Origin of the sequence: Lacticaseibacillus zhaodongensis (assembly GCF_009687905.1) — a bacterium.
GTDB classification, from domain to species: domain Bacteria; phylum Bacillota; class Bacilli; order Lactobacillales; family Lactobacillaceae; genus Lacticaseibacillus; species Lacticaseibacillus zhaodongensis.
The window spans coordinates 172,732-230,402 of sequence record NZ_BLBG01000002.1; the positions used below are offsets into that span (position 1 = coordinate 172,732).

The 57,671-nt window shown below is 52.6% G+C and carries 55 protein-coding genes and 5 tRNA genes (1 of these 60 running past the window's edge); 44 read left to right on the top strand and 16 right to left on the bottom strand.

Going from position 1 to position 57,671, the window contains the following annotated elements; translation table 11 throughout:
• Positions 1–320 precede the first annotated feature (320 nt).
• Positions 321–794 carry a DUF2507 domain-containing protein gene (locus tag GN107_RS03295; RefSeq protein WP_155286426.1) on the bottom strand — a complete coding sequence of 158 codons (474 nt, stop codon included), beginning with the start codon at positions 792–794 and terminating at the stop codon, positions 321–323.
• 200 nt (positions 795–994) lie between these two features.
• On the opposite strand from GN107_RS03295, the gene racE reads away from it, so the two are divergent.
• From racE to GN107_RS03320, 5 genes are all read left to right on the top strand, one after another.
• Positions 995–2,431 carry a glutamate racemase gene (gene racE, locus GN107_RS03300; RefSeq protein WP_155286427.1) on the top strand — a complete coding sequence of 479 codons (1,437 nt, stop codon included), beginning with the start codon at positions 995–997 and terminating at the stop codon, positions 2,429–2,431.
• 2 nt (positions 2,432–2,433) lie between these two features.
• Positions 2,434–2,946, top strand: coding sequence for a YfcE family phosphodiesterase (locus tag GN107_RS03305; RefSeq protein WP_155286428.1), 513 nt, complete (start codon positions 2,434–2,436; stop codon positions 2,944–2,946).
• Between the two features lie 144 nt (positions 2,947–3,090).
• Complete coding sequence (locus tag GN107_RS03310; RefSeq protein ID WP_155286429.1) at positions 3,091–3,972, top strand: hypothetical protein; 882 nt, start codon at positions 3,091–3,093, stop codon at positions 3,970–3,972.
• Positions 3,962–4,831 carry a hypothetical protein gene (locus GN107_RS03315; RefSeq protein ID WP_155286430.1) on the top strand — a complete coding sequence of 290 codons (870 nt, stop codon included), beginning with the start codon at positions 3,962–3,964 and terminating at the stop codon, positions 4,829–4,831. The genes GN107_RS03310 and GN107_RS03315 overlap by 11 nt, the downstream gene beginning before the upstream one ends.
• A 243-nt stretch (positions 4,832–5,074) precedes the next feature.
• Positions 5,075–6,943 carry a putative glycosyltransferase family protein gene (locus tag GN107_RS03320; protein ID WP_155286431.1) on the top strand — a complete coding sequence of 623 codons (1,869 nt, stop codon included), beginning with the start codon at positions 5,075–5,077 and terminating at the stop codon, positions 6,941–6,943.
• 74 nt (positions 6,944–7,017) lie between these two features.
• On the opposite strand, the gene GN107_RS03325 is transcribed toward GN107_RS03320, so the two are convergent.
• Positions 7,018–7,749: an MIP/aquaporin family protein gene (locus GN107_RS03325; protein ID WP_155286432.1), complete on the bottom strand. Its 732-nt coding sequence runs from the start codon at positions 7,747–7,749 to the stop codon at positions 7,018–7,020.
• A 196-nt stretch (positions 7,750–7,945) separates the two neighbouring features.
• Between GN107_RS03325 and cbpB the strand changes: the two genes are divergently transcribed.
• A complete protein-coding gene (gene cbpB / locus GN107_RS03330) occupies positions 7,946–8,425 on the top strand; it encodes a cyclic-di-AMP-binding protein CbpB (RefSeq protein WP_155286433.1) in 480 nt (159 codons plus the stop codon).
• Positions 8,426–8,481: 56 nt separating this feature from the next.
• Here the strand turns inward: cbpB and GN107_RS03335 are convergent, their stop codons facing one another.
• Complete coding sequence (locus GN107_RS03335) at positions 8,482–9,351, bottom strand: mechanosensitive ion channel family protein (protein WP_155286434.1); 870 nt, start codon at positions 9,349–9,351, stop codon at positions 8,482–8,484.
• Between the two features lie 166 nt (positions 9,352–9,517).
• On the opposite strand from GN107_RS03335, the gene GN107_RS03340 reads away from it, so the two are divergent.
• The 3 genes from GN107_RS03340 to GN107_RS03350 all read left to right on the top strand — a co-directional run bounded on the left by GN107_RS03340 (position 9,518) and on the right by GN107_RS03350 (position 11,251).
• Complete coding sequence (locus GN107_RS03340) at positions 9,518–9,946, top strand: DUF948 domain-containing protein (protein WP_155286435.1); 429 nt, start codon at positions 9,518–9,520, stop codon at positions 9,944–9,946.
• An 11-nt stretch (positions 9,947–9,957) separates the two neighbouring features.
• Positions 9,958–10,455: a YtxH domain-containing protein gene (locus GN107_RS03345; protein WP_155286436.1), complete on the top strand. Its 498-nt coding sequence runs from the start codon at positions 9,958–9,960 to the stop codon at positions 10,453–10,455.
• Positions 10,456–10,603: 148 nt separating this feature from the next.
• Positions 10,604–11,251, top strand: coding sequence for an HAD hydrolase-like protein (locus GN107_RS03350; protein ID WP_155286437.1), 648 nt, complete (start codon positions 10,604–10,606; stop codon positions 11,249–11,251).
• A gap of 73 nt (positions 11,252–11,324) precedes the next feature.
• Here the strand turns inward: GN107_RS03350 and GN107_RS03355 are convergent, their stop codons facing one another.
• Positions 11,325–12,428 (bottom strand): M24 family metallopeptidase, encoded by a 1,104-nt coding sequence (locus GN107_RS03355; protein ID WP_155286438.1) that lies wholly within the window; start codon positions 12,426–12,428, stop codon positions 11,325–11,327.
• A gap of 216 nt (positions 12,429–12,644) precedes the next feature.
• Between GN107_RS03355 and ccpA the strand changes: the two genes are divergently transcribed.
• Positions 12,645–13,658, top strand: a complete 1,014-nt coding sequence (gene ccpA, locus GN107_RS03360; RefSeq protein ID WP_155286439.1) for a catabolite control protein A — start codon at positions 12,645–12,647, stop codon at positions 13,656–13,658.
• Positions 13,659–14,008: 350 nt separating this feature from the next.
• Here the strand turns inward: ccpA and GN107_RS03365 are convergent, their stop codons facing one another.
• On the bottom strand, positions 14,009–16,753 hold the full coding sequence (locus tag GN107_RS03365; protein WP_155288045.1) for a transglycosylase domain-containing protein: 2,745 nt from the start codon (positions 16,751–16,753) through the stop codon (positions 14,009–14,011).
• A gap of 98 nt (positions 16,754–16,851) precedes the next feature.
• Complete coding sequence (gene pepV / locus GN107_RS03370; protein WP_155286441.1) at positions 16,852–18,264, bottom strand: dipeptidase PepV; 1,413 nt, start codon at positions 18,262–18,264, stop codon at positions 16,852–16,854.
• A gap of 213 nt (positions 18,265–18,477) precedes the next feature.
• On the opposite strand from pepV, the gene rbsK reads away from it, so the two are divergent.
• From rbsK to GN107_RS03410, 8 genes are all read left to right on the top strand, one after another.
• The gene (gene rbsK, locus GN107_RS03375; protein WP_155286442.1) at positions 18,478–19,398 is read left to right on the top strand and encodes a ribokinase; all 921 of its coding nucleotides are present in this window, start codon (positions 18,478–18,480) and stop codon (positions 19,396–19,398) included.
• Positions 19,399–19,713 (top strand): hypothetical protein, encoded by a 315-nt coding sequence (locus tag GN107_RS03380; RefSeq protein WP_155286443.1) that lies wholly within the window; start codon positions 19,399–19,401, stop codon positions 19,711–19,713.
• 26 nt (positions 19,714–19,739) lie between these two features.
• Complete coding sequence (locus GN107_RS03385) at positions 19,740–20,798, top strand: YibE/F family protein (protein WP_155286574.1); 1,059 nt, start codon at positions 19,740–19,742, stop codon at positions 20,796–20,798.
• Positions 20,795–21,535, top strand: a complete 741-nt coding sequence (locus GN107_RS03390; protein ID WP_155286444.1) for a YibE/F family protein — start codon at positions 20,795–20,797, stop codon at positions 21,533–21,535. The genes GN107_RS03385 and GN107_RS03390 overlap by 4 nt, the downstream gene beginning before the upstream one ends.
• Before the next feature lie 15 nt (positions 21,536–21,550).
• Positions 21,551–22,153: a metallophosphoesterase gene (locus tag GN107_RS03395; protein ID WP_155286445.1), complete on the top strand. Its 603-nt coding sequence runs from the start codon at positions 21,551–21,553 to the stop codon at positions 22,151–22,153.
• Positions 22,154–22,258: 105 nt separating this feature from the next.
• Positions 22,259–22,921 (top strand): YutD family protein, encoded by a 663-nt coding sequence (locus GN107_RS03400; RefSeq protein ID WP_155286446.1) that lies wholly within the window; start codon positions 22,259–22,261, stop codon positions 22,919–22,921.
• A 41-nt stretch (positions 22,922–22,962) separates the two neighbouring features.
• Positions 22,963–23,721 carry a TIGR01457 family HAD-type hydrolase gene (locus tag GN107_RS03405; RefSeq protein ID WP_155286575.1) on the top strand — a complete coding sequence of 253 codons (759 nt, stop codon included), beginning with the start codon at positions 22,963–22,965 and terminating at the stop codon, positions 23,719–23,721.
• A complete protein-coding gene (locus tag GN107_RS03410) occupies positions 23,718–24,353 on the top strand; it encodes a TIGR01906 family membrane protein (RefSeq protein ID WP_155286447.1) in 636 nt (211 codons plus the stop codon). The genes GN107_RS03405 and GN107_RS03410 overlap by 4 nt, the downstream gene beginning before the upstream one ends.
• 730 nt (positions 24,354–25,083) lie before the next feature.
• Here the strand turns inward: GN107_RS03410 and GN107_RS03415 are convergent.
• Complete coding sequence (locus GN107_RS03415; RefSeq protein WP_155286448.1) at positions 25,084–25,749, bottom strand: VTT domain-containing protein; 666 nt, start codon at positions 25,747–25,749, stop codon at positions 25,084–25,086.
• Between the two features lie 90 nt (positions 25,750–25,839).
• On the bottom strand, positions 25,840–26,817 hold the full coding sequence (locus tag GN107_RS03420; RefSeq protein WP_155286449.1) for an NAD(P)/FAD-dependent oxidoreductase: 978 nt from the start codon (positions 26,815–26,817) through the stop codon (positions 25,840–25,842).
• A 150-nt stretch (positions 26,818–26,967) separates the two neighbouring features.
• On the opposite strand from GN107_RS03420, the gene GN107_RS03425 reads away from it, so the two are divergent.
• Together GN107_RS03425 and GN107_RS03430 are read left to right on the top strand one after the other, a co-directional pair.
• On the top strand, positions 26,968–27,552 hold the full coding sequence (locus GN107_RS03425; protein WP_155286450.1) for a peptidylprolyl isomerase: 585 nt from the start codon (positions 26,968–26,970) through the stop codon (positions 27,550–27,552).
• Between the two features lie 64 nt (positions 27,553–27,616).
• A complete protein-coding gene (locus GN107_RS03430; protein WP_155286451.1) occupies positions 27,617–27,985 on the top strand; it encodes a CvfD/Ygs/GSP13 family RNA-binding post-transcriptional regulator in 369 nt (122 codons plus the stop codon).
• Between the two features lie 48 nt (positions 27,986–28,033).
• Here GN107_RS03430 and GN107_RS03435 read toward each other — a convergent pair whose 3' ends face one another.
• The 5 genes from GN107_RS03435 to GN107_RS03455 form a co-directional block, all read right to left on the bottom strand.
• Positions 28,034–28,531 carry a DUF3278 domain-containing protein gene (locus GN107_RS03435; RefSeq protein WP_155286452.1) on the bottom strand — a complete coding sequence of 166 codons (498 nt, stop codon included), beginning with the start codon at positions 28,529–28,531 and terminating at the stop codon, positions 28,034–28,036.
• Positions 28,528–28,725 (bottom strand): helix-turn-helix transcriptional regulator, encoded by a 198-nt coding sequence (locus tag GN107_RS03440; RefSeq protein WP_155286453.1) that lies wholly within the window; start codon positions 28,723–28,725, stop codon positions 28,528–28,530. The genes GN107_RS03435 and GN107_RS03440 overlap by 4 nt, the downstream gene beginning before the upstream one ends.
• A 148-nt stretch (positions 28,726–28,873) precedes the next feature.
• A tRNA-Thr gene (locus GN107_RS03445) sits at positions 28,874–28,946 on the bottom strand.
• 3 nt (positions 28,947–28,949) lie between these two features.
• Positions 28,950–29,021: transfer RNA gene (locus GN107_RS03450), tRNA-Glu, on the bottom strand.
• Between the two features lie 218 nt (positions 29,022–29,239).
• A tRNA-Asn gene (locus tag GN107_RS03455) sits at positions 29,240–29,312 on the bottom strand.
• A gap of 629 nt (positions 29,313–29,941) precedes the next feature.
• Here GN107_RS03455 and GN107_RS03460 point away from each other — a divergent pair.
• The 6 genes from GN107_RS03460 to GN107_RS03485 all read left to right on the top strand — a co-directional run bounded on the left by GN107_RS03460 (position 29,942) and on the right by GN107_RS03485 (position 35,480).
• Positions 29,942–31,408: a peptide MFS transporter gene (locus GN107_RS03460; RefSeq protein WP_155286454.1), complete on the top strand. Its 1,467-nt coding sequence runs from the start codon at positions 29,942–29,944 to the stop codon at positions 31,406–31,408.
• Positions 31,409–31,428: 20 nt separating this feature from the next.
• On the top strand, positions 31,429–32,241 hold the full coding sequence (locus GN107_RS03465) for a metallophosphoesterase (protein WP_155286455.1): 813 nt from the start codon (positions 31,429–31,431) through the stop codon (positions 32,239–32,241).
• 89 nt (positions 32,242–32,330) lie between these two features.
• Positions 32,331–32,411, top strand: a tRNA-Tyr gene (locus tag GN107_RS03470).
• A gap of 274 nt (positions 32,412–32,685) precedes the next feature.
• Positions 32,686–33,480 carry a pyrroline-5-carboxylate reductase gene (gene proC, locus GN107_RS03475; protein ID WP_155286456.1) on the top strand — a complete coding sequence of 265 codons (795 nt, stop codon included), beginning with the start codon at positions 32,686–32,688 and terminating at the stop codon, positions 33,478–33,480.
• Positions 33,481–33,603: 123 nt separating this feature from the next.
• A complete protein-coding gene (nagA, locus tag GN107_RS03480; RefSeq protein ID WP_155286457.1) occupies positions 33,604–34,752 on the top strand; it encodes an N-acetylglucosamine-6-phosphate deacetylase in 1,149 nt (382 codons plus the stop codon).
• Between the two features lie 26 nt (positions 34,753–34,778).
• A complete protein-coding gene (locus GN107_RS03485; protein WP_155286458.1) occupies positions 34,779–35,480 on the top strand; it encodes a GntR family transcriptional regulator in 702 nt (233 codons plus the stop codon).
• Positions 35,481–35,597: 117 nt separating this feature from the next.
• Here GN107_RS03485 and GN107_RS03490 read toward each other — a convergent pair whose 3' ends face one another.
• Positions 35,598–37,085 (bottom strand): SLAP domain-containing protein, encoded by a 1,488-nt coding sequence (locus GN107_RS03490; protein WP_155286459.1) that lies wholly within the window; start codon positions 37,083–37,085, stop codon positions 35,598–35,600.
• A 260-nt stretch (positions 37,086–37,345) separates the two neighbouring features.
• Positions 37,346–37,732: a glycerol-3-phosphate cytidylyltransferase gene (tagD, locus tag GN107_RS03495; protein WP_155286460.1), complete on the bottom strand. Its 387-nt coding sequence runs from the start codon at positions 37,730–37,732 to the stop codon at positions 37,346–37,348.
• Between the two features lie 117 nt (positions 37,733–37,849).
• Between tagD and GN107_RS03500 the strand changes: the two genes are divergently transcribed.
• The 12 genes from GN107_RS03500 to GN107_RS03555 all read left to right on the top strand — a co-directional run bounded on the left by GN107_RS03500 (position 37,850) and on the right by GN107_RS03555 (position 49,325).
• Positions 37,850–38,581 (top strand): WecB/TagA/CpsF family glycosyltransferase, encoded by a 732-nt coding sequence (locus GN107_RS03500; RefSeq protein ID WP_155286461.1) that lies wholly within the window; start codon positions 37,850–37,852, stop codon positions 38,579–38,581.
• Positions 38,582–38,715: 134 nt separating this feature from the next.
• Complete coding sequence (locus GN107_RS03505; RefSeq protein ID WP_155286462.1) at positions 38,716–40,206, top strand: nicotinate phosphoribosyltransferase; 1,491 nt, start codon at positions 38,716–38,718, stop codon at positions 40,204–40,206.
• 9 nt (positions 40,207–40,215) lie between these two features.
• The gene (nadE, locus tag GN107_RS03510; protein WP_155286463.1) at positions 40,216–41,046 is read left to right on the top strand and encodes an NAD(+) synthase; all 831 of its coding nucleotides are present in this window, start codon (positions 40,216–40,218) and stop codon (positions 41,044–41,046) included.
• Positions 41,047–41,305: 259 nt separating this feature from the next.
• Positions 41,306–43,948: a cation-translocating P-type ATPase gene (locus tag GN107_RS03515; protein WP_155286464.1), complete on the top strand. Its 2,643-nt coding sequence runs from the start codon at positions 41,306–41,308 to the stop codon at positions 43,946–43,948.
• A 30-nt stretch (positions 43,949–43,978) separates the two neighbouring features.
• Positions 43,979–44,413 carry a hypothetical protein gene (locus tag GN107_RS03520; RefSeq protein WP_155286465.1) on the top strand — a complete coding sequence of 145 codons (435 nt, stop codon included), beginning with the start codon at positions 43,979–43,981 and terminating at the stop codon, positions 44,411–44,413.
• Positions 44,414–44,757: 344 nt separating this feature from the next.
• A complete protein-coding gene (gene trpX, locus GN107_RS03525; RefSeq protein WP_155286466.1) occupies positions 44,758–45,765 on the top strand; it encodes a tryptophan ABC transporter substrate-binding protein in 1,008 nt (335 codons plus the stop codon).
• Positions 45,765–46,655: an ABC transporter permease gene (locus GN107_RS03530; RefSeq protein ID WP_155286467.1), complete on the top strand. Its 891-nt coding sequence runs from the start codon at positions 45,765–45,767 to the stop codon at positions 46,653–46,655. Before trpX ends, GN107_RS03530 begins: the two co-directional genes overlap by 1 nt.
• Position 46,656: 1 nt before the next feature.
• A complete protein-coding gene (locus tag GN107_RS03535; RefSeq protein ID WP_155286468.1) occupies positions 46,657–47,415 on the top strand; it encodes an ABC transporter ATP-binding protein in 759 nt (252 codons plus the stop codon).
• Between the two features lie 74 nt (positions 47,416–47,489).
• The gene (locus GN107_RS03540) at positions 47,490–48,014 is read left to right on the top strand and encodes a SprT family protein (RefSeq protein ID WP_155286469.1); all 525 of its coding nucleotides are present in this window, start codon (positions 47,490–47,492) and stop codon (positions 48,012–48,014) included.
• A 67-nt stretch (positions 48,015–48,081) separates the two neighbouring features.
• A tRNA-Leu gene (locus GN107_RS03545) sits at positions 48,082–48,167 on the top strand.
• Positions 48,168–48,306: 139 nt separating this feature from the next.
• Positions 48,307–48,909: an ECF transporter S component gene (locus tag GN107_RS03550; protein ID WP_155286470.1), complete on the top strand. Its 603-nt coding sequence runs from the start codon at positions 48,307–48,309 to the stop codon at positions 48,907–48,909.
• Positions 48,910–49,124: 215 nt separating this feature from the next.
• Complete coding sequence (locus tag GN107_RS03555; protein WP_155286471.1) at positions 49,125–49,325, top strand: cold-shock protein; 201 nt, start codon at positions 49,125–49,127, stop codon at positions 49,323–49,325.
• Positions 49,326–49,519: 194 nt separating this feature from the next.
• On the opposite strand, the gene GN107_RS03560 is transcribed toward GN107_RS03555, so the two are convergent.
• Entirely contained in the window at positions 49,520–50,485 is a 966-nt protein-coding gene (locus GN107_RS03560; protein ID WP_155286472.1) for a Gfo/Idh/MocA family protein, read from the bottom strand.
• A 245-nt stretch (positions 50,486–50,730) separates the two neighbouring features.
• On the opposite strand from GN107_RS03560, the gene GN107_RS03565 reads away from it, so the two are divergent.
• The 6 genes from GN107_RS03565 to pcrA form a co-directional block, all read left to right on the top strand.
• The gene (locus GN107_RS03565) at positions 50,731–51,360 is read left to right on the top strand and encodes a glycoside hydrolase family 73 protein (RefSeq protein ID WP_155286473.1); all 630 of its coding nucleotides are present in this window, start codon (positions 50,731–50,733) and stop codon (positions 51,358–51,360) included.
• A 248-nt stretch (positions 51,361–51,608) separates the two neighbouring features.
• On the top strand, positions 51,609–52,193 hold the full coding sequence (locus tag GN107_RS03570) for a xanthine phosphoribosyltransferase (protein WP_155288046.1): 585 nt from the start codon (positions 51,609–51,611) through the stop codon (positions 52,191–52,193).
• Positions 52,194–52,207: 14 nt separating this feature from the next.
• Positions 52,208–53,533, top strand: coding sequence for a nucleobase:cation symporter-2 family protein (locus GN107_RS03575; RefSeq protein ID WP_269057685.1), 1,326 nt, complete (start codon positions 52,208–52,210; stop codon positions 53,531–53,533).
• 27 nt (positions 53,534–53,560) lie between these two features.
• A complete protein-coding gene (locus GN107_RS03580) occupies positions 53,561–54,718 on the top strand; it encodes an ATP-grasp domain-containing protein (protein WP_155286475.1) in 1,158 nt (385 codons plus the stop codon).
• Positions 54,715–56,013, top strand: a complete 1,299-nt coding sequence (purB, locus tag GN107_RS03585; RefSeq protein WP_155286476.1) for an adenylosuccinate lyase — start codon at positions 54,715–54,717, stop codon at positions 56,011–56,013. Before GN107_RS03580 ends, purB begins: the two co-directional genes overlap by 4 nt.
• 961 nt (positions 56,014–56,974) lie before the next feature.
• A protein-coding gene (pcrA, locus tag GN107_RS03590; protein ID WP_155286477.1) for a DNA helicase PcrA crosses the window boundary here: on the top strand, positions 56,975–57,671 show its 5' end (the start). It continues 1,589 nt past the right edge of the window; only the first 697 of its 2,286 coding nucleotides appear in the window; the start codon lies at positions 56,975–56,977; its stop codon lies beyond the right edge, outside the window.

Below are 57,671 nucleotides of genomic sequence, written 5' to 3' on the forward strand. Positions count from 1 at the left end.
ATGCTGAAACGATAATTACTAGTCTAGCCAGTTTGGCTAGGCTAGTAATTATCGGGGTGAGTGGAGAGACCGCAAGAAAGATATGTCCTCAAACTGTTAGTTTACCGTGGCCCGAATGGCGACACGGCGGGCTCGGAGCTCAGCGGAAGACTTGGCGAACTGTGCCAAGTCTGCAACGACCCCAGCATGCCTGCCTGTCTGTCACTGCCGCCAGCGTAGTGGGAGGAAGAGGCACGTCCAGCCCGGCATTTCCATCGCCCCCAGCAGCCACAATAAAAGCGCCCGCCATGGAAATGACGGACGCTCTGCGTGCAGATGGTTTAACCGCGGTCGCGGCGGGTTGCTGAGATAATTGTTTGTTCTTCACTTGGATCAATGCTGACGATGAAATCAACGGTTCCCGCGTGCCGGTCAACCTTGCTGGCCGCCTCGGTGGTCATCCCGAGAACCTGTTGGATCAGTTGGGCGAGCAAGCCTGCCTCGAATTGGAAATCGGCATCCTTGAAGTTCTTGATGCGCGTCGTAACTGGCGTGCCGCTCAGGGTGTAATTACGGAGCTTGGTCTTGATTTTGCCGATTTGCAGGGTGCCCAGGCCTAGAGCGGCGAACAATTCAGGAATCCGCTCATCGCCCACCGGGAGCTTGACGGCGAGGTCGCGGCCCGCAAAGTACATGATGCCAGAGGTGTTCTGCCCCAGTAATTGCGGGATCATCACGTCGCGGAGCATCATCTGCCCAAAGTAAGGTGTACTTTCTTCGGTGTTAATCAAGTTAGTATATTGTGCGTCAGCCATTTTGAGTCCTCCTAGATTTACCCCCTAAGTATACAAAACGCCGAGCGTAAAATCAGCATACCTCTGCACTTGATTTTATTTTGCAAGCGATTAACAATAGAGGTTCAGGAGTTTTTACGGAAAACGTGGGAAATTGTTCCCAAAATGCACTTGCTGTTCCCGGCCTTTATTAGCTGGGTACATAGAAAAGGAGACTGCTCATGAACGCTGCACCAATTGGATTCATTGACTCGGGGGTTGGCGGCTTGACCGTTGTGCGTGAAGCGTTGCGGCAGCTGCCCCACGAGAACATCATTTTTCTTGGCGATCAGGCCCGATTACCTTATGGACCCCGGCCAGCAAGCCAGGTCCGTGAGTTTACGTGGCAGATGACCAACTTTTTGCGCCGGCGGGGAATCAAAATGCTTGTGATTGCCTGTAACACAGCCACCGCGGCGGCTTTACCTGATTTACGGGGAAAGCTCGATATTCCGGTTGTCGGCGTCATCGTTCCTGGTTCGCGGGCCGCGGTCAAGGCGACTCATAGTGAGCGGATCGGCGTGATTGCCACCGAAGGAACCGTGGCTAGTGGCGCATACGAAGATGCAATTCACGCCCGGAACGAAGACATCACGGTCGAAAGCTTAGCGGCACCGAAGTTTGTGCCCGTTGTCGAAAGCAACGAATATCAAGACCCGATTGCGGAACGCATCGTTCGGGAGACGCTACAGCCGATGGTGGCCGCAAACGTGGACACCCTGGTGATGGGCTGCACGCACTACCCGTTGCTGCGGCCGTTCATCCAGAAGACGATGGGGCCAGACGTTAAGCTGATTGATTCCGGGGCGGAAACAGTTAGTGAAGTTTCCGTTCTGCTCGATTACTTTGACCTTGCGAACCCGGGACACAAGCAGGGCAGCCGGGAGTTCTTCACCACTGGTAACCCGAAGATGTTCGTTGACATTGCCGCCCAGTGGTTAGATATGGCAGATCTCACTGCCGAACACGTCGACATCACGAATGAGGCGCGGACATACGTTCCCGATTTTGCGCAAGCAGGTGAGACGGTCGTCGTTGCGTCAACCAACGCGGGCAAAATTGCCGAGATTCGCGAATTCTTCGCTGAGCGCGGGGTGCAAGTCAAGGGCTTGGCAGATTATCCGAACGTCAAACCAGTTGAGGAGACCGGCACTACTTTTGAAGAGAACGCCCGGTTGAAGGCTGACGGCTACAGTAAGCAGCTCGGCATTCCGGTGCTGGCTGATGATTCCGGCCTGATGGTTGATGCACTGGACGGCGCACCAGGAGTCTTCTCGGCACGCTATGCCGGCAGGGGGCATAACGATGCGGCTAATAATGCTAAGTTACTAGCCAATCTAGCTGACGTGCCCAAGGACCGGCGGCAGGCGGAGTTCCACACGACGCTCGTGCTTGCGCAACCAGACCGTCCCGATGCGGATATCGTTGTTAGCGGCGAGGTCAGGGGGGTCATCACCGCCTTGCCCCGGGGCGAGAATGGTTTCGGCTATGATCCATTCTTCTTCTTGCCGGAGCTGGGTAAGACAATGGCTGAACTGACTCAGGAGCAAAAGAATACGATCAGCCACCGGGGTCGCGCCTTGCGCGCACTCGGTGACGTGCTCAATTCACGGAGGTAATTATGCGGATTATTGCGGTTAGTGACACGCACGGCGATGAACTAGTGCTGAAGGAAATCGTGACGGAGTACCCGGATTGTGCGGCTTATTTTTATGCTGGCGACTCCGAATTGGCGGCGAACGATGCGGTGTTCAAGACTTACCAGGCAGTTGTCGGCAACATGGATTTTGACCAAAGCTTTCCCAAAACGCTCACGGCGGATGTGGCTGGCTTCCGGGTCTTCATGACGCACGGTCACTTTTACAACGTCCGGGTGACGCTGGATAAGCTCCTCGCCGCTGGGCAAAGTGCAGGGGCCCAGTTGATTATTTATGGGCATACGCACGTGGCTTTGGCGGAGGAGCACGCCGGGGTGGTCATCGTTAACCCCGGCAGCATCAGCCAACCCCGCGGGCCGCTGGCAAAATTGGGCGGCACCTTTGCCATCATCGACGTTGATGCTGAGCAAATCAAGGTGCAGTATGCAAGCCGAACGGGAATTCGGCCGGAGCTGACGCGGGTGTTTGACCGTTGATTGATTCAGAAAGTAAATTTTGTGGGAACCGGTGATTACCGGTTCTTTTTTTAACAATTTGCGCTAATATGAAACTAAATATTGCTAGTCTGATGATTAAGAAGCCGGTGGGACTTTGGCAGCGGCTTTTGGGGAGGATTGCTGATGATTAGACCAATCAGCCTTGAGGAAGTGCAGAGCCTGTTGCAGCACTACTCTAAACGGGATCGAATGTATTTAGACATCAATCAGTACAGCGCGGATCTGCGCGGTTTGTTTGTGCACGACAAGTTAGTTGCGGCGTGGACCAGCTGGCAGGTGCCCCTGCACCCATACTTACTCGCGTTTGCCGTGGTCAGCGCGAGCTATATCTCTGACTTCACGCTGGTCGGTCCGGAAATTATTGGCGACCTGATGCAGGCGGCGCGTCAGTATCGGGGGTTGGTGTTTGCAGATTACAACCCGCAAACAGAGTTTATGGACTGGCTCGTGAAGCAGGGCTTTAGTAACGCTCGCTGCCGCGTCAGCACCAGTTTGAACCTGAAACAGTTACCGCTCGCCGTACCCGGGGCGTTGACCCGGGGCCAGCTGCTTACTGGGACCGAGTTGCAGGCGGATGCTAAGCTGAGCGTTGATTTTGTCCGACTGACTTGGCAACAGTTCGCATACACCAGGCGGGACAACCCCGTGATTGCTTTTGACCCCGACACGTGGACCGAATTGGCTCTTAGGGGCTGGGAACAGGCAGCCCCAGTGGTGATTGTTGATGACGGTGCCGTGCAGGCATACGTTTTGCTGCGGCGGGACCAGCAAGGTGAACTTACACTGAGCTGGGCGTGGGCGACAGATGTGCACTACATGCGCGAACTGTTGCCGCATGTTCTGCAATATGCACAGGAGCACACACAAGTGCTGCACGCGCAATTTTCATCGACCGATGTTTATGAACGGTTCGTCCACAACTCATACCCGTTTAAGGACGTCCCGGAACTAGCAATTTACGTGCGGATGAATGTTGCGATTGGGGGCGGGCTGAATGCACATTAAAAAAATCGATTACGCCGATATTCAGGGACTACTGGCCTTTGCTCCAGAAACGATTCGCCGGCGCTTCACACCGCAACGGCCGGTGCGGGCACTGACCCATGGCGGGCAATTACTGGCGGTGTGGACGATGTGGCGTGAAGACAACCAACCCGGGATCTTGCAATTTGTGGGTTACCTGCGCCCAGGCAAGGATGTGGCGCTCCGTTATGGCCGCAAAATCATCGATAATTTGTGGGCAAAAGCCAAACCGAACGAATTACTCCTGGTTCGGGGGGCCGGGCAACATTCAGAATTCGTGGAGTGGTTGATTGAAAATGAACACTTCCGGGAAGTCGGCAGTCGGGCCGAGGCGGAGTTGGTCCTAAGTGACTGCACAATTGCTCCGAATCCGCTCAACGCTGGTCGGGTGCTGACCTTTAGTGAGTTGGCTGGGCGGCCGCGGTTGCGTGATGATTTTGCCGCCGCGGTGTTCTGGCGCCAGAATCAGCTCCACCATTTGCACCCGTCAGTGCTCAGTACCAGTGCGATGTGGGCCCAATTGGAGCCGCTGCAGCTGCACGATGCACCAGTAGCAATCGTTAAGCGCAGTACGATCACGGCGGTTGCGGTGCTCGCGCACGCGCCGCAAACTGGGGTCCAACTGCAATTGGTTGGCGGCGAAGAACCCGAGATTACGCAATTGCTGCCATTTGTATTGGCGTACGCCGCTAAGCACTACAGGGCGATTGATGTCACGATTAGTAATGAGGACCGGATCAGCCAGACACTACAACGACGCTTACCATTGGCCCCAACGCCAATCGTGTACGATTACGCGGCGATTCGGCCCGAACGCCTCAGCGCAAGTAAAGGTGAATGAAGAATTGAATGATGACCGTGCAATTGTGAAATTGCGTGGCCATTTTTATGTGGACGGGCCGATGTATGATTATTTCGTAAAAATTAGCAAGCAAGGCTAATAATTCACGCGCTTTTCGGGTAAGCTGAAACTTAGGATTATTCGTAAAAAAGTAGAAATGGTGGCGTAATTGTGCAAGTCAAATCTCCCCGAAGCATACTAAAACGGCTGTGGCCCCTGATTATGATTGGGCTGGTCAGTGTAATGGTCTTATTACCGCAGCTTTTCAACCACAGTATTATTCTGGGGGTTGATTCGCTATTTCATTTTAACCGCTTCTATGAAGCCGCGATGCAAATTAAGACCCACCACTTCAGCTACTTTCAGAGTAACTTCGGTTTTCAGCAGTCCGGGCGGATCGTAAACGCCCTCTACGGACCGTATTTGGCATACATATTTGGTTGGCTATTGCTCCACCTTGGCGGCTGGTTTAAGTTCGAATTGGTGATAGGGGTGCTGCTCGAGTTCATTGCCGGTAGTGGCATGTATCTGCTGGCCCGGCGGACAAAAGCGGCGCGGGGTTGGGCCTGCAGCGTTGCCTTGATTTATATGCTTTCCGGCTGGGTGCCTAGCTGGCTGACTACCCAGGAATTCATGGCCTGGGGGGCGGCAATCATGCCCTGGGTGCTCATCGCTGGCGTGCGCATGGTCACCGACCACGCGCGACCGGTACCGGTAATGCCACTGGCAGTCGGCATGGCTGTTCTGGTGCAGACCCATGTCCTCAGCTCAGTTTTGGTTACCATCGCGCTGGTTCCCTTCGCGATTGCCGGTTTCATCCTTAGTAAAAGGCGCGGCCGGATGGTGCTAGACCTGCTCCTCGCCGTGCTGCTTTGTGCCGCGCTCACCGCCAACGTTTGGGGCGCATTACTGGAGGTTTACACCAGCAATCACGTTCTGGCCCCCTACATGCCGCTGAATTCAGGAACCTACACCACGAAGCTATCCTTGGGTAGTTACGGGCGGGGGACACTAGGTGGTAGCTTAGGAATTGTCTGCAGTTTGCTCTTTACTATGCAGATAATTTATTTTTGCGTGCGTAAACACAAAACGGTGCTGGAAGGCATGCTGACCGGTGTCGGGGGAGCTTTTCTAATCGCAGCAAGTCCCTTAGTTCCGTGGAACCACATCGTTGCCAAGTGGCCTGTGCTGGGGTCTTACCTGCAGTTTCCATCTCGACTGGCCAGCGTGGCGGCGATTTTGCTGCTGGGGGCCGTCAGCATGTCGTTGACCGAACTCAGCCGCCGTGTGCAGCAGGGCCAGTCCGGCACCACTAATGTTGGGTGGCCGGAGCGGCTCCTCCGCGTCTTGATTGGGCTTGGAATCGTCTTTTTGGCCTACCAGACCCTCACCAATGTCGAGAGCAGCGCTGAAAGCTGGAACAAGCCCAAAGTCATGCAATCCCAATCCAGTGTGACGCTGAACGCCGTGACGATGGATGATGTACGGACAGCCTTCATGAGTAAGGATTTGGGTAGCGGCTTGCAGATGGCCGCCAAGGGGACGCCGGACTACTTGCCGGTCCCTACTGCTTCCGTTCGTTGGTTCAAGGATAATAATCAGTATGAGCTCTATCACAAGCAGAGCGTGCTGATCACGACCCCAGAAACGGCTCCGACCGGGCAGATCGGCAACAAAATTGACGCTAAAGCCTACAAGTTACAGGGCCAAGTGATCAATGCGGATAGTCCCTACGCAATTTATTATGAGCAATTAATTGCACCGAATGGTTACTTCGTTAAGACGCCGCTGCAAAATGGGGGCCTGCAGCTGGAGTGGCTGGCTAAGAAGCGGGACATTGTGCAGCTCCCGATTGTTAAGTACAACCACAGCCTGGTTACGATTAATGGGCACCGACTGCGCAAGGCAGATTACGAGCGCAGCGATATCGGGGCCATCACGACCTGGCAGCGCAAAGGCCGGAACATCGTGCAAATTCGTTACCAGCCGGCGCAGCGGACCCAGTTCTTGCTAAAGATGACACCTTACATTTGGGCGGCGACGATCTTACTGGCGGCAGGACTGTTCTGCTGGCGGAAGCGCACGGCCTGGCAATACGCTAAGCAGAACTAAAAACAGCAGCGGCTCCGGATTTTGCCGGAACTGCTGCTGTTTGTTTTTAAGGGCGAATGTTAATTTTACTGATCCTAAAGGAAGAAGAACTTGTAGGTCGCAATGCCACAGATGCCGGCGCAAATTGGGGCGAGAACCGGAACCCAAGAGTAACCCCAGTCGGAGGAACCCTTGTGTTTGAGTGGCAGGAAGGCGTGGACGAGACGGGGACCGAGATCACGCGCAGGGTTCAGAGCGGGGCCAGTGGGGCCACCCAGACTGGCAACCAGCACGGCGACCAGGAAGCCGACCCCGAAGTTGGCGGTTCCGGCGTTGTGTGCGAAGAAGGGTGCATGGGTGATCCCGAATGCCCCGAGGGTCAGAATGTAAGTGCCCAGGAATTCGTTCACGAAACCGTTAAACTTGCTCTTGGTAGCGTTAATGGTGGCAAAAGTACCGAGCACGTGCTGCGTGTTGGTGGTCATGTCGTAGTGAGGCTTGTAGGCCGCAACAACGAGCAGTTGGCCGACAATGGCGCCGGCGAATTGAACCAGAATGTATGGCAGTACTTCACTCCATGGAAACAGGCCGGAAACGGCAAGGCCGATGGTGAAGGCGGGGTTGATGTGGTTCCCGGAAATGGAGCCGAACATGAGGGCGGGGATGAGCACCCCACAACCGTAACCGACTGCAATGAGCATCCAGTCAGAACCGTTACCCTTAGTCCCTTTCAAATCTACGTTGGCTACGGAGCCGTTACCGAGAATGACCATAATCGCCGTTCCGATGAATTCAGCTGCGAGTCTAACTCCCAGTGAGTAGTCCAAAGTTAATATCCTCCTAAGTGAATATATATATGTCAATTAATCAAAACATGGTTAAGCTTATCAAAAAAGAAGTTCCATGTCAGGACAAATTTGAAGAATGCTTGAATGTTAGCGCTGCCTACTGCATTTTGCTGCTAATTCGCGTAAACTAGACGGATAGACATAATGTTTTCCCAGGCAAAGGAAGGTTGATTCAATGATAGACACAGCGATAAGTTCCATGCTTTTGGAAAATAAGGAGCACTTCCTGATTCCTGCTTCAAAGGTTGCCAGTGTTCAGGAGGACAATTCGTTGACGCATGCGTTCCTGGTTCTGACCAAGGTGCGGTACTCAAAAATTCCGGTGTTGGGCGAAGACGATCAGTTTAAAGGCTTGTTGTCGATGCCGATGATCACCGAGACAATGCTCGGCATGGACAAGCTCAACGTTGATAAGCTGGACGACCTTTGTGTTGCCGACGTCATGCAACAAGACGTGGTCACGGTGCAAAATCCGTATGACGTTGAGGAAGTCATGCACCTCCTGGTTGACGATCCATTCCTGCCCGTAGTTGATGATCGGGGTGAATTCACCGGCATCGTCACGCGTAAGGAGTGGATGAAGAGTCTGAACTTCTTGGTCCACAACTTAGATAAAGAATACGAGCTGGTAGCTAAGCACGCGTTGAATCACTAATATCAAAATGGCCTCCGAGCGTAAAAAGCTCGGGGGCCATAATTATTGTCGGATTATTATTGCGGGTTGCGCATGTCCGTCCGCAGATCGATGCCGGCCTTGCTTAGTGCGTCAACGTAGGCGGTCAGATAAAGCCGCTGCATGCCCAGCTGGGCGCCGGGAGCGGTGGTTAACAGCACCTGGTAACTGAGTCCGAGCTTGGCGGTACTGAGGCCGAGCAGTTGCGGCGGAGCGGTCAGGGAGTTTGCTTGATCAGCCAGGTGGGCGTTGACGTCCTTAACGATCGTCTCGACTTGCGGGGTGTCACCAGCGTTTGCCAGTGGAATGTCCACGGTAATTTTCATCGCGTTGCGCGAGAGGTTGCGGACAATCGTGATGTTGCGGTTGGGGATGTAATTCAGCGTGCCATCGCTACTTTCAATCTGGGTGGTGCGCAGACCCACAGCGGTCACGGTGCCGGTTATTTCGCCGATTGTGACGGAATCACCAACATCCAGTTGACCCTCCATGATGATGAAGAAGCCGTTGACGAGGTCACTGACGAAGCCCTGCGCCCCAAAGCCGACTGCTAAACCGACGATTCCGGCCCCGGCAATCAGGGTTCCCACAGGCACACCAACAATCGTGAGGGCGCTGTAAACGTAGAAGAACACGAGCACGTAACTCAGCGTGTTTTGACTGAGTGCGGCCATGGTGTCAACGCGGCCGTTTGCACCAACGCGGACTTTATAGTGGCGGAAGGAGCGGCGCACAAGGTAACGGCCGCCGCGGAGTAAAATGATGAAGACAACAGTAACAATCAGCAGCTGCATTGCGGCACTGAAAATTTTATCCCCAAGCGTCTGCCAATTGATGCGTTGAAAAAAGCGTAACCAGTGTTTAGATGTCGCTACCTGGGCGTAGATGCCACTAAGCGAATTTTGCATATCTGAGTCCTCCCGTAACTGTCCTATATAGTGTAGCAGATGCTACTCTGCGGTAAAACCATCCACCTGTTGCATTTTGCGACAAAAGCGGCGATAAAAATTGAATGCGTCTTCTTTTGATGATATTCTTGTGGTAAGTTCACGAATCTAGAAAGGATGGTGTGGCATGACACTTGGACAGGTCGCAGGAATAATTGCAGCAATCGCATTCCTCATCATTGCCCTAGCAGTAATGGTAGTTTGCTGGCAGATTAGCCGGACAATCAAGGAAGTAAAACCAACAGTGAGTGAGGCCCGCCGGACGCTTGGCGTTGTTAACGACGAACTCGGTACCCTGACGCACGAGGTGGAGTCGCTGCTCGTCAAGACCAACGACTTGCTGGAAGACGTTAATGGGAAAGTCGCAACAATTGACCCCGTATTCAAGGCGATGGGAGATCTGGGCGAGAGCGTCTCTGATCTTAACGTGGCTGCGCGGGACCTTAGCGAACGGGTTGGCAACACTGCCACATCAGCGAAGAGTTCAGTGGCAATTAAGGCCGGTAAAACGGCCTTCTCAATTCTAAGGAATCAGCTTGGGAAGAAAAGCAAATAGGAGGATTCATCATGACAAAGAGTAATCACTTCGTACTGGGATTTGTTCTGGGAACCGCATCCGCATTGGTAACGACCTACCTGCTTGCACCAAAGAGCACAGATGAGCTCAAACGGCGCCTGAAGGACAGTGGCAGCCAGTTGGGTGACCGGGCCACAGACTACTACGAATACGCTAAGGATGCCACCAGCGACCTGCGCAGCAGTGCTGAGGAACTCGTTACGGGTTTGAAGACGAAGCTGCACAAGGACGAGGACATCGATCTTGATACTTATGACGAAGAAACCGCTGAGTTGCGGGGCGCCGTAACTGATTCAAGTGACGATGCCGAGGATGACGACGCTGACTTTGATGACATCGTTGTGGACGGCAAGAGTGCTTTTGCGCAGGCTAAGGACGAGGCGACCCCAACGGCCGAGGATGCGGAGCCAGCACCAGCTGCTGAACCGGCACCAGCTGCCGAGGATGAACCTAGCGCTGACGCTGCGGCTGCAGAAGACGCTAAGTAATCTAGTAATCAAAGTAAATTGAGGGCGGCTGTTTGGCATGTACGTTCATGCCGGACAGCCGTTTTATTTTGCACTAGCTGGCAAAAATGCGGTATCCTTATGGCACGTGTTGCTCAGTACTAATTAATTGATAATGGAGATTCATAAAATGGCAAAAACATTGTTCTTCGATTTTGACGGGACCATCGCTGATTCCGAAGAGGGAATTACTAACGGCATCAAGTACATGATCAAGGAAATGGGGCTACACCCCCTTCAGCCGGCGCAGTATCGCGATTGGGTGGGGCCAAGCCTCTCTTACAGTATGCATAAATACTTCCCCGGGATGGACGTGACGCGCGGAATCAAGTCTTACCAAGACTACTACAATCAGCAGGGTATTTTTGAGCTGAAACTGTACCCTGGAGTGACCCGTGATTTACAACAACTGAAGCGGGATGGCTATAAGCTCGCTGTCGCTTCTTCTAAGCCGGAGCATATGATTCAGCGGATCGTTAAGCACCTTGATCTGACCGACCTGTTCGCCGGTGAGTTCGGGGCGTCACCAGATGAACGGACCCGCGTGACGAAGACGGACGTGCTGGCGTACGCGCTCCAGGAGACTGGTGCAAATAAGGCCGAGAGCGTGATGATCGGTGACCGCTTTACGGACATGGAGGGGGGCCGCAACAACGCAGTCAAAACCCTCGGGGTGACGTACGGTTTTGGCGACCGGGCAGAATTGCAGAAAGCCGGTGCCAGCCTGATTGTCGACACACCAGACGAGGTGCGGAGTGCAGTCGGCGCCTTGATCTAAACCATTGAAACCTGTAACGCAAAAAAGGCTCCGAACGTGATGTTCGGGGCCGTTTGCTTTGTTTAACGTGAGTTTAGTCGCTGAAAGTTTGTAATTCCTTAGTGGTGTGGGTGAAGGGCTCGTTGCCATTAGGGGTAATGTGCACACAGTCCTCGATCCGGACGCCTGCAAAACCGGGCACGTAAATCCCGGGTTCAATGGAGAAGCACATTCCTGGTTCCAGAACCAGGTCATTGCCTTCCATGATGGATGGAAATTCGTGGGTGCTGGTGCCGATCCCATGACCGAGACGGTGGTTGAAGTATTCGCCGTAGCCGGCCTTGGTAATGATATCCCGGGCAATTTTGTCCAATTCCGCCGCGGTGATTCCGGGCCGGGCCGCGTCCATGGCGGTCAGGTTGGCTTCAAGGCAGACCTGGTGGATCTCACGCTGCTTGTCGCTGATGGGACCAAACGCCACGGTCCGGGTTGCGTCACTGATGTAACCCTTGTGGACGGTTCCGAGGTCGAAGAGGACCATCTGGCCGGATTCGATTTTGTTAAGTTCCGGGCCGCCGTGGGGGTTAGCGGCGTTGGCACCGGCCTGAACGATGGTGTCAAAACTCATGTTCATGACGCCGGCCTTCATCATTGTGTAGTTGATTTCGGCAACTACGGCCTGTTCGGTAATGCCAGTGCGCAGTGCGGCAAAACCGGCTGCAAAGGCCTGATCAGCTTCGCGTCCGGCGGCTTCGAGCAGCGCAATTTCATCAGGCGACTTGATCAACTTGGCGCGCTCGATGTAGCGGGATGCATCTGCAGGGAAGGTCGCACTAGGAAATTGCTTCATGATTGCTTCGAAGCGGAAAACGGGCAGATCATCCTTCTCAATGCCCCAACTTGTTGGTTCGGCAACGCGCTCCTTGATGTGTTCAGCAATCAGTGCAAATGGGTCTTCATGGTCGAGGTAGCCATAGACATCATAGGGCCAGCCAGCCTTCTTGACGGCCTCGATAGATAGAGCCGGGGTGAACAGGAATGGATCCTGGTCAGGAAAAACAAAGAGGGCGGTCACGCGTTCTTCGGGTTCCTGATAGAAGCCGCTAAAGTAATTAATGTTAGTGGGATTGCTAATGTAAGCAATATCCAAGTGCTGTTCCTGGACCCAGTTAATTAGACTTTGCAAATGTGAGTTCATTGAAAGTTCCTCCTTGCACCGTGTTGAGCGGTGATGATTGTTAGCCAAGTATAGCACAGCAAGCGTCCCCACGGAGTTTCAGAAACTTGCTTGAAAAAATCCATCTGATTATCAGTAAACGCTTGCATTTGGCGCGGTACTTTGTTAATCTTGAAAACGAACGAGATTGAACGAATTCGAAAATTTTGAGATATGTGAAAGGATTACTGAAGTACTATGGAAAAGCAGACAATTACCATTTATGACGTGGCACGTGAGGCTAGCGTCTCAATGGCCACAGTTTCACGAGTTGTTAACGGGAACCCAAACGTTAAGCCCGCTACCCGCAAGAAGGTTCTGGAGGTCATTGATCGTCTTGATTACCGGCCAAACGCAGTCGCACGGGGATTGGCATCCAAGAAGACAACTACGGTTGGGGTAATCATCCCTGACGTGACGAACATGTTCTTCTCCAGTCTGGCCCGGGGGATCGATGACGTTGCTGCGATGTACAAGTACAACATCATCCTAGCGAACTCAGATGAGAACAGCAAGAAGGAAGTTCAGGTTGTTAACAACCTGCTTGCTAAGCAGGTTGACGGTTTGATTTACATGGGCCACCAAGTCAGTGATGAAGTTCGCACTGAATTCAACCGCAGCAAGACGCCAGTTGTTCTCGCTGGCTCGATCGATGCTAAGAAGGAAATGGGCAGCGTCAACATCGATTACGTGTCTGCAGTTGAGAACGCGGTCGCGCAGCTCCTTGCTAGCGGCAACAAGCGCATCGCGTTTATCTCCGGCCCACTGGACGAACCGATCAACGGTCAGTACCGGCTCAAGGGTTACAAGCAGGCCCTTGAAAAGGCTGGCGCTGAATACGATGAAAGTCTCGTCTTCGAGACCGAATACAGCTACCAGGCTGGCCTGGCCATCTTCAAGCAGTTGCAAAAGGCAAAGGCAACTGCAGCAATCGTCGCTGATGATGAGGTTGCAATCGGGGTGCTTAACGCCGCCCGCGATGCCGGCCTGACGGTTCCTGATGATTTCGAAATCATCGCCAGCAACAACACCAAGCTCACCGAAATGAGCCGGCCGCGGATGACTTCCATCGACCAGCCGCTTTACGATATCGGTGCTGTTGCAATGCGCCTGCTCACCAAGATGATGAACAAGGAAGATATCGAAGAAAAGACCATCATGCTCGGCTATGACATTACCCAGCGTGATTCAACGAAGCCTGCTAAGGACTAGTTGCGGAGAAGATAATAGCGCGGCTACCGATATTGATTCGGTGCCGCGCTATTATTTTGCACAAAACTGATGGCTAGTACTAACGGTGGAGCCAATAATAGCCACCGTTAATGATGATGATTAAGATTGCCATTGCGGCCATGAACCGTAACCAAAGCAATAATAATTGCATCTGCGCCACCTCCGTGAGTGCTTTTATAAGCAACAAACTCAGTATAGGCGGCGAATGTAAACATCGTGTTGTGTGAATGTAACGGTTTCACACACTCTGCATTAAAAATCCATTCCCAAGGTCCACAAATGGGGCCAGGAACATTTTCCTGGCCCCATTTGGCATCTGCACATTTGATTTATGGTTTTTCGGTTGCAGTTCCTTCAGCCGGGCTGGTGCTAGACGCACTTGCTTCCGGAATGCTGCTTGCCGAACTAGCGACGCTGCTACTACTTGCCGCTGGCGCACTGTAACTGGAACTGCTGGAGAAGTTGAAACTAGGCATTGAGAAACTACTGCTGCTGGAACTAGCAGTAGTTGTATTACCATTAGCCCCGTCAGTGTTGTCGTTGGTGGTTTGCGAGCTAGTGGTCGAACTCAGCCCGTCACCGCCAGTTTCGACACCGTAGTTATTACTAATGCCGAGCAGGTGGTCCCAGAACAAGTTGTAGTCACTAGTACTCCCGCCAATCCCGAACTGATTCGTGACGTGGCCAGGGGTCCAGTCGTCGTAGAGGCTTTCAACGGTGTTGCCACTGGTTGTGATCGGCGTGCCGTTATGCGTAACGGTTCCGTTCGGCATCCCCGTCTGTGCGTTGACCAACACGCTCTTGACGGTGCTTGGCCGGTGCAGTTGTTCGTTGAGCTTGAGCCGGTTTGGAATCAGACTGTAAATTTGATTCATCTGGGCGGCCCAGTAGCGCTGATTAATGGCACTACCGCTGGAACTCATATCGAAGGTCTGACCGTAATTGTTGTCGTAACCCATCCAACTGGCGAGGGTGACTCCCGGGGTGCTCCCGATGAACCAGATGTCCCGGTAATCGTTACTGGTCCCGGTCTTACCAATCAACTTGTTGCTGTTGAAGTTTAATGTCCCGGTCAGTGAGGTAGCAGTCCCGTCGCTAACGACCCCCTTGAGCATCTTGTTCATGATGTAGGTCGTGCCCTTGCTGAAGACCTGTTTACCGTGAACCTTGTGCTTGTAGATGATTTTGCCGGTTGGGTCAGTGATGTCGGAAATCATGTAGCTAGTGACGTGCTTGCCCTGGTTGGCAAAAGTGGAGAAGGCACTTGCTTGGGCATCCAGGGTGACCCCATAATCAGTCCCCCCTAAACCCAGACCAAGTTGTGAATAGTCGTTATTAGTCAGGGTGTTGATCCCAAGCTTGCGCATGTGGGCCTTGACGTTGATTTTCTTGCGCACGGCGTTGTAGAGGTTGATTGCGGGGATGTTGTAAGATTCCGCTAGGGCCTTACTTGCAGGGATAAACTTGTTTTGAATTACACCACCGTAGTCGGTCACGGAGTAACTCTTGAAGTTGGTCTTGAAGTCCGCAAGCATTGTGTTTGAACCGATTAACTTGTTCTGCACGGCCGGCCCGTAAACTAGGATCGGCTTGATAGTCGAACCAGGGGACCGAGTAGTGTAAATGTGGTTGACCCCTGGCTTGACGCCACCCACGAAACCAAGAATAGCGCCAGTGTGGTTGTCCAAGAGCACGGTGCCATTTTCGGCGGGCTCGGTAGTGGTTTTCTCTTCTCCAGTGTTTGGATCGGTGTAGGAGTAAGTGTGTGCGGTCCCGAAGGTGCTCTTGTAATTCTCCATAGTCGTCTGCATTTGCTGATAAACGGGCCGGATGAGGGTGCTGTGGATTTGGTAACCCTTAGTCCGCAGCAATGATGATGCCTGAACCAAGTACTGACTATAGAGATTAGCGTCAGCATTCAAATCACTAGTGGACACATCATCCCGTTTAGCCAGCTGCTTAGCAATAATGCTCTCGGCCTGGCTGAGCACAGCGTTGTATGCGTAATCGCTAGAATCCTTGCTGGCTTGGACGTGGTCTTGCGGTAGCAAGTGGGTTTTGATGTCGTAAGCCTTGGCTTGATCATACTGCTGCTGGTTGATGTAGCCGGAACGGTACATGCGGAACAAAACGGTTCGCTGGCGCGCGAGGCCAGGTTTCAGGTCGCCGAGTTTGCCGCTAGTGGTGTAAGGCGTGTAACCAAACGGGCTTTGCGGCAGGCCGGCGATAAAGGCAGCCTGCGCGATGTTGAGCTTAGCGGCGGTCGTTCCAAACAGGCCTTCAGCCGCAGCTTCGACCCCGGCGATATTTTGCCCCTTATTGTTACGACCGAGTGTGGCGACATTCAGGTAGGCGTTGAGAACGGCCTGTTTGCTCATGTAGCGGTCAACGCGCCGGGCGAGCATGATTTCCTGGGCCTTCCGCTTGAAGGTAGTTTCACTGGAAAGCAGCTGCATTTTGACCAGTTGCTGCGTGAGGGTGGACCCACCAGTTTGGCCGCCCATACCGGTGACGGAGGACAGCACCGCGCGGATCAGAGATTTAGGCATGACCCCGCTGTGCTTGAAGAAGTCCTCGTCTTCAGTCGCAACGATAGCCTTTTGCACCCACGGCGACATCTGGTTCAGGGGCACAGTTTTACGAACTAAATCGCTCCGGACGTCACCCAGTTTCACGTTGCCGGCGTAGTACATGGTCGCGGAGTTATCGGCGTTATTGATTGACCGCCGGAGTGCCGTGGGCGTGGGCACTGGCGTTTTGTCGATGATGGACGCAAAATAGCCGAGCCCCAGTCCCAAGCCCAATGAGCCCAAAACAATGAGCCCCACAACCACGGCGACAATGAGGCCGCGCATGGTTTGGAGTCCAGTATCAATATAAAGCCACAAAGTCTCCCGGCTGAACGGGGGCAGTGCATTCTCGTCTGGACTTTGCGGGTTACGTTTTGTGCGGTGCTGCTGACGCTGGGCCATGCGGCTGGTAACGTCACTATGCTCCGCGTCCGCACCGCTTGTGTGCTGCGATCTGGATGACCTATTTAAGGCCTTTTTCAGGCTATTCCATAAATTATTCAAAATTAGTGCACCTCTGTCCGTTCATTATACCAGAGGATGAAAATGCCATACAGTAGTTGCTATGAACTGCGCGGTATTGCCACCCCTTGGCAGCCAGTCTAGTTTGCGAGGCGGCTGATAGCATCAGCGTAAATCGCGGCAGCCCGAACGATGGTTTTGATTTCGATATATTCGTCAGCTTGGTGCATGATGTCTGGCGCACCGGGCATCTGCGCACCGAAAGCGACGCCGCGCTTCAACATGCGGCCGTAAGTCCCACCACCTACGATACCTTCCTTACCAGGCAGACCGGTGTGCTCACTGTAGACATCAAGCAGAGTCTGGACAAGCGGGTCGGAATCCGGAACGTAGTGGGGTGTTTCGTCCTCACCATCAATGCTGACGGCGTAGTTATCCTCACCGACCGCAGTTTCAATTTGGTCGCGGATAAGGTCGGCACTGGTTCCTTGCGGGTAGCGCACGTTGATCAAAACGCTCTGCTTGCCGTCCTGACTGAATTCAAAGATGTCGGCCGCGGCGGTCAGTGGCCCCATTTTGCGGTCGCTGTAGTTGATTCCGAGGCCTTCACCAGCAGTTTTGAGGTGGAGGTAGTGAGCAATCGTGTACAGGTAGAGGCTGCCGGCTGGATCGAGGTCTAGCGCGCAGCCGCTGAGGAAGTCTGCGAGGTAGGTGGCGGCGTTCTTGCCCGCGCCCGGATTCATTGCGTGCGCACCCTTACCGATCATCGTCAGCGTGGTCTTCTGCCCGTTTTGCTGCCATTCCGCTTGCAAATGGTTAACTTTTGCATAAGCTTGCAGTTGCGCTTCCAGATAGTCTGGTAATTCACCCTGTAATTCTGCAGTTGCGCGGCCGGGAACCATGTTCGGGCGGATACCGGCACGGAAATGCAGGAGGGTAATGGCTGCTGGCGCTGCAGCCACGTGTTTCTGAGTGAGCAAGAAACTGACGATGCCCTTTTCACCATTAATGATTGGGAACTCCGCATCGGGTGAGAAGCCAAAATCTGGCACTGGCTGGGTCGCCATGTAGCGGTGCATCCCGTACCATTCGGATTCTTCATCAGTCCCCAGAATCAGGTGGACCTGCTTGCTTAGCGGCACATTCAGGTCGCGTAAGATCCGCAGGGCGTAGTAGGCGGCGATGACGGGGCCCTTGTCGTCGGCGGTGCCGCGGCCATAGATGCGGTCCCCTTCAATCGTTGGGGTGAATGGTGGGCGGACCCAACCGTCACCGGCTGGAACGACGTCGACGTGGCCAAGGACACCCAGAATTTCAGATCCGCTGCCAAGTTCGATCCGGGCGGCAACATTTTCAACGTTCTTGCTAGTGAAGCCATCCCGTTCGGCCATCGCGATAACGCTGTTCAGGGCCATTGCGGGGCCGGGGCCAAGTGGCGCAGTATCAGTGGCGTGGTCGGTGTCCCGTTCAGAATCAATGGTAATCAGGGACGAAAGATCGCTGACCATTGCGTCTTGGTATGCTGCTGCTGCAGATTCAAAATCGTATTTCATTTAATTATCCTCCTGCGTTCCAAGGTGCCGCATTTTCGGTGATTCTAGATAAGAACAGGATACCATATAGCGGCCGGCCGGGTGGTGAAGTAACCGCTGCTTTTTGGTATGATTAGCTTAAAATGTCGCCGGGCTTGCAGCGCTTGCCCCGATTAAGTTCATAATGATAGTCGGCGTCTGCAGCGGGAATATCTACTATAAAGGAGATTCGTCATGTCACTCGTATTAATTGGCAGTATTAACTTGGATCAGCTCTTTAACGTGCAACACGCACCAAAACCAGGTGAGACCCTGATTGCGGACGGCTTGATTGAAGCCGCCGGTGGCAAGGGTGCGAACCAAGCAGTCGCGGCCGCTAAGAACGGCATGGAGGTGCACTTTGTCGGCCGAGTCGGGGACGATGGTGCTGGTCAGAGTCTGCGTGCGGGTCTCGATGAGGCCGGAGTCAACACGGAGCGGCTCTTGACGGACCCAACCGCACCGACCGGCCGCGCCGTGATTTTTGTTGAACCATCCGGTCAGAACCGCATTGTTGTGGCTAGTGGTGCCAACGCCGAGGTCACCGATGCGGATGTTGAACCTTTGATTGCCAAAATGGGCCCCGACGATTACCTGCTCGCAACTTTTGAATCACCATTAGATGTTGTTGAAACCGCATTTGCGGCTGCTAAAAAGCGCGGCGTGACGACAGTGCTCAATCCGGCCCCAGCACGGACAGGTGTGCCTGAATCACTGTTGAAATTGACTAATATCATTATTCCTAATGAGGGTGAGGCCACTGCTCTGACCGGCATCGACACCGTTGATGCGGCTTCAACCGCCGAGAGTGCCAAGGAATTATGCCGGCGCGGCGTGCAGCGCGTCATCATCACGTTGGCTGAGAATGGCTGTTACTATGCCGACCAAGATGGTGATGAGTTTGCCACACCAGCGTTTAACATTAAGGCCGTTGACAGTACCGGTGCCGGCGATACCTTTATCGGCGCCTTTTTAAGCAAGCTTGCTACGTCTAGTGTTGAGGACGCGGTGGTTTACGCGACAGCCGCATCCGGTTTGGCCGTATCCCGGCAGGGCGGACAGCCGTCAATTCCGACCGCCGCCGAGGTGGAGGAGTACCTCAAGGAGGCAATCTAGTTGGCAGATTATCAAACTTTTGATTTAGTCCAGGAAATCACGCGCAATGACGGTAGTAGTTATTACGAATTGGGCAATATTTACATGAACGGAATTGCTGAACGGTGCGCACTCGATGGCCACATCAAGCGCGTGCGGATCGTGCAGCTGAACATCCCGCATGGGACCGCCGTTCGTGCCTACGAAGAATACATTAATTCAACTTACACCTTCCCCGAATTATCCTCTGTGGATAAATGGGAAGAGTGGGCAAAACCCGAAGGTAAAATCAAGGACGCCTACGAGCAGATTCTGGAGAATAATCACATCGTTTAGGGGGCCTTGTCGTGAATTACAAGCGAATGATTCCGTGGCTGCTTGCCGCGTTCGCACTGCTTGCGGTCTGGTTCGGACTACGCAACGACGCGTTTTTGTACCACCAACCGGTTGCGGAGGTGCTCAGTGTTCGGCAGGTTCGCAGTACCGCGGAGGTCGATTCCAATAATAATCACGATCACCAGATTCGTCAGCGCGTGCGGGCGCGGTTTTTGAACACCAACAAGCGTGGTCAGGTCGTGAGCTTTAACAATGACTACAACACCTCTGAGGGCATTGATTTCCCCTTACGCAGTGGGCAACAGGTTTTTCTCAATCATGGTGCTGCGGGTTACCAACTGAATGATGCCAAGCGGGACACCGTCACCGGTGTCCTGCTTGCGTTAGTTGTGCTGTTGCTGATTTTATTCAGTGGCAAGCACGCACTCGTGACGATGGTTTCCATTGCGCTCAATACGGTTGTTTTCTACGCCGGGATTCACCTCGAATTGGGCAGCCACGGTAACGGCCCGTGGTACCTGGTGGTGGGGATGGCCCTGCTGTTTACGGTACTGACCGTGTTGTTCGTGATTGGGCCGCGGTCCGTGGCCGTGTGCATCGCCAGTGCAACCATTCTGGCCACTACTGCGGCGGTGCTGATCGGTTACGCAATCATGGTCAGTACCGGTTACAAGGGCATTCACATCGAGCAGGTGAAGTACGTCACGCAAAATCCGCGGCTGATTTTCTTCGCCCAAATCGTGATTGGCTCCCTCGGGGCGGTGCTCGATGAAACCAGTGACATCTCAGTTGCAATTTTTCAGCTACCAGCTGCCGCGGGGCAACGCTTCAAGGCGGGCATGGCAATCGGCCGCAACGTCATGGGGCCGCTCATCTCGGTCTTGTTCATGATTTTCATGGCCGACACCTTCACCGAGTCCATTTTGTGGCTGCGCAACGGCAACACCATTGCCTACACCGTTTCCTGGGTAATGGGTTTAGGCTTCGTGCAGTCGCTGATTTCGGCATTTGGCATCGTGCTGGCGGTACCAATCACTAGTGGCTTGGCCGCACTGCTCGCTGGAAGGAGGCAGACTGCAAAATGAATTCAATGTTGTTACTGATCATCGTTTTGTTCGCGTTGATGCTCCTCGTCGGCGGTAAACAGGGCGGCAATAGCTTCTTAGCGCTGTGCGTGAATTCCTTGATTATTATGGTCGCGGTCATCCTGATGGCGGGCGGGTTTGCACCGGTCTGGGTGGCGCTGATTGCCAGTATGATCATCCTAGCTACGACCATCTTCTTCAGCTCTACGGACATGGAGGTGGCGGCGCCAGCATTTATTGCCGCCCTGGTCGTGATGGTCGCACTGACCGCGTTGATTCTGTACGTTGACCGCTATAGTGCCGCTGCGGGGTTCGGTTCTGAAGACGGTGAGGACCTTGAGGGGATGAGTGTCGCAATCGGCATTTCGTTCCGGCAAATTGGGGTCGCTGCGGGGCTCATGAGTACGCTCGGGGCGATTGCTGAGGCCGCGATTGCCGTTGCGGCGGGTGTCAATGAGCTCGATGTCGACAAGGACCGGGTTGGAATCAAGCGTATGGGCCGGGAAATTACGGGGACCGCCATTAACACTTTGTTCTTTGGCTTTTTTGGCAGTTTTGTGGGGCTTTTCGTTTGGTTCGGTCAGTTGCACTACACATTGGCGGTGGTGCTGAATAACAAAATTTTCGTCGGCGAACTGCTCGACGTGCTGTTCTCGATCATTGCGGTGATTTTGACCGTTCCGACTACGATTTGGGTCGTCCGGCACCGGCAGCACGCGGCCAAGCGCCAGGCCTAGAAAGGGAGTTTTAGTTTGCAGTATTTCATTGCTGACACGCATTTTTTCCATACTGACTTACTCGGCTGGAATGATTTCGCACCGCGGCTGTTCTCCTCGACCGCGGAGATGGACGCGGCCCTGATCAAGGCTTGGAATGATCGTGTCGAGGACAAGGACATCGTTTACCATCTAGGCGATATTGCGTTCAACCCCGAGAACTTTCCGAAGAACGAAGACGTGTTGCGGGTTCTCTGCCAACTGCACGGGCATATCGTCTTCATCAAGGGCAATCATGATTACCGCGCGCTGTTCAAGTATCTGCACGCACACGACCCGCAGATCGACGGTAAGGATAAGTTCAGTTTTCACGATGTGGGGATGATCATCAAGATGGACCACACGCAACTGATTATGACCCACTACCCACTGATGCTGGGCATCGTGAAGCAGACCCTGAATCTGCATGGGCACATCCATCACAACAGCGTGCCGCACGCCGAGAATATTAACGTCGGTGTTGACGCTCCGGAACGGGACTTGTTGCAGCCGCAATTGCCGTGGGGCAGTCCACTAAAGATGCCAGAAATCGAACAGATTTTTGCGGCCAAGAAGGAAGCACTCGGCAAAATGCGGTGATTTTGCGGGGGCGACTGCCGCACAGATTTCTGAAAGTGGGCAAGTTGGGGTAATTGAGTTAAACTAAACACTAACCTATAAATTTGTTGCTGGAGGGTGACGGTCATGTATAAAGAAAAAGAGGACGCACAGTCGGCCCACGAACGTTTCCCCGCTAAACCGGAAACTCAGGTTAGTGAGCTGACCAGTGAGATGATCACGATTGATGGCCGGCGCTATGAAATCGTGAAGAACTACAAGGATGGCTTACGTAAGGACGTGCTTGCGGAACGTTACGAGCAGGTCTTAGACAAGTACGATTACGTTGTCGGTGATTGGGGATTTGAGAAACTGCGGCTCAAGGGCTTTTACGATGCTAACCGCCGCCAAGCGAGTCCAGACCAGTTGATCACGCATGTTGAAGATTACTTGTATGAATACTGTAATTTTGGCTGTGCGTACTTCATCATTCACCGGCTGGATGCGCCGGCACCAACACCGGAGACCAAGCCCGCGCGGCGTGGTGGCCACGGTCACGGCAGCAATAATCAGCGGAACAGCCACCCGGCCGCAAGCACCACAGACGGCAGCAAGGGTAAGTCCACCCACCGCGGTCATCGTGGCGGCCGGCAGCGGCACCACGAGCAGACGACGACCGCTAAGCCTTATAGTGAGCGGCGTAGTCAGCAGCACCGGCCCGAGCGGGGGCACAATGAGCACGCCAGCACCAGTGGTAAGCGTCAGAACCGCCACTTTAGCATCCGTAAACTAGACGAAGATAAAAAATAGAAACGGTAGGATAATAGATTTTGAGTAAATACAAAGGCTACATGATCGATTTGGATGGAACCATTTACCGTGGCAACGAGCGGATTCCTGAAGCTAAGCGCTTCGTTGAACGTCTGCAAGCGGCAAAGATTCCGTTCTTATTTTTGACCAACAACACGACCCGCACGCCGGAGATGGTGGTTGATTTTCTCGCAAGCAAGCATGATATCTTCGTCACGCCCGACCAGGTCTACACGCCATCACTGGCAACAGCGAGTTATCTGCTGCGCCAAAACGGTGGGAATGTTAGCAGCAAGTCTGTTTACATTATTGGTGAGCTCGGTCTGAAAAAGGCTATTTTAAACACCGGCATCAAACTGGATGAAACCAACCCTGATTATGTGGTCGTGGGCCTCGATTATGATGTGACCTACCACAAGTTTGAACTCGCCACCCTTGCAATTAAGCGCGGCGCGATGTTTATCGGCACCAACGAAGACACCAACCTGCCGAACGAGCGCGGATTAGTGCCTGGCGCTGGCTCTGTGATTGCCCTGGTTGAGCGGTCAACCCAGCAGGAAGCCTTCTACATCGGCAAGCCCCGCCGCCCAATTATGGATGCGGCCCTTGCCAAAATGGGTCTGGATCCAAGTGAAGCGGTCATGGTCGGTGACAATTACAACACTGATATCAAGGCTGGAATCAATTCCGGGATTGACCAGTTGCTCGTATACACGGGGGTTTCAACGCCGGAGCAGGTTGCTCAGCAAAAGATTCAGCCAACGCACGTTGTTAACAGCCTCGCGGAGTGGGAAGTATGAGTCCGCGTCGGTTTGCCGACTGGTTGTGCTTCTGGTTCTTCCTCCTGACGGGGAGCATCTTTCTGGTGACGGTGGTATCCATCCCGCTGTTCGCCGTTTTCGCCAAGGCCGAGAGCCTGCCCCAAATCGCGGGCATTAGTTATGGCGCGTTGATGCACAACTACAACCAGTTGATGGTTTACCTCTACAACCCCTTTGAACACGTGCTGCACATGCAGGACTTCCCGACTAGTGCGAGGGGAGCGGTACATTTTGCCGACGTGAAGAACCTGTTTATCATCAACGTAATCGTGCTGGTAATAACGGCTTGGCCGGCCTGCCGCTGGCTCAAGGAGCTGCGGCAAAAGCGGCAACGCTATATCCTGCAACGGCCAGCAATTATTGGCATCGTGATTCCGCTGGTATTGCTCGCAACGATGGCGCTGAACTTCGACGCGTTCTTTGTCCGCTTCCACGAAGTTTTGTTCCGGAATTCGGACTGGATGTTTGATCCGGCGACGGACCCGATTATTAATGTCTTGCCGGAGGATTTCTTCGCGACTTGTTTCGTGATTGGCTTTGCGGTGTTTATCGGGGTGCTGATTTACTTTGTGGTGATTGGTCGCAGGGACGCACGGCGAGCGGCAAAATAATGTGTTTTTTAAAAGCTTAGGACTACCGTGGTGTTGCATTCCGTTGGTGGTTCCAAGCTTTTTTGCGTTTCCTGACGTAAAATGCCGGGTCAGGGGTGCATCTTCCTCCCACTGCACTGGCAGTAGTGACAGACAGTCATGCTGGGGCCACCTACAGACTTGACCAAGCCCGGGTCAAGTCTTCCGGTTGAGCTCCGAGCCCGCCGTGTTGTCGTAACTTTTTCGGTAAACTTACATTTAGTACCGATATTATCATGAGCGGTCTCTCCACTCTCCCCGAAAAATACAATCGGTACCCCTGCAAATACCGCAGGAATACCAATTGTATTTTTCGTTTCAGCATGGTCACTACCGCCAGTTTCGTTCCCGGAAGAGGCGCCCCCAGCCCTACATTGCCATTCAAAAGCCATGATGATTAAGATTCATGTTCGCCAAGTTTGGACGCCGCAACTAGAGACAATTTTATTCAGCATGCACTATTTTGTACAAATTCCATGCTTCTATTCTTGCTAAACAGCGGACTGGAGCGCTATTTTGCTTGTATGTTTAGTAATATGTGCTGACTATGGAGCTATTAACCTTCAACACGAAATTTTTTCGCTCATGTGTCCGTATGAACTATCAAGACTGTGTATTGCCTAAACATCTAGTGTAGATCTGCCCATTGTCCGGCATGTAACGTACAGCACAAAAAAAGCTGCCCAACTGCGGCAGCTTTGCTTTGATGTAATTAATCTTCTTCCGGAGCACTCTTCTTCTTACCCTTAATCGTGCTGCGGATCCCTGTGAACACAATTGGAATGAGGGAAACGACGATGATGGCGATGATGATTACTGAGAAGTGGGCCTTTACAAATGGGAAGTTCCCGAACCAGTAACCAGCCCCGCAACATAGTGCAACCCATGCCGCGCAGCCGAGGAGGTTGTAGGGGAGAAAACGTTTGTAGGTCATCGTCGAACCACCGGCAACGAAGGGGATGAAGGTGCGGATGATGGGCATGAACCGGGCTAGCGTGATGATGATGTCACCGGTGCGGTCAAACAGTTCTTCCGCCTCGTGCATGCGCTTCTCGTTGATGTATTTGCTGAGGAAGGCGTTCTGACTAGCGGCGTGCCCCAGATGTTTGGAAATGTGGAAGTTTAGCGAATCACCGGCAACGCAGGCAATCAGGAAGCCGACCACAAAGATCCAAATATTCAGGTGGTAGACACTGCTGGCGGCCATTGCTGCAGCTGCGAACAATAGTGAATCGCCTGGCAGGAAGGGCAGGATAATTGCCCCCGTTTCGATAAAAATGATGCCGAACAGAATTACGTACGACCAATTACCGAACGTTTGCACAATCGTCACCAAATGGCTGTCGATGTGCAAGATGAAATCAATTAAGGTGCCCATGTTGTCCTCCCGAATCCATATTTAGGAACAGTGTACTAGATTTTCAGTATCCGTGGTGCGTTATTGACGATATTTTACAAAACTTTGCAATTATAGATTCATTTGGGAGGAGTGCAAAGGCTGGCGGCGCTCCGGATGAATGGCGTTCATGATTGAGTTAACTGCCGATGGGGCTTCACCGAAACCGCTGGCAATCAGCTTTTGCTTATCCGGGTAGGTTATCGCGTCGCCAATTGCGTAAACTAGCTCCTGGTTGGTGCGGTAGGAACGATCTACCACGATTTGGCTGTGATCAAGCTCAAGGTTCCACGCCCGCAGTTGGCGATTGTCGCTGGAAAAGCCATAGCTAACGAGCAACTTGTCCGCGTGCAGTGTCCGTGGTTCCGCGCCGCGAACCGGCTTCAAAATGATGTCGATGCCCTGATCAGCAGCATCTACGTGGTCGATCAGGTATGGCGTGTTGAGCTGCACGCTGCTGCTCTCCAGTCGTTGCACGCTACTTTCGAGGCCGCGGAATTGCTGGCGGCGGTGCACGAGCTGGACGGAACGGGCGATGGGCTCAAGTGCGAGGGCCCAGTCGATGGCGGTGTCGCCGCCACCAGCAATCACGACATCTTGGTCAGTCCAAGCATTCAGGTCGGGTACGGTATAGAAGACCCGCTTGCCGTCAAGTGCGTGGTCATAACTGGCGGCCAGTTGCCGCGGCGCGAAGGCACCGGCGCCGGTAGCGATAATGACGCTGCGGGCCTGAAAGCTCCCGTTGTTAGTATTGAGCGTGATGTTCTCGCCGTCTTTAGCAAAATCACTGACGCGGGTGTTGAGCCGGACGTCAGGCTGGAAACGCGCGAGTTGTTGGGTGAGTGCGGTCGTCAGCTCGCGGCCGTTAAGCGCGTAGAATCCAGCAACATCATAAATTTGCTTTTGCTGGTATAAGGCGGCAGGTTGCCCGCCGAGCTGCGCTGTGCCTTCAAGCAGTAGTACGTCCGCGCTCCGCAGGCCGGCGTAGAAAGCGGCAAACATGCCGACAGGGCCGCCGCCGATAATTGCAATGTCATAAGTGTGATCCATGATTAACTTCCTCTCACATCTAAGCGGCAGGTCTTTGCACTGCCGTATACCCCAACTATTCTACACAAAAATCAGCCTAAAGGCACGGTGGTCAAGTCTGCTAGTTTTAGGTATGATGAACAATGTGTAAATATGGAAGGAGAACAACTAATGTCTCTAGAGCAGTTAGATTTAGCAAATCACCAGGGCCCCAGCGTGACCCTGAATACCAATCACGGTGCGATCACCATTGCACTGTTCCCAGATCAGGCACCAAAAACCGTTGCTAACTTTCTCGGCCTCGCTAAGAAGGGTTACTACGACGGCACAATTTTCCACCGGGTCATCAAGGACTTCATGATCCAGGGCGGCGACCCGACCGGTACCGGCATGGGCGGCGAGAGCATCTATGGCGATAGCTTCGAGGATGAGTTCAGCAACGAGCTCTTCAACATTCGCGGCGCGCTCTCCATGGCTAATGCTGGCCCCAACACCAACGGCAGTCAGTTCTTCATCGTCCAGAACAAGAACATCAACGGTGGCTTCATTGAGCAGATGCAGGCGGCCGGCTACCCAGCAGACATCGTTGAAGCGTACAAACAGGGCGGGACACCATGGCTCGACCACAAGCACACCGTCTTCGGTCAGGTCACTGACGGGATGGATGTCGTCGACGAAATCGCCAAGGTTAAGACTAACCGCGGCGACAAGCCTAAGGATCCAGTTACCATCGACAGCATTACGATTAGCGAGTAGCTATTTTGTTTCGCGTCTAAGACTGCTACAATGGTCTGGAAAACTAATGGAATGAAGTGTCTGTATGGATTACCGAATCGGCGACATCGTCACTGGTCGGGTAACGGGAATTCAGCCCTACGGCGTCTTCGTTGCACTTGACGACGAGGAGCAGGGACTGATTCACATATCCGAATGCCAGCATGGCTTCGTGAAGGGAATCAACGACCTATTCCACCTTGAGCAGAGTGTTCAGGTGATCATCTTAGATATCGACGAATATAGTCACAGAATTAGCTTGTCCGTTCGGGCACTGCAAGCTCCGCCAGCGTTATCACCGAAGCGGCGGCGTAAGCACTACTGGACGACACGCAAACTGCACACGGGCTTTGCTCCGATTGCGGAGCGGCTTGCGGGATGGGTCACCGATTATTCACGCGGCGACGAAAAATAAACGTAAAGGGCCTCCGGATTTTTCCGGAGGCCCTTTACTATGCAGACATCATTCATCTTCAGGGATGATGCGGATGTTCTTTTTATCCTGAAAGTAAGTGCCAATGCCGCAGACAATGCCTAGGAGTACCATTAACAGTACCTTTACGCTCCAAGCATGTTGTAATGAACCTGAACTGAGGCTTGTTAAAACCATTGTTCCGGCAAATGCGATGATAAACACCATGGCGTAACGCACAGAGTCCCACTTAAGGCGGTTCAGGGTCCGGTGATAATTGAAGGCGGTCGTTTCGATCTGCGTCAGCCCCGCATCCTTGATGGCCAGACCAACCCATATTATTGCCACGAACAGGACAATCAGCGCCACTGAATTCAACCAGTGGAGATTTAAGATTGCTTCGGCCATCAGAATGCAGAATTCTACCATGACCACAATCAAGAGGGCGCCGGTGGAGATGCGGCCCACCACCGCGCGGGCGTGTTCGTCATATGGCTGCTTGATGCCATACCAGAAAATTACGAAGCGGTCCAACCAAGATAAATTCATTTTGAGTCCTCCTCCCAAAATAAGGTGTTGAGATCCGTGTGCAGGGCGTGCGCCAACTTGCGGCACAGGTCGAGGGACGGATTGTATTTGTCGTTTTCGATGAGGTTGATGGTCTGGCGCGCCACATCGATTTTTTCCGCCAGGGCCATCTGCGAAAGGCCGTGTTGCTGGCGGTACTGCCGCACTCTGTTCACTGCGCCACCTCCTGTCACATATAATTGACTAATTGTCATCTATAATGTACATTCAGTTTCGATTGGTGTCAACTATATATGACAAGAGGATACAAAAAAATCCCGCACCACCATTTCTGGGGTGCGGGAGTAAGTTGTGTAGTCATTATGCCGTCTGCAGGAGTCGAACCTGTGACCCTCGGTTTACGATACCGATGCTCTACCAACTGAGCTAAGACGGCATATGACCCGTACGGGATTTGAACCCATGTTACCGCCGTGAAAGGGCGGTGTCTTAACCACTTGACCAACGGGCCATTTTCACAACAGAAATGATTATACTTGAGCTGCACGTGATTGTCTAGCCCCGAGACGAAAAAAGTCTGTAGCGAAATTATTGTTGATTATTTAGCTAGTAATACTGGGCGGAGTAAGCCTAGATCGGCGAGCCCAAACAACGCGGGTTGATGCTCCTAAGTAGAACGTAAGACAAAAAAAGGCCCCAGACGCAAACGCGCTGGGACCTTCTTTAGTACTCCGGTTGTCAGACTCGAACTGACGACAACCTGATTAACAGTCAGGTGCTCTACCAACTGAGCTAAACCGGAATGAGCTGTGTTCATCAGAACGAAAGTAATAATATCAATTATCCGGACAATCGTCAAGCCTTATTGGGCTTTAATTCGCAATCACTTCTCCATACAAACCTTTTGCTAATTTTTGTGCGTATTTGCCAGCAAGAGCTGAACAATTGGCTGGAACCGAATTTGTCACAATTAGAGACCAAATAGCATTCTTACAATCGTTTCCGAAAAGGATTACTTTCATGAAAGCAAGTAGATTGGTAATGAAAGTCACGTTTCGTAAACGCTTGTTAAGCAGTGACGGTATCCCGTGCTGCAAAGTTCCTAAAAACGCCTTAATATCGGCACTTGCTTTGCTAGTGATGAGGAGCAGATGCACAAAAATTACAGTTGACTCGTAGCGAAATGTGGATTTTGAAACGAAAATGTGAATAAGGGCTCAACGCTTACTAACTTCGCTTTAACAGTTAAATCATAATACGTCATTAAGTCTCATATTCATTTGTGTCACCAAGTATATGTGTTTAAAATATTACTTTATTAACAATTCAGTGGATCTGCACCTGATGGGGGCACTGAACTGCTAAGTCTGAAAGTAGTGTGGGCTTTGCCAACGCTGCAGCCGGAACTTAGCGTGAAAGGAAGTTAAGATAGTGAAGAAAGATACTGATCACGCGTTCTTCGGACAACCACGAGGGCTAGCAACACTTGCCTTTACCGAATTCTGGGAACGATTTAGTTACTATGGTATGAAAGCAATCTTGCTGTACTACATGTACTTCGCAGTCAGCAAGGGCGGTTTGGGCTTCAGCAGGTCTACTGCGATGTCCGTGGTTGCCATTTATGGTTCTTTGGTCTACATGAGCAGCGTTATTGGCGGCTTTGTGGCTGACCGGGTCCTCGGCGGGCGGCGGACCGTGCTCGCTGGTGGGATTCTGATCATGTTCGGGCATATTTTCCTGGCCTTACCGTTTGGCGCGGTTGCATTGTTTGCTTCAATTGTGCTGATCGTGCTCGGGACGGGTTTGCTCAAACCGAACATCTCCGAAATGGTCGGCGGCCTGTACAGTCAAGATGATGTCCGCCGTGACAGTGGGTTCTCCGTTCTGGTCATGGGGATCAACTTGGGTAGCTTCATCTCCCCAATCGTCGTCGGTTGGCTTGGACAGCAGGTTAACTTCCACCTGGGCTTCTCCCTCGCCGCAATCGGGATGGCGGTTGGCCTGATTTTCTACGTTGTTGATGGTAAAAAGTACCTTAACCCCGATGACAACGTCGCACCGGATCCTTTGCACGAAGATGAAGTTGCACCGCTACTAATCAAAATTGTGATTGGGATTATCGTGGTTGCGGCAATTTTCGGGGTCATGGCACTGACCGGTAACTTCAACCTTACTAACGTGATCAACTTTATCACCGTTGTGGCAATTTTGATTCCAATCGTGTACTTCGTAATGTTCTTGACCAGCAAAAAGGTTAAGAAGGTTGAGCGTAGTCGGGTGTTGGCTTACATCCCACTGTTTCTTGCATCAGTTATCTTCTGGGCAATTGAGGAACAGGGCTCTAGTGTTCTGGCAATGTTTGCGGAGACGCAAACCAACTTGCATTCCTTTGGTTTCACGATTCCGGCCAGTTGGTTCCAGAGTTTGAACCCGCTGTTCATCATCCTCTACACGCCATTCTTTGCCTGGCTTTGGATGCATTTGGGCAAAAAGCAGCCAAGCAGTCCGAAAAAGTTTACACTGGGCTTAGTATTTGCAGGCCTCAGTTTTGTAGTGATGATGCTGCCACTTTCCATGCACGGTGAAAACAGCTTGGTGAACCCGCTGTGGCTCGTGCTCTCATGGGCAATCGTTGAAGTCGGTGAAATGCTGATTTCACCCGTTGGTTTGTCCGTGACCACCAAGCTTGCTCCCCACGCATACAAGTCGCAGATGATGAGTATGTGGTTCCTCTCCGATGCTGCGGCACAAGCACTGAACGCGCAGCTGGTTAAGTTTTACACCCCAGGCAACGAAATGCTCTACTTTGGTTTGCTTGGCGGGGCGACGATCGTGCTGGGTGCACTCCTGATCTTCATCACACCACGAATTGAAAAGCTCATGGCTGGGGTCAACTAAACTGAATTGCGGGTGAAATTATGCGCATTGCATTTAGTTCCGACAACCATTTAGACATCAACAAGGCCGCCGCTGCGGATATCGTCCCGCAGCAGGCGGCTTTGCTGCGCTCTGAACACATTGATTACTATGTCAACGCCGGCGACACCTACAACGATTTCGGCGCAACGCGCACTTATTTCCACCAGTTGCAGGCTGCGACTGGCCCTAATACTCAGATCCGCTTTATTGCCGGTAACCATGACATGCTTAACGGCGTTGATTTTGCAACGCTGGAAAGTCTATCCGACCCACTGTACCTGCACCGCCGCGTTGAGTCACTACCGGGAACTGATGCGGTGCTGATTGGCAATAACGGTTGGTACGATTACTCTTTTGGCCCCAGCACGCTGACGGCTACCGACTTTCTGCACTGGAAGCGGGCGTATTGGGTCGATGGCCAGATTGAGCAGCCGCTGAGTGATGCCGAACGGATGAACTTAACCTTGCAGTGGACGGAACGGGCACTGCAAAATGCTGCAGGTAAACGGGTGCTGTACGTGACGCATTTTGTTCCTGAACGCAGTTTCATTGCTGAGCGGATGCAACAGGACAAGATTGGCGGCAAGGTGGCGGCGATGCTGGGCAGCCAGCGCCTCGGCGAGCTCTTGGCAAAACACCACGTTGACTATGTCGATTTCGGTCATCTACACCGGCGCGATGCGCCCAGCACGATCCATGGCGTGCATTATTTGCACCAGCCGCTGGGCTACGGGACCAAGCGCCGCCACGAGTGGGTCACCACCGATTTCATGACTGAATGGCGCACGACGATTAGTATTATCGATCTTTGAACTATTAACAATTTTCACTTGGTTTGGGACTTGCAAAATGACTTAGCGTCCGGTAATATATTTAACGTTAAGTTGTTAGTTAAGTTCATGGAGGATTAGCGAAGAGGCTAAACGCGACGGACTGTAAATCCGTTCCTTCGGGTTCCTAGGTTCGAATCCTAGATCCTCCATTCTGATTACCGGGCACTCAGCAATACCAGTTAGGCTGGTGTTACTGGGTGTTTTTTTATGCACTAATCTAAAGCAGGCGGTGGGGGTTATGCTGCTTACAAGCATAACTGGACCAATTTACTTTAATCGCCTGTAGTCGTAATCTCTTGTTGCAGTTAAACCTTAATTGACACGCTTCACGTAATTGGATACGCTAACACTAACGGACTAAGCCACTAGCAGGAATTGCAGCTGGCGGCGGCATTGATCAGACAACAAAGAGGAGAGTTAGAAATGCAAATTGGATTCATTGGCGTCGGCAACATGGCCCGCGCAATCATCAAGGGCTTGCTCGCCGGCGATAAGGTTGCCGGTAGTGACTTGCACCTCCACAGTGGCCACATTGAACACTATCAGGCTTACGCACAGGAAATCGGGGCAACAATTGAGCCGGACAACGCGGGGGTCGTGCTCCATTCAGACGTGGTCATTCTTGCTGTTAAGCCGAATGTCTACGGACGCGTTTTGGACGTGATCAAGCCGGCATTCAAAGAGAAACAGGTCGTATTGGCTTCGATCGTGAGCGGCGTCAGTTTGACGGACCTGCAGCAGCATTTGCCAGCAGGGCAAGCAATCGTGCGGCTATTACCGAATCTGAACGTGGCAATTGGTGCGGGTATGACGGCTTACGCCTTGAACGATGCCGCCAGTGACAACGCCGCTGATGTTTTGGATTTGTTTGGCGCGGTTGGCGACTTGATGGAACTTGACGAGAATGATTTTGCCACGTTCGTTGCACTCGCTGGTTCGGCACCGGCCTATGCTTACCTCTTCATTGACGCGATGGCGCGGGCTGGGGTTAAGCACGGTTTGAACAAGCAGGACGCGGTGCGGATTGCTGCCCAGACAGTTAGTGGTTCCGCCCAGATGGTACTGGCTAGCAAGGATTCACCGATGGACCTAGTTGATCAAGTCGCCAGCCCTGGTGGCACAACGATTGCCGGTTACCTGGCGATGGAGAAGTCCGGCTTCAGCAGTGCCGTGGTTGACGGTTTGGATGCGACGATTGCTAAGGAGTTGGGCGAATAATTGGTCTTTACCAATTGTGTTTTGGTCTATACCGGTGTAAAATAGGGCACAGAGGGGCTGGTGCAAGATGACTAGCAACTCGTGGTGGAATATGCCAAGCCAAACTAATAAGGAGTGTCCATTTTGAACGTTACTGTACTAACGCATGCCGTGATTTACACCGGCTACGAACAGATTACTGAAGGTTACATCCGTTTTGACGACAAAATTCTTGCTGTCGGTAGCATGAGTGATTACCGTCCGCAGGCAGGCGAAAAGATCGTCAACCTGCGCGGCCAAATCGTGGTGCCAGGTTTCATTGATGTGCACGCACATGGTGGCTATGGCTTTGACGCCATGGACGGCAAGGCGGACCAAATCGACACGATGGCAACAAAGATGCTGGAACACGAAGGGGTTACGACCTTGTTCGCAACGACCATGACCCAGTCCGTACCCAACATTGATAACGCAATGCGCGGAGTTAAGGAGGCAGCTGACCGCAACCCAATCATTCAGGGTGTTCACCTCGAAGGCCCATTCATTAGTCAGAACTTTAAGGGTGCGCAGCCTGAAGAGTACATTCACGTTCCAGATGCTAAGCTCGTTGAAAAGTGGAACGAACTGTCTGGTGGTCGCGTTAAGCTCATCACCTACGCTCCCGAAAAGCCGGGTGCGCGCGAATTTGAAAATGCGCTGATCAAGATGGGCATCGTGCCTTCAGTTGGGCACAGTAACGCAACCCGGGCGGACATGCTCGAAAGTAAGGCTAGCCACGTGACCCATCTGTACAACGCTCAGCGCGAATTTAAGCACCGTGAGCCTGGTGTTACCGGCCACGCAATGCTTGAAGAAAACATGTACGCCGAACTCATTGCTGATGGTTTCCACATTGTTCCCGACATGTTGAAGCTGGCCTTTGAAGTTAAGGGCGCCGACCGGATCGAACTCGTCACCGACTCTATGCGGAGCAAGGGCATGCCTGAGGGTGAGTCTGAACTTGGCGGCCAGAAGGTTTACGTTAAGGATAAGCAGGCTCGCCTCGCTGATGGTACCCTCGCCGGTTCCGTACTTATGTACAAGGATGCGTTCAAGAATGCTGTCCGCTTCATGGGCGCAACGGTTGCCGATGTCGTTAAGATGAGTTCTGTGAACCAGGCCACTGAATTTGGCTTGGAGCACAAGGGCAGCCTTGAAGTGGGCAAGGACGCGGACATCAACGTTCTTGACCAGGCGCTTGATCTGCAGGCTAGTTACAGCTACGGTCAGCGTCACGATACAGTTCAGGACTAGCTTAATAGTTGAGGAGGCAATCAAGTATGCAGTCCCCTGTTTACATTCAGATTCATAACCAGATCAAGAAAGATATTGAAGGCGGCAAGTGGCAAGTCGGCGAGCGGATCCCGTCCGAGCGGGAGCTCGCGGTAGACTTTTCCGTTTCCCGGATGACCTTACGCCAAGCAATCCAAACGCTGGTGGACGAGGGGATACTTGAGCGCCGTGTGGGTGCCGGGACCTACGTTGCAAGCCAAAAGGTGCAGGAAAAGATGTCCGGGGTCACTAGTTTCACTGATGTGATGCTGGCGCAGGGCAAACACCCGTCCAGCCGGACAATTAGTTATCACGTCGCGAGTCCGTCGATTTCCGAAATGGAAAAGTTGCAGCTGAAAGACGGCGAGCAGGTTCTGCGGATGGAGCGAATCCGTTTTGGTGACAACGTGCCGATTTCTTTTGAAGTCGCAACGGTTCCGTACAAATTCGTGCAGGACTTCAGCAAGTCTGAGGTCACGCGCAGTTTGTACCACACGCTCGAGAAAAAGGGTGGCTACGATTTAGGTGGCGCCCGGCAGATGGTCACGGCCACGTTGGCCAGTGAACGCATTGCGGAGTATCTCGACATCAAGCGGGGAGAGGCAATTTTGCGTTTGCGGCAGATTTCCTTCTTGAAGGATAGCCGGCCGTTTGAGTACGTCCGGACCCAGTACGTAGGTAGTCGTTTCGAATTCTACCTCGATCGTTAAGAATAGTAATTGCTAAGCACGCGCCCAGCGGATTTTGTTGCCACTGGGCGCGTGTTTTTGCGTGCAGGCAAAAAAACAGCCTCTGATCACTGCGATCAGAGGCTGACGATGAGTGGCTTAATTTAGAATGACGTAACTGGAATCAATGTATTGGTCACCGCCCAAGCCGTAGTAGACGTGGCCGTCCTTGACCAAGCGGTTGAATACCTTCCAATGGCTGCCGTGCATGAGTTTCTTTGGCGTTCCGTCTGCTTTGGTAACCATGGAACTATCTGCGTGCCAGACCTGAATGCCAAAGCCGGGGACATAGTTGATGGTTGCGTGCGCGATGAATACGGTGGTGACTGGTGCGACCTTCTTGACAGTGCTGGCCGTGTAGTGGACGTGACTGGCGCCAACGTATTGGCCCCCGCCAAGGTCGTAGAAAATGCCGCCATTAACGTGGCGGACGGCGAAGACCTTCCAGCTGCTACCTTGCTTAACCGTTTTGACGGTGCCGTTTGCGTTGTAAACAACTGACCGGCCGTCACTCTTCAGCAGGGTTGCGGTTGGTGAGGTGATGCTGACGCTGCCGATCACGTTGGCGGTGCTGGTCACGGCCTTGCTGCTTGTGGTGGCCTTGACACTCGGCGATTTTGCGGGTGCTTTGCTGGTTTCAGTGGCGCCTGCTGGCTTAGAAACGGTCTTGGCCGCGACTGCAGTTGAATACTGGGCATGGCTGGCGCCAACATATTGGCCCCCACCGAGGTCGTAGTAGGTCCCAGAACCAATGCGAAGCACATCGAAGACCTTCCACGTTGTACCCAGCGTGACCCGTTTAACGGAGCCGTCAGCGTTGAAGACCACTGATTTACCGTCTTTTTTGAGTAGGGTTGCGGTGGCCGTGGTGATTTTGACCTGGCCAATTGCTGGGGTACCGCTTGCCGGGCTGCTTGGGACGGGCTTACTTGTAGTGGTTGGATTGGTTGCGGCGGCTGGGGTAGACGTGTCCGTGCTTGGCGTAGTCGTCGTGCTTGCACTCGTTGGGGCGAGGACCGCAGCCATGTCGATCGCGACAAACTGGTTACCGCCCACGCTGTAGAACTCCGTGCCGCCGATGGTTGTGGTACCAAAATACTTCCACTTGCTGTCGGCCGGGAGGGTTTTAGCAGTCGTGTTACCGCTGGCGTCGTAGACAGTGGCTGCGGAGTTAGCCGATATCTGAATAGTGCCACTTGCGGCCTTGATTGTCGGCCCGGTAGTAGTATTGCTATTCTTCAACGGCACGGTCTTGCTGCTGGTCTGAGTGGCGGTGAACTGAACTTCTGAAGCCAGTATGTACTGGTCGCTACCAATGCTGTATGCGCTTTGGTCACCGAACTTGATCGTACCGTAAACTGGCAAAATCGTGCCGACCTGTTTGAGGTTGTGGGCGATTCCAGCGCCGGTGCTGTCAAAAACTTGGGCACCATCAGCAGCGATAATTTTGATTGTGCCGGTTTGGGCAGCACTACTACTATTGGTGGCGGCTGCGGTCTGCTGACCGTTGTCTGCTAGAATTGCGGGGGTGACCGCAGCGGCCGCACCCACGGTTGCCGCTAGCGTTAAGGCAGTTTTTTTCTTCATGGAAGCTTCCTCCTCGAAAATTGGGTTCTGGAATGCTGACAACAACTCATCTTAGTTAATATTTAATAACTTCTAAGGCCATTATAACCGGTTGGCGTTGTAAGTGAGCGTTTTTTTAGCTTGAAGGTTGAAAATAAGCGCAAAATTATTTCGTAGTTGCATTAGTGTGCTCCATATCAACACATAGTAGCCAATAAAAAAGTGTTAGCAAGTACCAGAAACGGTTTCCGGCACTTACTAGCACTTTTGCAGTTGACTATTTACTTGTCTAAATCCGCTTTGATCTGGGAAGTGGAGATACCCTCGGTCCGGGGTAGGTAGATAACCTCGCAGTATGGCTTCAGGAAGTCGAACTGGCCTTCCCAGTCGGAGCCCATGACAAAGGTATCCACATGGTACTTCTTGACGTCTGAAATCTTCTGGTCCCAAGAGCTTTCGGGGATGACCATGTCCACGTAGCGAATAGCTTCCAGAATGTACTTTCGGTGCTCGTATGAATGGTAAGCTTCCTTATGCTTCTCCGCGTTGAATTCATCGGTTGAAACACCAACAATCAGTTTGTCGCCAAGCTTAGCAGCGCGTTCGAGCAAGCGCACGTGGCCCCAGTGCAGTAAGTCGAAGGTTCCATAGGTGATAACAGTTTTCAAAATGACACCAATCCCTTTGTATGTTTCCTTAAGTTTAGCCCAGGGGCCGCGACTACGCAACGCCAGCCGCTGGTTCTGGTATAATTGTTTGCAAACGATATTTAAGGAGCAAAAACAGTGAGTAAAGTAGATGTGCTGGGCGTCCAGTTTGATAACTACGACCTAGCTGAATTCACCAAGCAGGTTACGGACCGTTACGATGCGGGTCAGGGTAGCTTTATTGTGACTGCTAATCCGGAAATCGTGATGTACGCGCGGGAACACCCTGATTATGCAAAGTTAATTCACGCCCGGGCGGATCTTGTATCTGCCGATGGAATCGGGGTCGTTAAAGGGGCCGCGATGCTCGGGACGCCACTAAAGGAGCGGGTGACTGGTTATGACCTGATGCTGAACCTGCTCAGTTGGGCGAACGCTAACAAGCGGCGGGTATACTTTATTGGTGCTAAGCAGGCGGTCAACGATGCCGCAGTGGCTAGGGTGCAGCGGGACTACCCGGACCTGGTCGTTGCTGGCACGCACGATGGCTACTTTGACCTTAAAGACCAGTCTGTACTTGACGCGGTCGTGGCCGCGCAGCCGGACATTGTGCTCGCCGCACTCGGCTTCCCCAAGCAGGAAAACTTCATCGCTGCCATTCAGGGTGAACTCCCAAACGCGGTCATGATGGGGGTCGGGGGCAGCTTCGATGTTCTCTCCGGAACTGTGAAGCGGGCACCGGTCTGGATGCAAAATGCGCATCTGGAGTGGTTCTACCGCTTGGTCAAGGAACCCAGTCGTCTGGGCCGGATGATGGTTCTGCCGCGGTTTCTGATGGTAGTTCGGCAAAGCGTTAAGGCGCGCAAGTAGGGCATTTTTTTGCGGTGGCGCGCAAATAGTGATAACTTAACAAGTAAAATCTCGTCATGCACCAGCGTTGCGGATCAATGCGACGCACAATTGGCCGGTGCTTTGCGCCCAGTCATATTAATACGGAGGATATTATGACAACAACATATCCTGATGACAGCCTTGCGCTGCACACGGATCTGTACGAACTGAACATGATGTACACCTACTGGAAGGAGGGTATCGCCGAGAAGAATGCGGTGTTTGAAAGCTACTTTCGGCGGATTCCTTACGGCAACGGCTACGCGGTTTTTGCCGGTCTGGAGCGGGTTGTCAACTATCTAGAATCTTTGCGTTTTTCCCCAACAGACATTGCTTACTTGCGGGAAACAGAAGACTGGGATGAAGGTTTCTTCGATTACCTCAGTGACTTCCGCTTCCGTTGCAGTATTCGGTCCGCGGTCGAGGGTGAGCTGGTTTTCGACAACGAACCGATCATGCAAATTGAGGGCCCACTTGCCCAGTGCCAGCTGGTCGAGACGGCCATTTTGAACATCCTCAACTACCAGATTCTCATTGCCACCAAGGCTTCCCGGATTCGGCTGGCTGCGGGCGATGATCCGCTGATGGAATTCGGCAGTCGCCGGGCGCAGGAAATGGACGCCGCAATTTGGGGCACCCGCGCCGCGTACATTGGCGGTTTTGACGCAACAAGTAACGTGCGGGCGGCCAAAATTTTCGGCATTCCCGCCAGTGGGACCCACGCCCACGCTTTGATTCAGACCTACCGGAGTGACTACGAGGGGATGCTCGCTTACGCCAAGACGCACCGCGATTGTGTGTTCCTCGTTGATACCTATGACACTCTGCGCAGTGGTGTGCCCAGTGCCATTCGGGTCGCTCGGGAGATGGGCAACCGGATCAACTTCCAGGGTGTCCGCATCGATAGTGGTGACATGGCCTACATCAGTAAGCGTGTCCGGCAGCAGCTAGACGAGGCCGGTTTCGACCAGGCCAAAATTTACGCCTCCAACGACCTCGACGAAAAGACGATTCAAAACCTTAAGATGCAGGACGCTAAGATCGATGTCTGGGGGGTCGGTACACGGGTTATTACTGCGTACGACCAGCCTGCTTTAGGCGCGGTCTACAAACTTGTTTCCATTGAGGGTGACCACGGCGAGATGGAGGATACCATCAAGCTCTCCAGCAACGCCGAAAAAGTTTCAACCCCTGGCAAGAAGCAGGTATGGCGGATCACGAATACTCGCGACGGTAAGTCTGAGGGGGACTACATTGCTCTTGATGGCGAGGAACCGGACCAGCAGTCCCAGCTCTACATGTTCCACCCGCAGTACACGTATATTCACAAGACCATCACCAACTTTAAGGCCCGGCCGATTCTCCACCAGATTTTTGATAAGGGGACGATGGTTTACAAGTTACCAAGTCTGCAGGACATTCGCGCCTCTGCCGCCAGCAAGCTGGACTTGCTTTGGGACGAGTACAAACGGGTCCTGAACCCGCAAGATTACCCGGTTGACCTCTCACAGAAGCTTTACGACCACAAAATGAATTATATTCAAAAGATTCATAACGAAGTGGATGCAACCGTGGCCGAGATGCAGAGTATGGATCAGGAATAGGAGAACAAAATGCGCGAATTACAAGCTGAGATTATTAAGGCACTACACACTCAGAAGACAATTGACCCGGAAGGTGAAATTCGTAAGCGGGTTGACTTCCTTAAGGACTACTTAAAGCGGTATTCATTCTTGAAGACTTACGTGCTCGGAATTTCCGGCGGCCAGGATTCTAGCCTCGCTGGGGCTTTGGCCGAAAAGGCAGTCACGGAACTGCGTGTGGAAACTGGTGACGATGGCTATCAGTTCATTGCTGTACGCTTGCCTTATGGTGAACAAGCCGATGAAGATGACGCTATGGCTTCCATCAAGTTTATGGGTGCAGACAAAGTCATGCGGGTCAACATCAAGGCCAGCGTTGACGCGATGGTTGCGGCCGTCGAAGCTAACGAACTAACGGTTTCCGATTTTAACAAGGGCAACATCAAGGCGCGGGCGCGGATGATTGCGCAGTACGCAATTGCTGGCCAGTGTCATGGTGCTGTTGTTGGGACTGACCACGCGGCCGAAGCAATCACGGGCTTTTACACCAAGTTTGGTGATGGTGGGGCGGACCTCACACCGCTGACCGGTTTGGACAAGGGTCAAGGAGCAGCGATGCTGAAGGCACTTGGAGCACCCGCACACCTGTACAAGAAGGCGCCAACAGCTGATCTTGAAGACGACCGCCCAGCCCTCGCCGATGAGGTTGCTCTTGGGGTAACTTACGCTAACATTGATGATTACCTCACTGGTAAGGACGTTGAGCCGGAAGTTGCAGCCAAGATCGAGAACTGGTACCTGAAGACCGAACACAAGCGGCACCTGCCAATTTCAATTTACGACGACTTTTGGCGGAAATAGGTGCCATGCAGTTGCATGTAAACAAATATTTACACGCAACTACTTGCCACCATGCCATTAACTAATATATAATATTAGTTGTATATAAGGGAGTAACCAGCAGCTTATGCTGCGGCGGTGCCATCAACCAGGCTAAATTCTGGTGCCGCCTTAATTAGGTGAGACTTATAACCTCTGTTTTTTGACGGGGTTGTAAGTCTCTTTTTTAAACCAAATTGCTCCCGCAACTAGCCGCAAATTAACTCAAGGAGGAACGAAAATGGCTGCCAAACATTATTACCAAGAAGAGACGGACAAGGTACTGAGCCAGTTAAACAGTACTGATACGGGTCTCAGCGTTAACGAAGCCAAGCAGCGGCTCGAACGCGATGGGGAAAACAAGCTCGCTGCCAAGAAGAAGAAGACCATTTTCGCCCGCTTCTTAGATCAGTTTAAGGACTTTATGATCATCGTCCTGCTCGTGGCTGCCTTGGTAGCCGGGGTGGTCGTCCATGAGTGGGCTGACGCTGCCATCATTTTGGCCGTGGTCATCATCAACGCCATCTTTGGGGTGGCGCAGGAAAGCCGCGCGGAAGCCGCAATCGAGTCGCTGCAGGCAATGACCAGCCCCTCGGCCCACGTGCGCCGCGATGGCCAGGTGTTAGTTATCCCGAGCAGCGAAGTTGTTGCTGGGGATATCGTGTTACTTGAAGCGGGGGATGTTGTTCCCGCCGACTTACGCTTGCTTGAAGCCGCTAACCTCAAAATCGAGGAGTCAGCTCTGACCGGTGAATCCGTGCCGAGTGACAAGAATACCGCCTTTATTGCGGATGAAGCCGGGATCGGGGACCGGACCAATATGGCCTTCATGAGCACCAATGTGGCTTATGGGCGTGGTGTCGGGGTCGTCACTGGTACAGGGATGAACACCGAAGTTGGGCATATCGCCAGCATGCTCGACAACCAGAAGGAGAACCAGACACCATTGCAGGTTAACCTTGCCAAGTTAGGCCGGGCGTTGACTTGGATGATTCTGGTCATCGCGGCCATTGTGTTTGTGATTGGCCTGCTGCGGGGCAGTGAATCTCCAGCCGAAATGTTCCTGACTGCTGTTTCATTGGCAGTTGCGGCCATTCCGGAAGGCTTGCCTGCCATCGTCACGATTATTTTGGCCCTGGGTACGCAAAAAATGGCCAAGCACAATGCATTGGTCCGGCGCCTGCCTGCGGTTGAAACTTTAGGCAGTACCGACATTATTGCTTCAGATAAGACCGGGACCTTGACCCAAAACAAAATGACGGTTGAACAAACTTACTACGATGGCAAATTGCACCCCGCAACTGAGGGGGTAGCCAAGGACAGCCGCCTGTTGCAGATCATGTCTTTTGCGAACGATACGCAGGAACAAGAGGACGGGACGCTTCTTGGGGATCCGACCGAAACCGCACTGGTCGCCTTTGCCAAGCGCAGTGGTTACGATTACGCAGCTGCTCTAAAGCAGACACCGCGCGTTGATGAAGTGCCGTTTGATTCCGAACGGAAACTGATGAGCACCTTGCACCCACTTGCGGACGACCAGATTCTAGTTGCAACCAAGGGGGCCCCCGATGAGCTGCTTCGGCAGGCAACCCAGATTGCCGAAAATGGGCAAGTTCGGCCCTTAACTGAAGAAGACCGCCAGCAAATTCTAGCGGTCAACCATCAATTAGCAACCCAGGCGTTGCGGGTGCTCGGGATGGCATACCGGATTCTGCCTGCCGTGCCGCAAGACGTTAATTCTCAAACTGTTGAACACGACATGATTTTTGCCGGCATGGTGGCAATGATCGATCCAGAACGGCCGGAAGCGAAACAGGCCGTTGCGGAAGCAAAGTCTGCTGGTATTCGGCCGCTGATGATTACTGGTGACCACCGTGACACCGCCCAGGCCATCTCTGAACGGCTCGGTATCATCGAACCAGGTGATTCCGCCGCGGTTATTTCCGGCCGGGATCTGGACAAGATGGACGATGCCACCTTTGAAAAGAACGTTGAGAAGTACTCGGTTTACGCACGTGTCGCTCCCGAACACAAGGTGCGGATCGTGAATGCTTGGCAAAAGAAGGGTAAGGTCGTGGCGATGACCGGGGATGGGGTTAACGACGCCCCGGCGCTCAAGACCGCCGATATTGGGATCGCGATGGGCATTACCGGGACTGAAGTTGCAAAGGGCGCCAGTGCGATGATTCTGGCCGATGACAACTTCAGTTCAATCGTCCGCGCGGTTCGCGCCGGACGCAAGGTGTTTGCGAACATCCAGAAGGCGATTCAATACTTGCTCTCCGCTAATCTGGGTGAAGTGCTCACACTGTTCATTATGACCATGGTTGGCTGGCAGATTCTTGCGCCCGTGCACATCCTGTGGATCAACCTGGTTACTGACACTCTGCCAGCCATCGCTCTTGGACTGGAACACACTGAACCCGGCATCATGAAGCAAAAGCCACGGGGCCGCAATAGTAGTTTCTTGAGTGGTGGTGTGGGTAGCGCCATTGTCTGGCAGGGGATTTTGGAAGGCGCATTAACGCTGGGCGTGTACTGGCTGGCAATCACCTTCCCAGTGCACACGGCTTCCGCAGCGGCACACGCTGATGCTTTGACGATGGCCTACGTAACGCTCGGACTGATTCAGCTGTTCCACGCCTTCAACGTTAAGTCTGTCCACCAGTCACTGTTCACAATCAAGCCGTTTGGCAACAAGGCCTTTAACTGGGCCATCCTGACTGCAGCAGCATTGCTCGCGGTGACGGTACTCGTACCTGGCCTGAACAACCTGTTCCACGTAACTAGTCTCGACATGCTGCAGTGGGCAATGGTTCTCGGCGCGGGGATCCTGATGATTGTGATCGTTGAAATCGTGAAGTTCTTTCAACGGCGCCACTAAACGGGTACAATCATAGCGAGGTGAAAACACATGAATAAATTGCAACAAAAAATGGCGCGTTATGGCAACCTGATCAACGACGTCATGGGCCGCGTCGAAGAATTGCAGGACAAAATGAGTCCGCAGTTCGAAGAATTACGGAAGGCAATTGATGATGACAAGCTCGCTGATATCGACGCTGCGCACTACGAAGAAATTCGCAAGAGCTTCGCTGAGGGCACGGCTGAATATGGCACACTTCTCGGCAAGTTTGAAAATGCGGACGCACCTGCTCGTTACATTGGCAACCACAAGCTGTTGACGAAAGCCTTTGCACGTTTTGTTGACGGCTGCAAGGACATGACCGCAAGCTTGGGTGCGGACAAGAAAATTGACGTAGCAGCATTTAACGCGGCCGAAAAGTTGCAAGACGAAGAAACGGGTCAGCTTACCAAGTACCTAGAGAAAATCCAACTTATCGGCTAGGGCTTGACAGAATGTGAAAGAACTCGTTATACTGTTGTCAACAAATTAGACAGGGAGGAAATCAACATGAGCAAGCAACTGACACAGCTTAAAGGATGGTGGCAAAGCCAACTATAGGTGGGTTGCAGGACGCAATCTGCCAGACGCGCAGATTGTGTCTATGTTGGTTTTCTTAAACAACGCCGCATAGACATTCCATCTTGGATTGGCTATGCGGGGCTACATAATGATTGACCTCGCACAAGTATCTTGCGCGGGGTCTTTTTGTTATCAAAACTGGCTAAGCTTTGTTTTTCGGCAATTATATATTTTGTGCGAATGCAGCAGAGTATGGAGGAATTATCATGAAGAAAATGATTACGTTTGTGGTTGCGATTATTGTGGTAATCGCAATTGGGTTCGGTATTTCAATGGGGCACAGCAACAAGAAGAGCAGTGACCAGAAGGATCAGGTCCGGACAGTCGGGATTTTACAGCTGATGAGTCACCCCGCACTGGATGCCATTCACAAGGGAATTGTGGCCGGCCTCAAGGATGAGGGCTACACCAAGGGCAAGAACCTGAAGATCGACTTCCAGAACGCTCAGGCTGATCAGAGTAATCTTAAGTCAATGTCCGAGCGTTTCGTCAACAACAACGATGATGCCACCGTTGGGATTGCAACGCCATCCGCACAGGCGCTGGCTGACGCAACTAAGAAAATCCCCATCGTCATGGGTGCCATCACCGACCCAGTCGCGGCAAAGCTGGTTCAGAGTGTGAAGAAGCCGGGCGGCAACATCACCGGTGTCTCCGACCAGGCGCCAATTGACGCACAGTTGAAGCTGATTCGTCAGATCATGCCTAAAGCCAAGACCCTCGGGGTGATTTACACCAGCTCCGATGAATCTTCCCAGGCCCAGGTCAAGATGGTTGTTGATAAGGCACCTAAGTACGGTTTCACCGTTAAGAAGTACTCCATTAGCTCAACTAATGATCTGAACCAGGTTGCTGGCCAGATGGTAACGCAGGTGCAGGCGATCTTCGTGCCAACTGATAACACCATTGCTAGCGCGATGCCAACACTCTCCAGCGTTGCTAACGGCAAGAAGATTCCGATTTTCCCAACTGTTGACACCATGGTCAAGCAGGGTGGTCTCGCAACTGTTGGTCTCGACCAGTACCAGCTTGGGGTTGAAACCGGGAAGATGGTTGCCAAAATTCTGAAGGGCGATAAGCCTGCAACCATGCCAGTTAAGTTCATGGACAAGGGGAACCTAGTTATCAACGAAAAGGTTGCGAAGGAACTTGGTATCAAGATTCCTGCTTCCGTCCAGGTCAAAGCTGAAAAGTCCGGGGAGGTATTTAAGTAATGAGTTTATGGGTTTCTGCAATTGGACAAGGATTACTATACGGAATTCTCGGGATCGGTTTGTTTGTTACCTTCCGGATCCTCGATTTTCCCGACATGACGGTTGAAGGAACCTTTCCTTTCGGGGCCGCTGTGGCGGTCGCCGCAATTACGCACGGGGTATCACCGCTGCTCGCATCAGTGCTAGCGATGTTCGCGGGGATGCTGGCCGGGCTTTGTACCGGTTTGCTGGCAACCAAGGGCCACATGCCCCTACTGATTGCCGGAATTCTGACCATGACCGCACTCTACTCGATCAATTTGCGGGTCATGGGGCGGGCAAACCTGTCACTGCTGAACCAGCCGAACTTGTTCGCGGCTAAGTTTCTGGCAGCAATGCCGGACTACCTCAGCAGTGTCGTCGTCGGATTGATTGTCGTGACGGTGGTCATCATCTTGCTGATTTTGTTCCTCAACACTGAGATCGGGCAGGGCTTTATCGCTGCTGGTGATAACCGGACGATGGCCCGGAGCCTCGGAATCAATCCCGACAACATGCAGATCCTGGGTCTGGTGGTCGGGAATGGGCTCATCGGTTTGTCCGGTGGTTTAGTTGCCCAAAATAATGGTTACGCTGACGTCTCAATGGGGACAGGGGTCATTGTTATCGGGCTTGCCGCGATTATCATTGGTGAAGTTATGTTCGGTAACTTAACACTTAGTGAGCGGCTGATTGCCGTTGTGCTGGGCAGTATTGTCTACCGTTTTGTAATTCAAATTGTGCTGATGCTGGGCTTCAATGCCGATGACCTGAAGCTGGTTTCCGCGGTCGTCTTGGCGCTAGCAATCATCGTGCCCCAAATTGACGAACGGCTACATCTGCGGCGGACATTGCGAAACGGGGTGAAATAACATGGGTACGACTCAACTGAAGCTAACGGATGTGAACGTGAAGGTAATGGCTGGGCATGACGTCAAGACCTTGCTCAGCGAAGTGAATCTTGATATTCACGAAGGAGATTTTGCCACCATCATCGGAACGAACGGGGCCGGGAAGTCGACCTTGTTCAACGCAATCGGTGGGGATCTGCCCGTAACCGGCGGCACCATCGAGCTAGCTGGCGAACGGATCGAGAAACAAACGCCTGAAAAGCGGGCCCGACACATTGCGCGGGTGTTCCAGGATCCCAAAATGGGAACGGCACCGCGGATGACCGTAGCGGAGAACCTAGCGCTAGCAATGCACCGGGGTGAGCGTCTTGGCTTGAAATCGCGAGCTCTGCGGCAGAAGATGGATCATTTTTTGGAAGTGACTAAGCAGACGCCAAATGGTTTGGATGAAGCCCTGAACAAGCCCACTAGTGAGCTGTCAGGTGGTCAGCGCCAGGCGCTCAGCCTACTCATGGCAACTATGCGGCAACCAGATCTCCTGATGCTGGATGAGCACACGGCGGCTCTAGATCCACACACCAGTAAAGCCATCATGGACTTGACCAACCAAATTGTTGCTGATAACAAGTTAACTTGTTTGATGATCACCCACCAGATGGACGATGCGCTTAAATTTGGGAATCGGCTGATCGTTGTGGACGCTGGACACGTTGTTGCTGACTACGATGCAGCAGCTAAGCAGCAGCTCAACAATGCGGACTTACTGAACTATTTTGCATAAGATATGAATTTGGCCAGCACAGCTGGGTCGGGAACATTCCTCGGCCCAGCTGTGCTGTTTGTGGGGGCGAACGCATGACTAACGAAGATTTGCTGGCCGCGGTCCGGACAATCAGTGAACGGGACTTCGATTTACCATTCAATGACCAGGCTGTGTTCAATTCACGCTTGCGTACTAGTGGTGGCCGGTTTAATCCGCGAACGCATAACCTTGATTTCAACCCGCACCTGTTTGCAAGCTGCACGGCAGCCCAACGTGTTGGCATTATCCGGCACGAGCTTTGTCACTACCACTTGTACTTGCAAGGGCGCGGTTACCAGCATCGGGATGCCGATTTTAAGCGGTTGCTGCAACAAGTAGGCGGACTCCGATTTGCGCCGCGTATCCGGGACACTGTGGAGCGGGTCCACCTTTATGCTTGCAGTCGCTGTGGTCGGTCACTAATTAGACGCCGTCGGGTGGATACCCGTAAATATGTGTGTGCGCATTGCGGTGGCCGGATCGTCATGCGACAAGAAGCAATTTTGCGGGGAGGGCGATTATATGATTCCGCCTCGGGACGACCATTGGCACAAAGTGGGCACAAATTATCGTCTTAATGATTGACAAAGGATAGCTAATCACGTATATTATTTCTTGTGCTTAAGGCACAGAACATACCAGATTGCGGGTGTGGCGGAACTGGTAGACGCGCAAGATTAAGGATCTTGTGGCTAATTATGGCCATGAAGGTTCAAGTCCTTTCACCCGCAGCGCTAGTCCGACCGGAAACGGTTGGACTTTTTTTGTATCAGCGGGCAAGCCGTGACTTGACAGGGGTGTGGCCTTAATAATACCCTTGGTGCGCTAGCTCAATTGGCTTATACTGACACCGAAAGTGAGGATTCACCAATGCACAAGCGTAGTTCAGCATACAACATCAGCGTTATGGGCATTTTGACGGCGTTACTGCTGCTCCAGGCGTTTGTACCCATGTTTGGTTACATTCGGATCACACCTGGGGTTGCAATCACCACAATGCATCTAACTGTAATCATGGGTGCAGTCGTGCTTGGGACGCGTTCTGGGGCGACTCTCGGGCTCATTTGGGGCGTCATTAGCATGACCGTTGCTTACGTTGCACCGGGGGATCCATTAAGCCTCCTGCTGTTCCGTAATCCGGTTATTGCCATCGTTCCCCGCGTTCTTTGCGGATTGATTGCAGGTTTAGTATTTAATCAGCTTGGTAAGGGAATCGGCTCTGGTAAATACACGACGGCGAAGATGGTAGCCGCTGGTATCAGCGGTGCACTCACCAATACCTTGTTCGTGATTGGCTTTACCTGGCTGTTCTATGCGCAGCGTGCAGCAAGCATTGTTGGTAATGGTGCCAACAGCCAGAATCTGGGCTTTGTCCTGATAGCAATGCTTGGGGTCAACGCTGTTGCGGAGGCGATTGCGGCGGGCATTATCACCCCTCTATTGGGGCGCGCACTGCTCCGGTTTCGGCGTTAAGAGCTTCTTCCAAAGTGGTATTTTACAGGCAGTTTTTCTTTGGATAACGCTTGCGCGGACTTGGGGAGCGTGTTACTATAACCATGTACTTTTTGAATGGTCAGGGTTCGAATGTTCGATAGACTTTCTTCCTTCTGCACCAAACAAGAAATGCAACAAAGTAACAAGTTTTAATTTTTATTTCGCGCCAGCGTGCGCAAGGAGGAATTTCTATTATGGAACATGGTACAGTTAAGTGGTTTAACGCAGAAAAAGGTTACGGCTTCATCACTCGCGAAGATGGTAGCGATGTATTCGTACATTTCTCAGCTATCCAGGGCGACGGCTACAAGACCCTCGAAGAAGGTCAGGCTGTAACTTTCGAAGTTGAGCAGAGCGACCGCGGCCCTCAGGCTGTAAACGTAAACAAGGACTAATCTTTCCTCGTTTAAGAGAGTCATCCCGTTATGGGGTGGCTTTTTTTTTGTGCTCAAACTGTGGCAACTTCTTATTAATCTGATCCTAAGCTACCGTCAGCAGCCTAGTCTGCCGCGTCTGGTAGCAAAAAAAACAGGCGCAGGAACGTTAATTCTTCGCCCTGCGCCTGTGGTCTGTTTAAACTGATTAGTCATTATTCCGCTGGGTACTTGAAACCCCATTCTTGCCGGGCCGCGGTCATAATATCCATGACGTTGCTTGTCCACGCCAGTGTTGGGTTTTCACCGGTTTCGACCGCCGCGGCCATGTCGATTACTTCTTGCGGTAGCGCATCCTTGGTAGCCCCTGCCGCCACAGTACTGCTCTTGAGTTCCGGAGTCGTAAAGGTGGCCTTGTCTGCCCGTGGATACTGGTCGACAGTGTAGAAGCCGCGATTGAAGACGACTAGGCCGCGTTTAGGCATTTTGGCTTGGAGATTCAGAGCAACCGTAATTTGAGTGCCATTACCACTGCTGAGCAGGAAACTGGACTGACCATCCACGCCAGTCCGGGTCGGGGTCATCTGGGTCGCGAGCAGGTGGAGCGGCGAACCGGTGAAGCGCCGGGCGAAGCTGAGGGCGTACACGCCGATATCCAGGAGGGCACCGCCGCCGAGGGCAATGTTGAGCAAGCGGTCGTTAGGATCGTTGGGAACGTAAGAACCGAATGTCACCTGAATCGTCTTTAAATCGCCGAGATCGTTCACGCTGGCGTGCTCCAGAATCGTGTGGTATAGCGGCATGTGGTAAATCGTCTGGGCTTCCATCAAAATGAGATGTTTGCTGCGGGCGATGTCAATCAATTCTTGCAATTGGTCGCTGTTCAATGTTATCGATTTTTCGGCCAGGACGTGCTTGCCCGCTAGTAGTGCAGCCTTGATTTGGGCATAGTGAAACGGGTGCGGCGTGGCGATGTAGACCACGTTGACGTTTGGGTCGGCGAACATTGACGCATAGCTACCAAATGCGTGCGGGATGTCGTGTTCCTTTGCAAAAGCGTTCGCTCTGTTCTGATCGCGGGCCGCGGCGCCATACAGGTTTTGAGCACTGCGCGGGAAGTCTTCAGCGAAGCTTGTGGCGATTCGGCCTAAGCCAACAATTCCCCAATTGAGTTTAACCATCCTTATCACTCCTTTACCGCCATTGTGAAACATTGATTGCGCATCTGCAAGCGCTATCGTTGGAATTTTCAGACTTATAAAAGTGTTAAGTTTGTTTGTATTAAGGCACAAACGTACAAGCAACGCGTAGGTTCAGCATCAAACTATTTGCAGCGGTAATTTTGAGCCCGGACAGGTTCCACGCTGTGTGCTATGCTACCAGATGTAACTGATTGCAGCGTGTAATAAACTATGGAGGTGAGTTCGTGCCCTATCGAAAAAAAGGCAGGCATTATGCGCTACCACTAGGCGTCATTGCGCTACTATTTGCACTCATCTTCGGTTTTATCACCGTCGTTGCCCAGTATGAGCACGTGCAAAATGTGCAGCAGGAACAGGCCGCTTCGGCTAGTTCGGCTGCGCTTGCGCAGAAGCAGGCCTTCATCCAGCGACTCGCCCCTTATGCGCAGACTCTGCGTGTCGATTATGGCGTCTTGCCCAGCATTACCTTGGCTCAAGCAATCCTGGAAAGTGATTGGGGGACGAGCAAACTGTCTAGCGACTACCACAACCTCTTTGGGGTGAAGGCGTCTAGCAGCCAGCCTGGACAGGAGCTGACGACCCGCGAGTGGGTTAATGGTCAGTGGAAGACCGTGACTGCACGATTTCGGGTTTATTCCGACGATTATGCTTCCATGCGCGATCACGCACTGTTACTGGACAATGGCACTAGTTGGAACACCCACCAGTACCAGACGGTAATTGCAGCTAGTGATTATCAGACAGCTGCCCGGGCGCTGCAAACTAGCGGTTACGCGACGGATCCCAATTATGCCAGCAAGCTGATTGCGATTATTCAAAAGTACCAGTTAAATAAATACGATGGGAACAAATAGCCGGACATGTTACGCAATGTTCGGCTTTTTTAGACCAGTCCCGCGCATTTTTCCATTAAAATGGGGGGTGCAAGCGAAATCATTAAGCTTTTAGCTTGAAATCCCGAATATAAACGCTTAAATTTGACGTTGTTGGTTGTTTTCCGAATGAAATCAGTGATTTTTGCAAATATATTCGGTTGTGAACCGTCCGGCTTTATGGTAAGCTTGCAACAATCAAAATTTTAGACAAAGTGAGGGCGATTCGGGTGAAACTGCTTGAAGATCGTATTCGTAAAGACGGTGTTGTCATTGGTGACGACGTACTAAAGGTTGACAGTTTTTTGAACCATCAGGTGGATCCAGACTTAATGGCCGCAGTTGGGGAAGCCTTTTACAGCAAGTTTAAGGACGAAAAAATCACTAAGATCCTGACGGTTGAAAGCTCAGGGATTGCACCTGCGCTCGCAACGGCCATGCAATTCCACGTTCCCCTCGTGTTTGCCCGCAAGCACAAGTCACTGACTCTGAAGGATGACCTGTACACCGCGACAGTTTATTCCTTCACCAAACAGACCAGCAATACCATCTCCATCTCGCACAAGTTTTTGAACAGCAACGACCGGGTCCTGATTATTGATGACTTCCTTGCGAACGGCCAGGCCGTTCAGGGTTTGACCGAAATTATCAATGCTGCTGGTGCAACAACGGTTGGCGCCGGAATTGTCATTGAAAAGACCTTCCAGAAGGGTCGCAAAATGTTTGATGAGCAGGGTGTGCACGTTGTTTCCTTGGCGCGGATCGCCGCCTTTGAAAACGGGCAGGTTGTCTTTGCAGATGAACGTGACGTTTAGGAGGTAAAACGACGGTGGACCAAAACGATAATATTTCTAACCCTAAGGCCGCTGTCTTGGGTCTCCAACACCTACTGGCGATGTACTCTGGTTCAGTGCTCGTCCCGATTCTAATTGCGACGTCGCTGCACTTCAGTTCGGAGCAAATGACCTACTTAGTTTCCATTGATATTTTTATGTGTGGGGTCGCCACGGCTCTGCAGCTATTTACCAATAAAGTGTTCGGAATTGGCCTGCCCGTGATTCTCGGCTGTGCTGTGCAGTCAGTGGCACCACTAATTATGATTGGGGAGAAGTTTGATATTCAGACCATGTACGGCGCGATCATTGCCGCGGGCTTCTTTGTCTTTCTGATCAGTGGGGCTTTTGCTAAGCTGCGGCGCTTGTTTCCGCCGCTTGTTACCGGGAGCCTAATTACTGTAATCGGTTTGAGCTTAATTCCAGTTGCTTTTCAGAACATTGGTGGCGGTAGCACCACTGCAAAGTCGTTCGGTAGTCTTTCAAACTTGGCACTCGGTGCGATTACCGTTCTTCTGATTCTGGCGATTAACGTCTGGGGCCGCGGGTTTATCCGCTCAATTGCAATTTTAGTCGGCTTAATCGTCGGCACGGTGCTCGGCGGCGTCATGCACATGGTCAGTCTTGCACCTGTTGCGCAGGCCAGTTGGTTCCATGTACCCACGCCGTTTTACTTCGGCACGCCCAAGTTCGAATGGAGCTCGATTTTGACGATGGTGCTGATTTCGTTGGTCTCAATGGTTGAAAGTACTGGTGTGTTCTTCGCGCTGGGTGATATTGTCGATCGTAAAATCGGGGAGACCGACCTCAAGAAGGGCTACCGTGCTGAAGGCTTAGCCGTAATGCTGGGCGGGATTTTTAACACCTTTCCCTACACTACCTTTAGCCAAAATGTCGGTCTGGTGCAGCTTTCCGGAATCAAGAGTCGGAAACCAGTCATCTATTCGGCTGGTTTCCTGGTCCTGCTCGGATTACTCCCCAAAATTGGGGCGTTGGCAACCATCATTCCGGCACCTGTCCTTGGCGGCGCGATGCTCGTGATGTTCGGAATGGTGGCCGTACAGGGGATCCGCATGCTGCAGGAAGTTGACTTCCACAATGATAAGAATTTACTCGTTGCGGCGATCTCGATTGGTCTGGGGCTCGGTGTAACTGTGCAACCTGAAATCGTGCAGTTTTTGCCAAAGACCATGCAACTCTTTTGTTCATCAGGAATCCTGATGGCTAGTCTTTCAGCGGTACTTCTCAACTTGCTTTTCAACACGCGCAAGCCGCAACCGGAAATGGAAAGTTCCGCCGGTTTAAATGAGAAGGACGATTAATTTTAAATCAAGAAATGAGGCAGTGCTTTGACTCGATTCATTGCTCCGGGTGCAACCGTTGGTATTATCGGCGGTGGCATTGCGGCATACCAATTAATCCGTGCGGCCAGCCACATCGGGATGCGGACTGTCGTGCTCGTACCAAAGGAAAACGATATTGCTGCTAAGGCGGCGGATGTTGTCGTCGTCGGTCGCGCCGATGACCCCAACAAGTTTGCTGAGTTCAGTGGGCTCGCAGAGGTGATCACATACGTTGACGAGACTGTGGCTGATGGGGACATGCTTGCTGACCGACTTTCTAAGGCCCAGTTACCTAGTGGTACGGATATCCTTGAGGTGACTCAGGACCGCTATCTGGAAAAGGTGTTCCTTGAAGATCTGAACATGAACGTGCTTCCGTACGGGCAGGTCGTCACCGCTGACGATATCGAAAAGGTCGTGGCGACCGTTGGCTACCCCAGCATTTTGAAGCCGATTCAAAAGGGTATTGGGACTGATCAGCAGCTGCTACTCGAATCGGACGTTGATGTCTGGCGGGCAAAAGGGTTGCTCCAAAAGCGACCATATATTCTCGAAGCATGGCTCGACAAGCCGCGCGAACTGGCGGTGTATTGCGTGCAGTCCGATAGCGGGTTGCAGGTATTACCCATCGTTGAGACCAATTACGAACTGCATCAATTCACGGGCGCAATCGTACCCGCACAGGTTGATGGTTCGGTCGTAGTCGAGATTTTGCGAATCGCCGAAACCATCAGCAAGCATCTTGAGTACCGAGGCATTTTTGCAATTGAATTCTTTCTCAACGCTGAAGGTGCGCTGTACGTCAAGCGGTTGTCACCTGGTCCCCGTCCTGGTGGGGACATCATCCACGGCGTGACGCCGCGCAGTCAGTACGACCTGCACATGCGGGCCGTGCTTGGTTGGCCAGTTCCAACCGTGCCAGTTAAGGGTTCAGCGGTACTAATTGCCCTGAGTAAGGAAGAGCAAGACACCGTCGCGACCCAGATTCAAATCAAGCCTAAGTGGGAATGGCAGTTCTTCCCGAGCGGTAGTAAACAGCTCGGCGAACTGATTGTTCCCGGACCACTAGAGGCGGCGTTTACGACTCTAGAGGCAACCGGTAGTTTCAAAATTCATCCGACAATAACCGTTGACCAGCTCGATAATGGAGGAGATAAGCAATGATTTCTCGTTACAGTCGTCCGGAAATGTCTGCAGTGTGGAGCCTGGATAATCGTTACCAGGCGTGGTTAGAAGTGGAAATTTTGGCAGTCGAAGCGCACGCGCAACTCGGTGTGATTCCAGAAGCTGATGCTGCGGCAGTGCGTGCCAATGCAAGTGTTGACGCCAAAGAAGTTGCCCGGATCGAGCTGGAGACGCGACATGATGTTGTTGCCTTCACCCGGGCGGTTTCCGAGACGCTCGGCCCGGAAAAGAAGTGGGTCCACTATGGTCTCACTAGTACCGATGTCGTGGACACGGCCCAAGGTTACCTGTTCAAGCAGGCAGATGATATTCTGCGTGCCGATATCGAGGCGCTGATTGCGGTCCTCGGACGGCGGGCGAAAGAATTCAAGGACACAGTCATGATGGGTCGGACCCACGGCGTGCATGCGGAACCAACCACGTTCGGGCTAGTGCTCGCGTCTTGGTATGCCGAGATGAAGCGCGACCTTGAGCGTTTCAATGATGCGGCCGCTGATGTTGAGGCAGGCAAAATTAGTGGTGCGGTCGGCACCTTTGCCAACACCCCGCCCGAGGTCGAAGCATACGTCTGCAAGCACCTTGGTATTCGCCCTCAGGATATCTCGACCCAGGTATTACCACGCGACCTGCACGCACACTACATTCAGACGCTGGCGCTGATTGCGACCTCCATCGAACGCTTTGCGACGAATATCCGGCATATGCAGCGCACCGAAGTCCATGAAGTTGAAGAACACTTCAACAAGGGCCAAAAGGGCAGCTCGGCGATGCCCCACAAGCGCAACCCAATCAGCTCCGAGAATGTTTCCGGTCTGGCCCGGGTCATCCGTGGCTACCAGGTGCCGGCACTCGAAGACGTTGCACTTTGGCACGAACGCGATATCAGTCACAGCTCCGCTGAACGGATGATTTTGCCAGACGCAACGGGACTCCTTGATTACATTTTGCACCGCTTCACGGGCATCATTGACACATTGGATGTCTTCCCAGAGCGGATGATCAAGAACATGAACCTGACGCATGGCCTGATTTACAGTCAGCGGGTGCTCCTCGCCTTGATCGACAAGGGCGGTCTCAGTCGGGAGAAGGCCTATGACCTCGTGCAGCCACTCACTGCACAGGCATGGGATGAAGGTAAGGACTTCCGCACGCTGCTGGAGAACAAGCCTGAGGTCAAGGCGGTCCTCAGCGATGCTGACATCGCGGATGCGTTTGATTACCACTACCACTTGCGCCATGTGGATGACATCTTCAAGCGCGTCGGATTGGAATAGAATTTTGCTTTGGCACTCCACTTTCAGTGGGGTGCTTTTTTAGCTTACATGTTTGCTCTGATGCCGGGCGGTGGGGGTATCTACTCCCGCTGCGCCACGGGGCAGCTCCATGCACAGGGTCGCGTTCAAGCCTGGGAAAAGTTCACCCAGTCTTGCCGCTAAGCTGCGGCCAACGCTCGCCTCCGGCTCACATTGTTGTCCGTGCGCTTCCCCCAATTATCGGCGGCAAGCCACTTGCGGAACCGCAAGCGTCTAGCAGCCGATAATTGCGATGGCATGGAGCAGCTCCGTCGCTTCGCTTCCGTAGATTCCCCCACCGCCCTACACGGATATTCTGAACTGCTCAGTACTGGTTGGCTGCGGGGGTGAGAAGTCTGCATGACGGTTTTCCAAGATACCCCGTCATGGTGTTTTCGGATTTCAATGCACCACGGTAATCGATGATATGGCAATATAAATTCTGAATGTGGAAATTACAGTTGATATTACATAGGCCGTTCAACTAGTTGATGGCCTGCAAATATGGTTCAAAAAAAGCAGAGTAGGGCGGCGGGCGCCTCATACGTAGTGTAGCCAGCGGGAGTGACCATGCTGTCGCGATAATTAGCCCTGATGGCCCGGGTTTGGTCATCAGGGCTAATTATCGGGGAGAACGGAGAGACCGCTAGTATGATAGGGGCACAAGGCTTACCCCCTCTGCTTACTTGAGGGCAACACGGCGGGCTCGTAGTTCAGGGTTCAGACTTGACACGATTTTCGTCAAGGCTGAAACCCGGCCCCAGCATGCCTAGTGTCACTCTCGCTGGCGGAACGAAGTAAGAGGCGCCCGCCGCCCGGCAGCACCATCCAATGAGCAAAGCTACGAAACAACTGTTCGCCCAGAGCTGTAAGCAAGGCGCGTTTTTTGGTAGAATAGATAATCATAGTACGTGCCCATTTGCGGCAAGGAAAGGGATCAGACATGGCTGAACAATCAGTACTCAAGGGAATGAACGACAAGCAAAGCGAGGCGGTCCTCGCGACTGAGGGCCCCGTCCTTATCATGGCGGGGGCGGGCTCCGGGAAGACCCGGGTGCTGACCCACCGGATTGCGTACCTCATTGAGGACAAAAACGTCAATCCGTGGAACGTTTTGGCGATTACGTTCACGAACAAGGCCGCCAAGGAAATGAAGGAACGAGTCGGCAAACTTTTGGATGCTGAAGAAGCTAATGAAGTGTGGGTGTCCACATTCCACGCTCTTTGCATGCGCATTTTGCGGCGGGACATTGAAAAGCTCGGTTACAACCGGGCCTTCTCGATTACTGATTCCTCTGCCCAGCTCACCTTGGTCAAGCAGGTGTTGCGGTCCCAAAACATTGATCCGAAGCGTTATGATCCGAAAGCTATTTTGGGTGCCATTTCCAGCGCCAAGAATGAATTGCTTAATCCCGAGGACTACGCCAAGGCCCACCCTGAGGGCCCGATGGAGAAAATCGTGGCGCAGGTTTATAAAGAGTACCAAAAGCGGCTGCGCGCCGATTCAGCCCTCGATTTCGATGACCTCATCATGCAGACCATCGTCCTGTTTAAGCAGGAACCGGAGACGCTGGCGTACTACCAGCGCAAGTTCCGCTACATTCACGTCGATGAGTACCAAGACACCAACGAGGCGCAAT

What these genes read in the sequence shown, in the direction of transcription:
- GN107_RS03295 (WP_155286426.1), bottom strand. Translation starts at nt 794, where the DNA reads ATGGCTGACGCACAATATACTAACTTGATTAACACCGAAGAAAGTACA.
- racE (WP_155286427.1), top strand. Translation starts at nt 995, where the DNA reads ATGAACGCTGCACCAATTGGATTCATTGACTCGGGGGTTGGCGGCTTG.
- GN107_RS03305 (WP_155286428.1), top strand. Translation starts at nt 2,434, where the DNA reads ATGCGGATTATTGCGGTTAGTGACACGCACGGCGATGAACTAGTGCTG.
- GN107_RS03310 (WP_155286429.1), top strand. Translation starts at nt 3,091, where the DNA reads ATGATTAGACCAATCAGCCTTGAGGAAGTGCAGAGCCTGTTGCAGCAC.
- GN107_RS03315 (WP_155286430.1), top strand. Translation starts at nt 3,962, where the DNA reads ATGCACATTAAAAAAATCGATTACGCCGATATTCAGGGACTACTGGCC.
- GN107_RS03320 (WP_155286431.1), top strand. Translation starts at nt 5,075, where the DNA reads ATGGTCTTATTACCGCAGCTTTTCAACCACAGTATTATTCTGGGGGTT.
- cbpB (WP_155286433.1), top strand. Translation starts at nt 7,946, where the DNA reads ATGATAGACACAGCGATAAGTTCCATGCTTTTGGAAAATAAGGAGCAC.
- GN107_RS03335 (WP_155286434.1), bottom strand. Translation starts at nt 9,351, where the DNA reads ATGCAAAATTCGCTTAGTGGCATCTACGCCCAGGTAGCGACATCTAAA.
- GN107_RS03340 (WP_155286435.1), top strand. Translation starts at nt 9,518, where the DNA reads ATGACACTTGGACAGGTCGCAGGAATAATTGCAGCAATCGCATTCCTC.
- GN107_RS03345 (WP_155286436.1), top strand. Translation starts at nt 9,958, where the DNA reads ATGACAAAGAGTAATCACTTCGTACTGGGATTTGTTCTGGGAACCGCA.
- GN107_RS03350 (WP_155286437.1), top strand. Translation starts at nt 10,604, where the DNA reads ATGGCAAAAACATTGTTCTTCGATTTTGACGGGACCATCGCTGATTCC.
- GN107_RS03355 (WP_155286438.1), bottom strand. Translation starts at nt 12,428, where the DNA reads ATGAACTCACATTTGCAAAGTCTAATTAACTGGGTCCAGGAACAGCAC.
- ccpA (WP_155286439.1), top strand. Translation starts at nt 12,645, where the DNA reads ATGGAAAAGCAGACAATTACCATTTATGACGTGGCACGTGAGGCTAGC.
- pepV (WP_155286441.1), bottom strand. Translation starts at nt 18,264, where the DNA reads ATGAAATACGATTTTGAATCTGCAGCAGCAGCATACCAAGACGCAATG.
- rbsK (WP_155286442.1), top strand. Translation starts at nt 18,478, where the DNA reads ATGTCACTCGTATTAATTGGCAGTATTAACTTGGATCAGCTCTTTAAC.
- GN107_RS03385 (WP_155286574.1), top strand. Translation starts at nt 19,740, where the DNA reads ATGATTCCGTGGCTGCTTGCCGCGTTCGCACTGCTTGCGGTCTGGTTC.
- GN107_RS03390 (WP_155286444.1), top strand. Translation starts at nt 20,795, where the DNA reads ATGAATTCAATGTTGTTACTGATCATCGTTTTGTTCGCGTTGATGCTC.
- GN107_RS03400 (WP_155286446.1), top strand. Translation starts at nt 22,259, where the DNA reads ATGTATAAAGAAAAAGAGGACGCACAGTCGGCCCACGAACGTTTCCCC.
- GN107_RS03405 (WP_155286575.1), top strand. Translation starts at nt 22,963, where the DNA reads ATGATCGATTTGGATGGAACCATTTACCGTGGCAACGAGCGGATTCCT.
- GN107_RS03410 (WP_155286447.1), top strand. Translation starts at nt 23,718, where the DNA reads ATGAGTCCGCGTCGGTTTGCCGACTGGTTGTGCTTCTGGTTCTTCCTC.
- GN107_RS03415 (WP_155286448.1), bottom strand. Translation starts at nt 25,749, where the DNA reads ATGGGCACCTTAATTGATTTCATCTTGCACATCGACAGCCATTTGGTG.
- GN107_RS03420 (WP_155286449.1), bottom strand. Translation starts at nt 26,817, where the DNA reads ATGGATCACACTTATGACATTGCAATTATCGGCGGCGGCCCTGTCGGC.
- GN107_RS03425 (WP_155286450.1), top strand. Translation starts at nt 26,968, where the DNA reads ATGTCTCTAGAGCAGTTAGATTTAGCAAATCACCAGGGCCCCAGCGTG.
- GN107_RS03430 (WP_155286451.1), top strand. Translation starts at nt 27,617, where the DNA reads ATGGATTACCGAATCGGCGACATCGTCACTGGTCGGGTAACGGGAATT.
- GN107_RS03435 (WP_155286452.1), bottom strand. Translation starts at nt 28,531, where the DNA reads ATGAATTTATCTTGGTTGGACCGCTTCGTAATTTTCTGGTATGGCATC.
- GN107_RS03465 (WP_155286455.1), top strand. Translation starts at nt 31,429, where the DNA reads ATGCGCATTGCATTTAGTTCCGACAACCATTTAGACATCAACAAGGCC.
- proC (WP_155286456.1), top strand. Translation starts at nt 32,686, where the DNA reads ATGCAAATTGGATTCATTGGCGTCGGCAACATGGCCCGCGCAATCATC.
- GN107_RS03485 (WP_155286458.1), top strand. Translation starts at nt 34,779, where the DNA reads ATGCAGTCCCCTGTTTACATTCAGATTCATAACCAGATCAAGAAAGAT.
- GN107_RS03490 (WP_155286459.1), bottom strand. Translation starts at nt 37,085, where the DNA reads ATGAAGAAAAAAACTGCCTTAACGCTAGCGGCAACCGTGGGTGCGGCC.
- GN107_RS03505 (WP_155286462.1), top strand. Translation starts at nt 38,716, where the DNA reads ATGACAACAACATATCCTGATGACAGCCTTGCGCTGCACACGGATCTG.
- nadE (WP_155286463.1), top strand. Translation starts at nt 40,216, where the DNA reads ATGCGCGAATTACAAGCTGAGATTATTAAGGCACTACACACTCAGAAG.
- GN107_RS03515 (WP_155286464.1), top strand. Translation starts at nt 41,306, where the DNA reads ATGGCTGCCAAACATTATTACCAAGAAGAGACGGACAAGGTACTGAGC.
- GN107_RS03520 (WP_155286465.1), top strand. Translation starts at nt 43,979, where the DNA reads ATGAATAAATTGCAACAAAAAATGGCGCGTTATGGCAACCTGATCAAC.
- trpX (WP_155286466.1), top strand. Translation starts at nt 44,758, where the DNA reads ATGAAGAAAATGATTACGTTTGTGGTTGCGATTATTGTGGTAATCGCA.
- GN107_RS03530 (WP_155286467.1), top strand. Translation starts at nt 45,765, where the DNA reads ATGAGTTTATGGGTTTCTGCAATTGGACAAGGATTACTATACGGAATT.
- GN107_RS03535 (WP_155286468.1), top strand. Translation starts at nt 46,657, where the DNA reads ATGGGTACGACTCAACTGAAGCTAACGGATGTGAACGTGAAGGTAATG.
- GN107_RS03540 (WP_155286469.1), top strand. Translation starts at nt 47,490, where the DNA reads ATGACTAACGAAGATTTGCTGGCCGCGGTCCGGACAATCAGTGAACGG.
- GN107_RS03550 (WP_155286470.1), top strand. Translation starts at nt 48,307, where the DNA reads ATGCACAAGCGTAGTTCAGCATACAACATCAGCGTTATGGGCATTTTG.
- GN107_RS03555 (WP_155286471.1), top strand. Translation starts at nt 49,125, where the DNA reads ATGGAACATGGTACAGTTAAGTGGTTTAACGCAGAAAAAGGTTACGGC.
- GN107_RS03560 (WP_155286472.1), bottom strand. Translation starts at nt 50,485, where the DNA reads ATGGTTAAACTCAATTGGGGAATTGTTGGCTTAGGCCGAATCGCCACA.
- purB (WP_155286476.1), top strand. Translation starts at nt 54,715, where the DNA reads ATGATTTCTCGTTACAGTCGTCCGGAAATGTCTGCAGTGTGGAGCCTG.